The organism is Streptomyces sp. BK79 (assembly GCF_044142145.1).
GTDB lineage: Bacteria > Actinomycetota > Actinomycetes > Streptomycetales > Streptomycetaceae > Streptomyces.
On the sequence record NZ_JBHVOC010000037.1, the window covers coordinates 1 to 56,977 of the forward strand.

Below are 56,977 nucleotides of genomic sequence, written 5' to 3' on the forward strand. Positions count from 1 at the left end.
CCCCCCCCCCCCCCCGGGGGTGCGCGCCGCCCCCGTCCCCACGGTGCGGCGCGGGCAGGCCACCGTCCAGTCATCCCGTGGGCGGCGGCCTGGGTCTCAGGGGAGGCCGAGCGCGGGCAGCACGACGGCGTCCACGAACCCGACGAGGTACTCCGCGTCGGCCTGCTCGCCCTCGACGACGGGCCGCATCCGCAGCATGCCGAAGAGCTGGGCCGGCACGTACTCCAGCGCCGGGTGGCCGGCCGGGACCTCGCCCCGCGCGACACCGCGCTCCAGGATCGCGCGGAGCGCGGCGATCTCCGGCTCGACGAGCGCCTCGCGCAGCGCGCCCTTGAGTTCCGGGTCCTCCATGACGGCGTGGCCGAGGGCCTGGAGCAGCCCCGTGTCCCTGCCCGCTCCCTCGCCGGCGGCGCGGGCCGCCTGGCGCAGGTCCTCGGCGAGCGACCCGGTGTCGATGTCGGCGAAGCGCACCCGGCGGTTCGAGCGCAGCGCCGCGGCCACGAAGTGGGGCTTGGTCCGCCACTGGCGGTAGAGCGTGGACTTGCTGCACCGGGTGCTGGCGGCGATGCCCTCCATGGTGACGGCGTCGTAGCCGCAGGAGCGGATCTGGTCGAGCACGGCGTCGAAGAACTCCTGCTCACGCTCGGGCGTCAGCTTGGAGCGGCGCGAGGCGCCGGCCGGTTCCGGTCGGTCCGCGGCCTGCGGCGTCATCGGCTCTGCTCCTCTTCGCTTCCGGTTGCGGTACGGCGTCACTCAAGCGTTCCGCGCTTCAGTGTGTCGTATGTCCATCGATACGCCAGTGTACCGGTACACGAACGTATCGGTACACTGGCGTATCGGAACGAGGTCGTATCGATGAAAACCGTCTCACGCCCCCGTCCCTGTGAGCCACACGCACCACCGTCAGCGAAGGGGCCGGGGGATGAATGCCCGCACCGAGCCTGCAGCAGCAGAAGCGGGGCCGGACGCGCACGCGCGTCCCCCGCTGGTCCGTGAGCTCCTGCTCGTGGCAGGGCTCTTCCTCGTCTACAAGTTCGGCCGGCAGCTCGCCACGGGCCACACCGCCGAGGCCTTCCGCAACGCCCACCGCGTGTGGGACTGGGAACGCGCGCTCCACCTGCCCGACGAGGGCACGGTGCAGTCGCTGCTCCTGCACGGCGACGCCCTGATACACGGGGCGAACACCTACTACGCCACCGTGCACTTCCCGGCCACGGCCGCCTTCCTGGTGTGGCTCTATCTGCGGCGGCCCGCGCACTACGTCCGCTCCCGGCGGGCGCTGGCCGCGGTGACGGGTGCCGCGCTGGTGCTGCACCTGGTCTTTCCGCTCGCCCCGCCGCGCATGCTGGGCGCCACGGGCCTGATCGACACGGCCCGGGTGTACGGCCCCTCGGTCTACGGTCCCCCGCACGCCGACCAGCTCTCGAACCAGTTCGCGGCGATGCCCTCGCTGCACTTCGGCTGGGCGCTGATGCTGGCCATCGGCCTGATCGCCGCCACGCGGTCGCGGCTGCGCTGGCTGTGGCTGCTGCACCCGCTGGCGACCCTGCTGGTCATCGTGGGCACCGCGAACCACTACTGGCTCGACGTGATCGTGGCCACGGCCCTGCTCGGCCTCGCGCTCGCGGTGGCCCGCCTGTCGCCGCGGCCGCGGCCCACCGGTCTGCCGCCACAGCGGCGGTGGGCCCCGCCCCACCGCCGGCCGGCCTTGCGGCACCGTGTGGCGGACCGGCGCGAGCTGGTGGGGGCGGACCGATGAGCGCCGCCCTGATCGCCGTCCTGCTCTCCCTGGTCTCCGCGTGCGCGTACGCCGCGGCCGCCGTCGCCCAGGAGCGCCTGGCGTCCCGCGATGCCGGCGCGGGGGCGCTGCGCCTGCTGGCCTCCGGTGCCTGGTGGTGGTCGGTGGCGCTCAACGCCGGGGCGGCGCTGCTGCACGTCGTGGCCCTCAAGTACGGGCCGCTCACCGTGGTCCAGCCGCTCGGTGCGCTGACCCTGGTGGCGGCGGTGCCGCTCGGGGCCCGGCTGGCGGGCAGGCGGGTGAGCGCGGTGGAGTGGCGGGGCACCGGTCTCACCCTGCTGGGGCTCGGCGCCCTGCTGCTCACCGCGTCCGGTCCCGCGCCCGACGACGTCCTGAGCGTGCCCGAGGCGCTGGCGGTGTCCGGCGCGACGGCGGCGCTGGTCGGGACGCTGGCGTGGCCCGGTGCCCGGCCGGGGCTGCGGCACGCCACGGCGTCCGGCATCGCCTCCGGGGTCGCCTCGGCCCTCACCCAGACCGTGACCGTCGCCGTCACGGACCGTTCGGGTCCGCTGCTCACCCCCCAGGTGATCGGGGTGACGGTGCTGGTGGCGGCCTTCGCGGCGGGCGGTCTGCTGCTGGCGCAGACCGCGTACCGGGGCGGGCTGGGCGCGCCCCTGGCGGTGGTGACGCTGGCCAACCCGGTGGCCGCCGCGGTGATCGGGCTGTCCCTGCTCGGCGAGCGGCTGCGCGGCGGCGCGGGCGGCGTGCTGCTGGCGGCGGCCGGCGCGGCGCTGGCCGCCTGGGGCGTGGTCCAGCTGAGCCGGGCGACGCCGGGACGGCCCGACGGCACCGGACCGGTGACCGCCGGGCCGGTGGCCGCCGGCTCGATGGCCGCCGGACCGGTGCCCGAAACGGACCGGGCCGTCCCGGCGCCGCGAGCGGAACCGGGGCCGGAGCAGCCGGGGACGGTGCTGGTGCCCCGGCAGCCCGGGCCGGGGCGCCTCACGCGGCTGTGACCGCGCTCAGGCAAGCCCTTCGCCCAGGTCCGTGACGCCCTCGGTCCGGGCCCCTCGCCCCGGTCCGCGACGCTCGCCTCAGTCCGTGGCGATCGCCGGATCGCTCACCCCCGGACGGCCGTTCTCCACGTGCCCGGCGAAGCGCCGCAGGAACGCCGGGTCGGCCTCGGAGGTGACCGTCACGTCGTACCAGCGCCTGCTGTGCGCGAGGTCGACGGTGTGGTGCACGGTGGCGCCGGGGCGCACGGCGAGCGTGCGGCTGCGGCCGTCGTAGGCGTTCGCGACCCGCAGGCGGACCGTGCCGGACCCGGTGTTGGTGAGGGTCAGCCGGACGTCCTCGCCCCGGTGCCGCGCGGTGACCTCGGGGCCGGCGGCCTTGTTGTCGCCCTTGAAGACCCGCAGGAAGCCGTTGGGCCCGTGCACGGTCAGGTCGTACGAGCCGCCCGAGTACACCGAGTTCCAGGTGTCCGCGATGCTCTTGCCGGCCTCGGTGGTGTACGTCCAGGGGCCGTCGGCGCGGTTGCCGGAGGTGACGAGGAAGGCGGCACCGGCCTGGGCGCCGGAGGCGAAGGAGAGCGTGAACTTCCCGGCCGCCGCGTCCACGGCGCCGTCGGCGTGCGGGGCGTACCGCAGCGGGCGGGCCGGGCGCAGGCCGCGTTCCTGGCGGGGCATGCCGGGGTCGGCGGGCGGGGTCGGGCGGTAGTCCGGGTGGCGCTCGCGGTCCGGCGGCTCGTAGGCGTCGGTGTCCGGCAGGCGGGCCGGGCGGGGGTCCGTGCGGGAGAAGTCGAAGGCGCTGGTCAGGTCGCCGCAGATGGCGCGACGCCACGGCGAGATGTTCGGCTCGCGCACCCCGAAGCGGCGCTCCATGAAGCGGACGATCGAGGTGTGGTCGAAGGTCTCGGAGCAGACGAAGCCGCCCTTGCTCCAGGGCGAGACGACCAGCATGGGCACGCGCGGCCCGAGCCCGTAGAAGCCCTCCCGGTGCTTCGCGCCGCCCTTGTAGACGTCCAGGGAGGTGTCGACGGTGGACAGGCCCTGCGCGGCGGACTTCGGCGGCAGCGGCGGCACCACGTGGTCGAAGAAGCCGTCGTTCTCGTCGTAGGTGATGAACAGGGCGGTCTTCGCCCACACCGCCGGGTTGGAGGTGAGCGCGTCCAGGACCTGGGAGATGTACCAGGCGCCGTAGTTGGACGGCCAGTTGGAGTGCTCGGAGAAGGCCTCCGGGGCGGCTATCCAGGAGATCTTCGGCAGCTTGCCGGCCTTCACGTCGGCGCGGAGCCGGTCGAAGTAGCCGTCGCCGTTCTTCACGTCGGTGCCGGTGCGGGCCTTGTCGTACCAGGGGTCGCCGGGCTGGGCGTCGCGGTACTTGTTGAAGTACAGCAGGGAGTTGTCGCCGTAGTTGCCGCGGTAGGCGTCGTCGATCCAGCCCCAGGAGCCGGCCGCGTCGAGGCCGTCGCCGATGTCCTGGTAGATCTTCCAGGAGATCCCGGCCTCCTCGAGACGCTCGGGGTACGTCGTCCAGTCGTAGCCGAGTTCGTCGTTGCCGAGGACCGGGCCGCCGCCCTTGCCGTCGTTGCCCGTGTGACCCGACCACATGTAGTAGCGGTTGGGGTCGGTGGAGCCGATGAAGGAGCAGTGATAGGCGTCGCAGACGGTGAAGGTGTCGGCGAGCGCGTAGTGGAAGGGGATGTCCTCGCGGGTCAGGTACGCCATGGTCGTGGTGCCCTTGGCGGGCAGCCAGCGGTCGTACTTGCCGTTGTGGTAGGCGTCCTGGCCGTCGGACCAGCCGTGCGGCAGCCCTTCCAGGAACTGCATGCCGAGGTCGTCCGCCTCCGGGTGGAAGGGCAGCACCTCCGTGCCGTCGCCCTTGCGCTGGTGCCACACCGACCGGCCGCCGTCCAGGCTCACCGGGTGCGGGTCGCCGAAGCCGCGGACACCGCGCAGCCTGCCGAAGTAGTGGTCGAACGAACGGTTCTCCTGCATCAGGACGACGATGTGCTCGACGTCCTCGATCGAGCCGGAGCGGTGGTTCGCCGGGATCGCGGCCGCGCGCTCGATGCTCGCGGACAGGGCGCTGAACGCGGTCGTGGCGCCCGCGAGTTGGAGGAACCTGCGCCGGTTGACTTCGGGCATGGGTGATGGGCCTCTCGCCTTGGGGGGGTTCAACCGGCCGGGCGGCGCCGGATGATGACGTCATGCGCGCGAAAGGAGTGTTCCAGGAGCAGCAAACGTCAGGGAAGGGTCCGGTGGCACTGGTGTGAAGGTCACCGGTACGTGAGGTGTGCCGGTGCCACGTCCCGGGGATGGTCGCGATCATGACACGCATGCACACGGACGCGTCCCCGGCCCGACGGCCCGTACGCCAGCTCCTCGCCGCATCGGTGGGCAACGCCGTGGAGTGGTACGACTGGTACGCGTACACCTTCCTGGCCACCTACATCGCCGGCCAGGTCTTCCCCGAGAGCGCGGACAACTCGCTGGTGCCGCTGCTGTCGACGTTCGCCGTGTTCGCGGTGGGCTTCTTCATGCGGCCCGTCGGCGGGCTGCTGATGGGCGCGATCGCCGACCGGCGCGGGCGGCGCGCCGCGCTGACGGCCACCATCCTGCTGATGGGCGGCAGCAGTCTGCTGGTGGGCCTGACCCCGACCTACGCGGCGGCCGGTGTGCTGGCCCCGGTGGTCCTGGTGGCGGCGCGGCTGCTCCAGGGCCTGTCGGTGGGCGGCGAGTTCGCGGCGTCGACGACCTTCCTGGTGGAGTCGGCGGGGCCGGGCCGGCGCGGCCTCTTCTCCAGCTTCCAGTACGTGTCGACGACGGCCGGGCAGCTCGTGGCGTCCGGCGTCGCGACCCTGCTCGTGAACACGCTGAGCGAGGGGGCGATGAACGGCTGGGGGTGGCGGGTGCCGTTCGTGCTCGGGGCCGTGCTCAGCCTGGTCGGCTTCTGGATCCGGCAGGGCGCCGAGGAGACCCGCAGCGCCGAGCAGCGGAAGGCGCCGCGTCCCGGCCTGTTCGAGGCGCTGCGCCGCCATCCGCGCGAGTCCCTGCTGATCTGCGGCATCACGGCGGGCGGCACGATCGCCTACTACACCTGGACGTCGTACCTGCCGACGTACGCGGAACTCAACACCGGGCTGGACAAGGGCGACGCGCTGCTCGCGGGCACGATCTCGCTCGCCTTCTTCGCGCTGCTCCAGCCGCTCGGCGGGCTGCTCTCCGACCGCTTCGGCCGCCGTCCGCTCCTGCTGTTCTTCGGCGTGGGGTTCGCCCTGCTGAGCGTGCCCCTGCTGCACGCGCTGCGCGACTCGTTCGCCGTCCTGCTGCTCGTCCAGTGCGCCGGCATGATCCTGCTGACCGGCTTCACCTCGATCAGCGCCGCCGTCAACGCCGAGATTTTCCCGCCCCGGGTGCGGGCGGCCGGCATCGGCTTCCCCTACTCGCTCACGGTCGCCCTGTTCGGCGGCACGGCACCGTACGTGGGCACGCTGTTCAAGGACCTGGGGCATGCCGGGCTCTTCCCCTGGTACGTCGCCGGCCTGTGCCTGCTGTCGTCGGTGGTGTACCTGCGGCTGCCGGAGACGGCGCACAAGGAGCTGGAGCGCTGACCTCCCGCGTACCGGGCGTGCCCGGTACGCGGCGGGTGGGGACGGCGGGTGGGGACGGCGGGTGGGGACGGCCGTGTGCGGCGGCCGTCCCCACTCCCCTTGTGGGCGGCGGGGCTCAGCGGCGGCGCCCGCGCGGTCGCGGCACCTCCATCTCCGCCAGCCGCGGCCCGTCCCCGTCCTGGACCCGCCGCCATGCCTCGCGGTAGAGGACGGCGACCGGCCGGAAGGGCACGACGACGCCCAGGACGGGCGTCTCGCCGTCGAGCAGGTCGTACATCGGCAGCTTCCACCGCTCCAGCGGGAGGTGCGGCAGCGGCAGCCGGGTCCACCCGCCGGGCAGGAACAGGGAGCGTCCGGCCTTGGGGCGGCTGCCCTCCACGACCAGGTCGGTGGCCGCGAGTTCGGCGCGGGCGGCACGGAGCCGGGCCGTTCCCCCGCGCTGTCCGCCCCAGCCGGTCCAGCGCGCCGCGTTGCGGTCGGTGGGGTCGGGCAGGGCGAGCAGCATCAGGTAGAGCGCGGCGGCGTCCGCGCCGACGCCGTACCGCCCGGCCACCTCCCCCACCAGGTCGGGCACGGAGCGGGCGGGGTCCTGCGGCCACCACCGTCCGTCCGGGTCGCGCTCCCCGGCCACCGGGTCGCCCGGGTCGGCGAGCAGGTCGGCGAACCGCTGGTCGTGGACCAGACGCAGGGCGCGCTCCAGGGCATCCGGCCGTCCCCCGGCGGACAGGGCCGTCAGGTGGGGATCCTGGCCCGTTGCGTCCAGCAGGGCGGGCCGGACGGCGGCGACGGGCTCGGGGTGGGCGGTGCCCAGCAGGAGCGCGCCGTACCGCACGAAGTCGTCGCCGGTCTCCTCCGGGTCTCCCGCGGCCCGGCGGAACGCCTCCCAGTCGGCCCTCCTGTCGACCCCGAGCAGCAGACCCGGGTGGGCCAGCCGGTCGCGCAGCGCCGTCAGTACGCCCGGCAGGGCGGCCCGGATCGGATCGCCGGCCGGGAGGCGGTGGGCGAGCCACGCGGCCAGCGCCGCCGCGCCCTTCAGGACGCCGCCGTCGAAGCCGGGCGCCCGCTCGGCGGACTCGGCCCGGAAGCGCCCGAGCCTCCAGGTGAGGTCCCGGGTCAGCCGGGGCTCGGCGGCCGGGTCGGCGAAGCCCCGCAGGGCGTCGGCCGGTGCCCACCCGACGGGGTCGACGCCGCGGACCGCGTCGTGGAGCACGTCCTCGGGCAGGGGGGTGCGCCGGCCCAGCCGCGCGTTCCAGACCTCGGCGGCGGCCGCGGCGTCGGGGCCGTGCGTCCACAGCCGGGACGGCTCGGCGGGCAGCAGCGCCGCCACCACGGCCCGCAGGGCGTCCATGTCGAGGGAGCGCAGCTCGTCCTTGGCCACACGGGCGTCGGCCGCCTTCACGCCGATCGTCCTCAGCGTCGCGGAGGGCACGGCCACGCGCTTGTCGTCGACCTGCGGCATCCCGGCCAGCACGAGGCGGGCGGTGGTCGGGGTGACGCCGGTGAGCCGGGCGAACTCCTCGGCCGCCTCGGGGCGCCAGGGCGCCGGGCCGCGCTCGGCCAGCTCGGCCCGGAAGGCGGCCACCCAGCCGGGCGCCCGGGCCGGCTCGGGCACGAACGGCTCGTCGGACACCAGGGTGTAGGGCGCGGGTGTCTCGAAGCGGCCGGACGGGTCGTGGTGCACGGCGCCGTAGTGCCTGCCGCTCGGCCCGTCCGGGGCGTACTCGCGGACGAACCTGTACCAGTCGCCGGGGAAGGCGAGGAACGCGCCGCCGCCCAGGTCGAGAAGGGACCCCTTCGGGTACCCCTGGACCCCGCCGGGACCCTGGAACACCGCCGGGTCCACCACCAGCCGGACCCGGCGCCAGTGGCCGGGCACCAGCTCCGTCAGGTCCCGCGCGTCCAGCTCCGCCAGGTACGCGTCGAGCGCCTGCCGGTGCTCCGCCACGGTGGCCTCCGACGCGGCCCGCAACGCCAGGACGGCGGGCAGTTCGGGCAGCGCGACCGCGTTCACGCTCTCCAGCGACGCCTGCTTGGCCAGGGACACGTGGACGGTGCCCGCGGGGGCGGGCCCGGCCGGATCGCGCGTGGAGCGGGCGAGCAGCTCCGGCAGTCCGAAGATGCCGTGGTCGAAGTCGTAGTACCCGCGCTTGTCGCGTTCGGTCAGGCCCACGCCGTTCAGCGCCGAGGCGAGCAGGCGGTCGCCGATCACGGGCCGGGGTTCCTCGGGGGCGTCGCCCTGGACCGCCGCGTCCAGCCGGGTGAGCGCCTCGTCCAGGACGCGCTGCTGCTCGGCGGCGAAGCGCGCCACGCCGGCGATGCCCGCGCGCAGGGCCTCGTGGCCGACCCGCGGCAGCAGGGTGCCGATCAGGCCGGTCAGCGGGTCGGGGGCGGCCGCCTCGTCCCCGGCCGCCCTCTCCTCCCCGGGCACCTCCTCGGCGGCCGCCGCCAGCAGCGCCGCCGCGGTGTCCTCGCCGACCCGGCGGAGCGCCGCGGAGCCCTCGGGGTCGCGGGGCTGGAGCAGATGCCAGTAGCGCAGGGGCGGCAGCAGGGGGGTGCCCGCGCTGAAGGGCCCGGCCGTCTGGCCGTGGGAGACCTCGGCGACCACCCTGCCCTCGGCGTCGAGGAGCCGGATGTCGCTCGACCACCGCAGCACGGTCACGGGCCGGTCGGCGCCGGGGAACACCAGCGCGTGTTCCGGCCTCGCACCTACTCCGGCCGGCACGACGACCGAGCGCCCGGCCAGGTCCTCGCCCCGCCGCGAACCGTCGGGCAGCGTGGTCACCCGCCAGCCGAGCAGCCCGTCCACCGGGGCGCACAGCGGACCCGGTACGGCGCGGGGGGCGGGCCGCAGCCAGCCGCTGTCCAGGACGCTCCCCTCCCCGGCGGTGCGCGGCCCCTCCTCGAACCAGTCCGGGACGCCGGGCTCCCCCACCGTGTCGCCCACGGGGTCGTACGCGTACCAGGCGCTGTTGCCGTCGTCCGCCCAGTCCTTGACCCACACCCAATACGAGCGGCCGTCGCTGATCACCGGCCGGCTCGACGGGACGTGGGTGTCCCCTCGGCGCAGCACGCCGTGGCCGGTGGCGCGCCCGCCGCCGGGCAACGGGAGGGAGGCGGGAGGCATGCCGTTCATGCCGCCGGTCCCGTCCGCGGCGCACAGGTAGGAGTGGCGGGCGTCGCCGGTGACCAGTACCGGTGCCGAGGCGTCGGCACCGGCACCGGCGTCGTACCAGTAGCCCTGCGCGTCGGACGTGTCGAAGGAGTACCAGGTGACGAGGAGTCCGCCGTCGACGTAGCGGATGTCGGCGTGCCAGCGCTCCCCGGGCAGGCGCAGCTCGTGGCGGAGCACCGTGCCCTCCGCGCCGATCACCCGCGCGCGCGTGCCGCTGAGGACGGTCAGGTACGGCCAGGCGTCACCCACCCGCGTCTTGCGCGCCGCCTCCCGGGACCCGGGTGTGCCGACCGCCTCCTCCCAGGCGGGCCAGCCGAGTTCGTCGAGGATGCCGGTGCGCAGGGTGCGGGCGAGCGCCGGGGCCATGCCGGTGGCCAGTGCTTCCCGTACCGCGTCCTCGGCGGTCGCCAGGACCTCGCCCGGCAGCCACTTCAGCGTCTCGAACGGGCCGGAGTAGCGGCCGAATCCGCCCAGCTCCGTGGTCCGGTAGCGGCGGCTGACGTCGGCCACCCACGCGGCGAGCAGCGGGCGCCCGCCGGGAGAGCCGGCCAGGGTGGTGACGGTGCGCCGGTCGACGTCCTTGCGCTCGTAGGTGGGGCAGCCGCGCCGGAAGGCGGCGTGGAAGCGGTCCTCGGCCGCCAGGGCGACGAGGTCGCGCCGCCGGTCGCCGGCCGCCCAGCCCTGGAGGTTGAGGCCGCGGCGCTCGTCGGGGTCCGCGACCGGGACCCCGAGGTCCAGGAGCTGGTCGAGCAGGTCGACGTGTCCCACCGGGGGCGGCAACGCGCCGCCGGACGCGGTGAGTTCGGCGCGCAGCACGTCGGCCATCCGGTCGACGAGGGGGTGCAGCTGTGCCGGTGCGAGGTGGTGCCCGCCGGTGCCGCACAGGGCGAGGAACCGGCGCGTCCAGCCGGCCGTTCCGTCGGGGGAACGCTCCTCGGCGGGCAGGCCGGCGTCGCACAGTCCGGCGGTCGCCCCGGTCCGCTCCAGCAGGTCGAGCCACTGGGACAGCTCCTCCTGCTCCCAGTCCGCGGGCAGCACGCCCAGCAGCGTGCCGCGGACGGCGGGCTCCCGCCGGGACAGTTCCAGCAGGGCGGCCCGGTGGGCCTTCCACCAGGCGGGGGGTGCCTTGGCGGTGCCCGGCAGGGGCAGGATCTCGCGCAGGTAGGCCATCTCCTCGGCGAGCGCGTTCCCGCCCGCGGCCGCCTTCGCCAGCCGGCGCAGGTCGGACGCGCCGGGACCGGACGGGGCCACGCCGTGCGCGGCGAGCCGGACGAACAGCCCCCGCAGGTGCCGGAAGGCCGTCGCGGCCGGGACCCTGGAGGAGAGCCCCTTGGCGTAACCGGCGAGGACCTTCGTCGGCATCGCGTCGGCCAGGGCGAACTCCAGGAAGACGGCGTCCATGCGCGCCTCGTCGAACGGCAGGGAGTGTGCCGTCTCGGCCTTGCGCGCGTTGACGAACATCTGGGACGCGTACGCCTGCTGCCCGGCGGCCAGGAACACCCGGCCCGCCTGCTCGTAGAAGGTCGGCAGGAAGTGCGGTACGGAACCCGCGAGCCGCTCGCCGATGGACTCGTAGGTGGCGCGTGCCTTCTTGGCCCGGGACCGCACCAGCCGCGCGACCTTGTCCATCTCCTCGACCAGCGACATGGCGAGGTGGCCGTCCGAGGGGTGCCGGACCAGTATCCATTCGGGGAAGCCCAGGGCCTGGTGCTGTCCGACGCCGACCTCCACCGGGTCGCCCTCGGGTTCGAGGCCGAGGAAGCCGCTCTCCTGGTCGCCGGTGAGGTCCTCGGCGGTCAGGCGCACGACGGTCCGGCCGTCCAGGGCCGGATGCCGGTAGGCCCGGGCGAACACGGGCACGGCCCGGTCGCCTCCCCGGGTGGTGCCCGGCGGGAGCACCGCACCGGCGCGCAGCAGCTCCTCCACCTCCGCCGTCGCCCCGTCGGGTGCGGTCCCGTCGCTCATGCTCGCGTGCCTTTCCTCGGTGTGCACCGGTGTGGCGTTCACTCGGCGCCGTCCGTCGCCCGGGCGCCGTCCGTCGACCCGGTGCCGTCCCTTGGCGCGCTGCCGTCCCTTGGCGCGGTGCGGCCGGCGTGCAGGGCCGCGGCCATGCGCATGCCCTCGGACCAGGCCACGGGGCCGATGTCGGCCGCCGCCAGCCGCCGGTGACCGTCCTCGTCGTTCCAGACCAGGGTGCCGGTCCAGGCCTTCTCCTCGGTGTAGGGATCGCTCATGCCGACCGTGGCGGTGACGATGCGCCCGGCGTCCCGGATCCGGTCGACGACACTGCTGCCGGAGACGGTGTAGCCGAGGGCCGTGGCGCGGGCCGAGAGGTGGAACCACGACCGGTACTCGGCGCCGGCGAACTCGCGGACCTCGGCGGCGCCTTCGAGCGCGGCGGGCCTGAGCCAGGTGGCCCGGTCGAGTTGCTCGACGCCCTGGACCACGCCCGACTCGGCGGCGTAGGCGCGCAGTTCGTCCAGACCGGTCAGGAGCACCGGATGGGGCAGGGTCACCGTCGGGGCCGTCAGACGGACGCTCTGCCCGGCCGCGTTCACCACCCGCAGCGCGCCCGAGTCGTCCGCGTCCCGCAGGAAGCCGACCTGTCCGGGGCCGTCACCGGCGACGACGACGTCCCGCAGCGCGTTCCGCCACGCCTCGTCGGGCCAGACCCGCGCCAGCAGAGCGGTCGGCACCGGCAGCGAGGAGACCATCCAGGTGGTGACCCGCGCGGCGCACTGGGCCGCGTGCCGGTCCAGCCACTGGGCGAACCGCTGGAGTTCCACCACCTCGGGCCGGTCCCGTATCTCCGCCGGCAGGGTCCTCTCCCGCTTCGCCTCCTGTCCGCCGCGGACCGTCGTCGGTGCCGCCCGGGCCACCACCCGGCCGTCCACCAGGGCGACTTCGTACGTGTCGCCCGCTGCCAGCCAACCCATGGATGTCTCCGCCTCTCCCCGCACCAGGAAACCGGCACAGCCCGTCCGGCGGCCCGACGGGCTCGCCTCGCTGTGACGTCGGGCGCAACCCTAGGGGCACCCACCGACAGCCCCCGGCGCCCGTCCTTCCGCCGGGCGGAAGAGGCGTTGCCCGCCCGCGACGCGCTCCCCGACGATGCCACCACCCACGACGGACGGGAGCCGCAACGATGCCGCACATGACCGCCTTCGCCAGGAACCAGTGGTACGTCGCCGCCTACAGTCAGGAGGTGGGGCGCGAGTTGCTGGGGCGGACGATTCTCGGTGAACCGCTCGTGCTCTACCGCACCGAGGAGGACGGGACCCCGGTCGTCCTGCACGACCGCTGCGTGCACCGCCGCTACCCGCTGTCCGAGGCGCCGACGCGGCTCGACGGCGACCGGATCGTGTGCGGGTACCACGGGTTCACCTACGACACGACCGGCACCTGCGTGTACGTGCCGGGCCAGAAACGGGTCCCGCGCACCGCCCGCGTCGCCTCCTACCCGGTGCGCGAGCAGGACTCGCTGGTGTGGGTGTGGATCGGCGACCCGGCGCTGGCCGACCCCGAGACCATCCCGCGCGCCCGGCACCTGGACTCCCCCGGCTGGGTCACGGTCCGGGGCATGGAGCCGATCGACGCCGACTACGGGCTGCTGGTCGACAACCTCCTCGACCTCTCCCACGAGACGTACCTGCACGGCGGGTACATCGGCACCCCCGAGGTCGCCGAGACGCCGATCACCACGGAGGTGGACGAGGGCGCCGGGATCGTGCGGGTGAGCCGGCACATGGACGACGCCGAGTGCCCGCCGTTCTACGCCAGGTCGACCGGGATCGGCGGACGCATCTCGCGGTGGCAGGACATCGAGTACCACGCGCCCTGTCTGTACCTGCTGCACAGCCGGGTCGCCCCGGTCGGCGTGGTGCCGGAGGCGGACGGCGGCGACCCGGGCGGCTTCCACACCGAGATCACCTACGCCATCACGCCGTCCGGCGACGGGAAGGTGTACGACTTCTGGGCCGTCTCCCGGGACTGGGCGACGGACGACGCCGAGGTCACCGAGTTCCTGCGGAAGAACAACCACACGGTCGTCATGCAGGACGTGGACGCGCTCAACCTGCTCCAGCGCACGCTCGGCACGGAACGCACCGGTTACCAGGAGCTGAGCATCAACCTCGACACCGGTGGCCTGGCCGCCCGGCGGATCCTCGCCCGGCTGGTCGAGGAGGGCGACGGGGCCGTGGCGGGGGCGGACCGGTGAGCGGGCGCACCGGCGAGGTCTACCGGATCGACTGGCTGCCGGGCACCGACGTCCTGCACGGCACCTGCCACTGCGGCGCCGAGCACACCGCCCAGGACCCCGTCGCGATGTGGGACTGGATGCTCGGCCACCCGCGAGGACACGACCCCCGGGACGACGCCTCATGACCCTGTACGAAGCCGAACTCGTCGTCGACCGCCGGCGGACGGCGGCCGACGGCATCCTCGACCTGACCCTGCGCCATCCGCTGGGCGAGCCGCTGCCCGGCTGGGAGCCCGGCGCCCACATCGACGTGGTCCTCGGTCCCGGCCTGGAACGGCAGTACTCGCTGTGCGGCGACCCGGCCGACCGGGGGACGTGGCGGATCGCCGTTCTGCGCGAGCCGCGCGGGCGGGGTGGATCCGCGTACGTCCACGGGGAGTTGAGGTCCGGGGACAAGGTCCGGGTGCGGGGGCCGCGCAACCACTTCGGGCTGGAGCGGGCCGCCCGCTACCGGTTCGTCGCCGGGGGCATCGGCATCACCCCGATCCTGCCGATGCTGGCCGCCGCCGAGCGGGCGGGCGCCGACTGGACGCTGCTCTACGGCGGCCGGACCCGCGGCTCCATGGCGTTCACCGCGGAACTGGAGCGGTACGGCGACCGGGTCGCCCTCGCCCCCGAGGACGAGACCGGGCTGCTCGATCTGGGTCCGGTCCTGGACGACCTGCCCGAGGACACCCTCGTCTACTGCTGCGGTCCCGGTCCGCTGCTGGACGCGGTCGAGGAGCGCTGCCCGCCCGGTGTCCTGCGCATGGAGCGGTTCAGCCCGAAGGCGTCCGCGCCGGCCGGCCCGGACACCGGGTTCGACGTGGTACTCGCGCGCAGCGGGCGCACGGTCGCCGTCCCGCCGGACGTCTCCGTCCTGGACGCGGTCCGCGCGGCCGGTGCCGAGGTGCTCTACTCCTGTACGGAGGGCACCTGCGGCACCTGCGAGACCGACGTGGTGGAGGGCGAGCCGGACCACCGGGACTCGGTCCTCACCGACGAGGAACGGGCGGCCGGCGAGACCATGCTCATCTGTGTGTCCCGCTGTCGTGGCCGGCGGCTCGTGCTGGACCTGTGACCTGCTGAGCACTGATCCTGGGGTCCGCGCCCATCCGGGCGACCGCCGCCGGCAGGCGCGGCAGCAGGTCCCGGCGTACGGACTCCACGGAGTCGCGGCCGTCACTCGGGGGCCGGGACCACCCTCAGGTGGGCGGCGGTACGGCGGGGGCGCTCGGGGCGGTGCGGGGCGCGGCGCGGCTCGCGCAGGACCAGCGTCAGCCGGGTGCAGCCCAGTTCCTCCAGCGCCCTGGGGGTCTCGACGACGACCCGGCACTCGGTGGCGCCCCAGCGGGGGTCCGGGTGGTGCAGCGGCCGTACGGCGCCGTCGTGTTCCACGGCCCGGGCGCCGACGGCGCGCACCCAGTGGGGCAGGCCCTGCCGGTAGGCGGCCTCCATGATCGGGTCCTGGGCGATGTCGCGGCGGACGGCCTGGAGGGCGTGATCGTGGCCGAACCGCTCCAGGGTGGCGGCGAAGTGCGCCAGCATCGGCAGGCACCAGCTCGACTCGTGCTCGCCGAGGACCGCGGACGCGTCCGGGTGGAACAGGACGAACCGGAGGAAGTTGTCGCCGGGCATGGCCGTCGGATGCGGGCCGGCACCCCGGAAGAGTGTCCGGAAGGCGCCGTTGGAGAGCACCACGTCCCAGCGGTGGTCGACGACCAGGGAGGGGAAGGAGACGGCCTCCAGCAGCTCGGCGTAGTCCTGGAGATAGGCCTGGGCCTCGGGGGTCGCGGGCACGGGCCGCGGCGCCGGCCGCTGCCCTCCTGCCTGAAATGCCATCGGGAGGTCACCCCTCTTGCCTATGCGGCCTTCTCGCGGCGCCCCGATCCTGGTGCCCCCGCAGCGGGCGTGTCAACTATCGTGGCATTTCGTGCCTGTTGACGGCTGAAATAGGCCACAGTTGTGGCGAGACCTGGATGTGAGTTCGAGCGGCAGGTTACTCTCCGGGCAGTTCACGGCAACCGCTTGTGAGAAGCCTGTGAGGCCAGTGAGAGACGTAGAAGAGCTGTCGGTGACCGGTGGCTTCGAGGGTCCGGGGGCCACGCCGGCGGCCGCGCTGTCCGCCGTCGTCGCCCGCGTCGCCGCACTCGCCGACCGGCTCGGCGTGCCGCACGCCGAGGTTTTCGACCTCGGCCGCCTGTCCGCCGCCTCCGGCGTCCCCGAGTGCGTGGTCGGTGCCCTGCTGGGCGGGCGGCCCGCGGGTGAACCCGACGTGCAGGCCCGGTTCGTGCAGCGTCTCGACCTGCTGCGCCGCACCCGGCTGAAGCCGGGCGGCCGCAAGTACACCCAGCAGGAGATCGCCGACGGCGCCGGCATGTCCCGGCAGCAGGCGGGCGCCCTCATCAACGGCGACCGGCGGCCCACCATGGAGCACTGCGACGCGATCCAGCGCTTCTTCCGGGTGCACGCCGGCTTCCTCACCGCCGAGGACCCCGAGGCGCTCGCGGTCGCGCTCCGGCACACCGAGCAGGAACTGCTCCAGCAGCTCGCGGACCGGGAGCGGAAGGCGGCGGCCGCCGCCGACGACCCGCTGGAGCGGCTGCTCCAGGACCACGGAGTGCGCGGCATCGCCTGGCGCGCCGCCCAACTGCCCACCGACCAGCACCGCGACAAGGTCGCCGAGTGGCTGGACATGCTCCTGGAGAACGTCAAGCGGCCCGAGTCGTGAGGCCGGGTCCGGCGAGCCGGCGGTGTGCGGGGCGCGGCTCGACCGGATTGTCAGTGGTGGGCGGCAAGCTGTGCGTGTGCCTCCGCGGTGCGGGGGCGCGTGACCGCTGACGTCGTTGTGGGGAGAGCCGACCGATGACCACCACCGCCGTACTGACCGACCACGAGCGCGCCGCCGTCCAGGCCTACCTGCGCCTCCTGCACACCGTGCGGGCCGGTCTCGACACCGCGGCCGGTCCGGCCGACGCCCCCGGCCCGGCCGTGGTCCCGCCCTCCGTCCTGGCCGAGGCGGACCAGGCGCTGCGCGCCGCGGGACTGGCGGGGAACGAGGAGGAGTTCTTCCGGCTGCTGGCGAGCTGGTGCCCGCGGCCCTGAGCCCTCCTCCCCCCGCGTCCGCCGGGCCCGCGCCCTCCCGGTCAGGCGGGCGGGACCGCGACCGCCGTGGCGACCAGATGGTGCCGGGCGATCCAGCGGCCGTCGAAGTGGGTCAGGCGCCGTCCCGCCACGGTCGGTCCGGGCACCAGGAGGGTGGCGCGCAGGGTGCCCCGGCGCGGGTCGCCGGGGCTCACCGAGATCTCGATGTCGGCCTCCAGGAAGTCCAGCCACTTCCCGGTGAGGGGGAACCACGCCTTGTAGACGGACTCCTTGGCGCTGAACAGCAGCCGGTCCCAGTGGACGCCCGGGCGTTCCTCGGCCAGCAGGCGCAGCCGCCGCGCCTCGGCGGGCAGGGCCACGGCGGCGAGCACGCCGTCCGGCAGCGGGCCGTCGGGTTCGGCGTCGATCCCGAGGGAGGCCAGGTCGGTGGCGCGGGCCAGGGCGGCGGCGGCGTAGCCGTCGCAGTGGGTCATGCTGCCGACCAGCCCGGCGGGCCAGCGCGGCGCACCGCGCTCGCCGCTCAGCACCGGCTGTGCGGGCACGTCGAGTTTCTCCATGGCCCGGCGGGCGCAGGACCGGACGACGGTGAACTCCCGGCGGCGCTTGGGGACCGCCAGGGCCACCAGTTCCTCCTCCTCCGGGTAGAGGGGGAGGTGTCCGGCGTCGTCGCGGCCGTGGGCCTCCACGGTCACGACCGAGTCGGGCAGCAGCTCGTCGATCATCGGGAGGCCTCCTCACGCGCCGGCGCCGGCAGGATGCGGCGCAGCGCTCCCGGCGGGCCGGGCCGCTTGCGCCATTCGCGGGGGTAGCCCACCGACACCTCCTCGAAGCGGACACCCTCGTGCCAGGTGGTCCGCGGGATGTGCAGATGCCCGTAGACCATGGTGTCGACCCGGAACCTGCGGTGCCAGTCGGCGGTCAGGCTGGTGCCGCACCACATGGCGAACTCGGGGTACCACAGGACGTCGGTGGGGTGCCGGTCCAGCGGATAGTGGTTGACGAGGACCGTCGGCAGGTCGCCGGGCAGCGCGGCGAGCCTGCGCTCGGTCCCGGCGACCCGCGCCCGGCACCACGCCTCGCGGCTGGGGTAGGGGTCGGGCTGGAGCAGGAACTCGTCGGTGCACACGACGCCGGTGCCGTTGGCGTACTCCAGACCCTCGTCCTTGGTCGCGCATCCGTCGGGCAGGAACGAGTAGTCGTACAGGAGGAACAGCGGTGCGACGACCGCGGGGCCTCCGATCCCCTCCCACACGGGGTACGGGTCCTCGGGTGTCGTCACGCCCAGCTCCCGGCACACCTCGACGAGGTGCTCGTAGCGGGCGACGCCGCGCAGGGCGACGGGGTCCTTGGGGTGGGTCCACAGCTCGTGGTTGCCGGGGGCCCAGACCACCCGGCGGAACCGGTCCGCGAGGGTGCCGAGGGCCCAGCGGATGTCGGCGACGGTCTCCGCCACGTCGCCGGCCACCAGGAGCCAGTCGTCGTCGGAGTCGGGGCGCATCTCCTCGACCAGCGCGCGGTTCTCCGCGTAGCCGATGTGCAAGTCGCTGATGGCCCACAGCTGCCCCGGGCCACCGACCGTCGACGTCATCCCCCACCCCTTCCGGACGCGCGTTCAGAACGTCACGAGATCACATTCGAGACCCGGTCACAAGGGCGGCTCGCGCCCACCGGCCAGGGTCCCGCCGCCTCCCCGGACCGCCGTCGGCGCATCCGCGTGACGGGCTTTGCGCTCCGAGGCGGGGGACCCCCTATGATCGGCCCAACACCACCGCCACGATGCCCTCCGCGCAGGGCGGCTTGGTGTCCCTCCAAACCCCTGGCCGGGCACGGCCCCGCTTCGCCCTGCCCGCGAACCGCGAAAGGCGGCCTGCATGGTTTCTCCCGTACGCGTCTGGCTCAACCGCACGTACGCGGAGAACGTCTTCTTCATGGATCAGCTGCGGAGGAATCCCGCCGACCGGGCCGTCGAGATCCACGCCACGCACGGCGACCCGGACTCGCCCGTGCTGGCCGCCGCGGACACCGCCGACCTGGAGCCGGAAGGCCTGTCCCCGGCCGGTTACGTCGAGTACGCCCTGGACCAGTGCGCGCGGCGCGGCATCGACGTGTTCGTGCCCCGGCTGCACCAGGCCGCGATCGTGGCCCACCGCGCCGAGTTCGAGGCGGCCGGTACGGCGCTGCTCGCGCCGCCGCCGCAGGCGGTGGCCGTCTTCCAGGACAAGGTGATCGCCTACGAGGCGGTCCGGGCGATCGGCGTACCGGTGCCGCCGTGGTGGCGGGTCCGCACGGCCGGCGAACTCCTCGCGGCCGTCGAGGAGCTGGAGGCGCACGGTCACCGGGCGTGTTTCAAGCCGGCGTCCGGCGCGGGCGGCGTGGGCTTCCGGACGGTCACCCGGGACGCCTTCTCCCTCGCGCACCTGAGCGGCTTCCCCAGTCCGTCCGTGCCGCTGCACCTCGTCGTCGAGGCGCTGCGGGCGGCCGAGGAGCCCGTCGACTGGCTGGTGATGCCCCGGCTGGAGGAGCCGGAGGTCTCGGTGGACTGCCTCACCGGGACCGACGACCGGGTACGGCTGGCCGTGGGCCGCACCAAGAACGGCCGGCGCCGGGGGTTCACGCTCCACGAGCGGTGGCTGGCGCCGGCCCGGCGGATCGCCGAGGCGTTCGGGCTGCACCACCTGTCCAACGTGCAGTTCCGGATGTTCGGCGACCGGCCGGTCCTGATGGACGTCAACACCCGGCCGGCCGGGGGCCTGCACCAGCTGGCGCTGTGCGGGATCAACGTACCGTGGGCCGCCGTCCGACTGGCCCTCGGCGACGACCCGGGCGAGCTGGCGCCGCCGTTCCTGGGCCAGGACTACACGGTGGTGTCCGGTCCCCGGCCGCTGCCGCCGGTGTCCCTGCCGCCGCAGCGCGCGGACCTCCCCGCCGTTCCGGCGCCTCCCGTGCGGCGCCCCGCCGTCGCCGCGCCGGGCCCGGTGGGCGCTCCCGCGCCGGGCCACCCGGCCGCCGGGGCCACCGCGTAGGGGTTCGCGTCGCCATCACGTCCCCCCGCCCCGGCGGCTCGGGCCTCCGCCGTCCTGTCTCAGGTACGCGAGGCCCGGGTGGACCGCCGTGTAGCCGTCGACGAGGCGGTGGGCGACCGTGACGGAGTCGACGAGGGGGTGCAGGGCGAAGGCGCGGACCGCTGCCGCGCGCGAGCCCGTGCCGGCCGCCGCCAGGACCTCGCGCTCGACGGCCTTGACCGCGCAGACCAGCCCGGTGGCGTGGCCCGGCAGCGGGTCCACGGCCACCGGGTGGGCACCGTTCGCGTCGACCAGGCACGGGACCTCGACGACGGCGTCGGCGTCGAGCACCGCCAGCGTGCCGCGGTTGCGGACGTTGAGGACGAGGGTGGTGCGCTCGTCGCGGGCGACGGCCCGCATCAGCGCGAGCGCCACCTTCTCGTAGCCGCCGGACAGGTCGTCGGGCTCGCGTTCGCCCGCGCCCGCCGTCTCCCGGTTCTCGGCCATGTAGGTGGCCTCGCGTTCGGCCCGGGTACGGTCCCAGGCCGCCAGGGCCGGAGTGTCGGGGCGGCGCATCTCGTCGTAGAAGCGGGCCTGCTGGTCGCGCAGGAACGCGCCCCGGGTGCGGTCGGCCTCCTGGTAGGCGCGGACGGTCTCCCGGTTGAAGTAGTAGTAGTGCAGGTACTCGTTGGGGATCGCGCCGAGCGAGCGCAGCCACTCGGGGCCGAAGAGCCGGCCCTCCTCGAAGGAGCCGAGCAGCTCCGGGTCGGCGAGCAGCCGCGGGAGTTCGTCACGGCCGGCGACGCGCAGGCCGCGGAGCCAGCCGAGGTGGTTGAGGCCGGCGTAGTCGATGAAGGCCCGGTCCGGATCGGCGCCCAGCACGCGGGCGACGCGGCGGCCGAGGCCGACCGGCGAGTCGCAGATGCCGATGACGCGGTCGCCGAGGTGCCGGGACATGGCCTCGGTGACCAGACCGGCCGGGTTGGTGAAGTTGATGACCCAGGCGTCCGGCGCCAGCCGGGCCACGCGGCGCGCGATGTCGACGGCGACCGGGACGGTCCGCAGCCCGTAGGCGATGCCGCCCGCGCCGACCGTCTCCTGACCGAGGACGCCCTCGGCGAGCGCCACGCGTTCGTCCTGTGCCCGCCCTTCCAGGCCGCCGACCCGGATCGCGGAGAACACGAAGTCGGCGCCGCGCAGGGCCTCGTCCAGGTCGGTCGTCGCGGTCACCTCCGGCGCGTCGGACACCCCGGCCGCCTGCTCGGCCAGTACCCGGGTCACCGCCGACAGCCGGGCCGCGTCCAGGTCGTGCAGCACGACGTGCGTCACGCGTCCCTCGGCGCGGTCCCCGAGGAGCGCCCCGTACACGAGCGGCACCCGGAATCCGCCGCCGCCCAGAATCGTCAGCCTCACGCCCGCACCCTTCCGTCGCCCCGGCCCGACATCCGCCTGCCGCCTGCCGCCTGCCGCCTGCCGCCTGCCGCCTGCCGCCTGCCGCCTGCCGCCGATCATGGCACGCTCGGCCGGAGCCTCACCGCCCATGGGGCCGGGACGGGCCGGGCACCGGCCACCGGCCCCGCCGGCCCGCAGCCTCCGTCGTCGCCGTGGACGGCCGGGCACGACCCGGCGCCGGACGCCCCGGCCTCCGGCACCCGCCCCCTGTGCCGGACCCGCCGCGCACCGTACCCTCGGCCCGACACCCTGTCCCTGTCCCCGCCCTTGCCCCCGCCCCTGCCGGTCCCCTGCCCCGTACCGCAGCCCACTCCCCCGTTCACGGCCCCGAGGAGGATGCCCGGCGATGACCGCCCTGCCCCACTCCCGGCCCCGCTCGGGCGGGGGAACCCCCACCGCCGCCGACCGGCTGCTGTCCGTGCTCGCCGCGTTCGACCACGAGCACCCCGCGCTGTGCCTGACGGACATCGGCCGACGGGCCGGGCTGAGCCTGACCACCGCGCACCGGCTGGTGCGCGCGCTGACCGAGTGGGGCGCCCTGGAGCGGGACGACTCGGGCATGTACCACGTCGGGCTGCGGCTGTGGGAGATCGCGGCGCTCGCCCCGCGCGGACTGGCCCTGCGGCAGGTCGCCCTGCCGTACCTGGAGGACCTGTACGAGGCCACCCACGAGAACGTGCAGCTGGCGGTGCGGGACGGCGGGGAGGTCGTCTACATCGAGTGGCTCGCGGCGCGTTCGTCGGTCGGCGTGCACATCCGCGTCGGCGCCCGCTGGCCGCTGCACGCCACGGGGGTCGGTCTCGCGCTGCTCGCGTACGGGGAGCCCGAGTTCCAGGAGGCGTACCGCGCCGGTCCGCTCGCCGCGTTCACCCCGTACACCCTCACCGACGCCGACCGGCTGCGCCGGGTGCTGGCCGAGGTGCGGCGTACCGGGGCGGCGGTGAGTGACCGTCAGGTCACCGAGGACGCCCTGTCGGTGGCCGCCCCGGTGCTCGGCGCGGACGGCACGGTGACGGCGGCCGTCTCGGTCGTCGTGCCGCACGCCGGGGCGCGGGTGCCCACGCTCGTGCCGGCCGTGCGCCTGGCCGCGCGCGGGATCTCCCGTGCGCTGGGCTAGCGCCCCGGGGACCCGGTGCGTTGACCTAGCGCAGTTCCGCCCGGAAGGCGGCCGGCGTCTGGTCCGTGTGCTGGTGGAAGAACTTGGAGAAGTTCGCCGCGTCCGGGAAGCCGACCGCCGCGCCGACCCGGCCGATCGGCATGTCGGTGTGGGCGAGGAGGCGCTTGGCCTCCAGGACGACGCGCCTGTCGATGAAGCCCTTGGGCGTCTGGCCGGTGGCGGCGCGCACCGCGCGGACGAGGGTGCGGCGGGAGTAACCGAGCGCGTCGGCGTAGGCGCTGACGCTGTGATTGGTGGCGAAGCCCCGCTCGACGGCGTCCCGGAACAGGGTGAAGGTGGTGTCGCCCGGCGTGTCCGCCCGCCCCCGGCGCGCCTCCTGCGCGGAGCTGACCGCGAGGTGCGCGAGGCGCAGCAGGAACGCGGAGAGCGTGTGGCGCAGTACGGCGGTGTGCAGGCTCAGGGGCAGGGTGGTGGCGTCCTCGTACTCGCGCCGCAACTGCTCCAGGGCGGCCGTCAGCCCGGCGAGCCGCGCCTCGTCGGGGCGGAGCACGGGCGGCAGGTCGTAGCGGTAGAGGCCGGTCGCCTCCACGGTGGCGCGGGGCAGGAAGCCGGGCTGCATGGTCAGCACCGTTCCGCGGTACTCGCTGTCCGGCGAGAAGCGGTGGACCTGTCCGGGCCGGATCCACAGCAGCTCGCCGGCCGTCGCCTCGTACTCGGCGAAGTCGATCATGTGACGGACCGGTCCGCCGGTGAAGAGCATGACGACGTGGAAGTCGATGCGGTGCACGCGGTGCAGCGGGGCGTGCGCGTGCCAGGTGCGGCCGGCGCCCATGGGACCGACCTGCATTCCGACGCCGAGGAGGCTGAGATCGACCGGGAAGGGGAACGTTCTGATCCCGTCGCCGTCCTTCGGGCCACCGCCGCCGTCCTTCGGGCCTCCGCCGCCGTCTTGAGGTTTTTCGTCCGCCATGTCCTTCTCGTGCCGTCCCACCCGTGCGCCCGCGCGCCGGGGCATGTCCCAGTTTCACCACAGGCTGGCACACCACGACCTTCACTCTCAAAAGTCAGACTTTTAAGTTTGAACGCGTCAGACCAGTCACCCGGCTCCGATCGAGGATTTCTTGAAGATGAGCACGCACACAGTGGACAGCGCGGACCGCTTCGAATGGACCGAACTCGACCGGCGTGCCGTCGACACCGCCCGGATTCTGGCGGCCGACGCCGTGCAGAAGGTCGGCAACGGCCACCCGGGAACGGCGATGGCCCTCGCCCCGGCGGCGTACACGATCTTTCAGAAGGTGATGCGGCACGACCCCGCCGACCCGGAGTGGACCGGCCGTGACCGCTTCGTCCTCTCTCCCGGTCACACCTCGCTGACCCTCTACACCCAGCTCTACCTGTCCGGGTACGAGCTGGAGCTGGACGACCTGAAGGCATTCCGCACGCACGGCTCGAAGACGCCGGGACACCCGGAGTACGGGCACACCGCGGGCGTGGAGACGACGACCGGCCCGCTCGGGCAGGGGGTCGCCAACGCGGTGGGCATGGCGATGGCCGCCCGGTACGAGCGCGGCCTGTTCGATCCCGAGGCCCCGGCCGGCGAGTCCCCCTTCGACCACACCGTCTGGGCGATCGTCTCCGACGGCGACCTCCAGGAGGGCGTCTCCGCCGAGGCGTCGTCCCTGGCCGGCCACCAGCGGCTCGGCAACCTGGTCTTCCTCTACGACGACAACCACATCTCGATCGAGGGCGACACGGCCACCGCGTTCTCCGAGGACGTGCTGAAGCGCTACGAGGCCTACGGCTGGCACGTGCAGCGCGTCGAGCCCGCCGAGAACGGCGATGTCGACGTGCACGCCCTGTACGCGGCCCTGACGGCGGCGCAGGCCGAGACCGGCCGTCCCTCCATCATCGCCCTGCGCACGATCATCGCCTGGCCCGCCCCGAACGCCCGGAACACCGAGGCGTCCCACGGCTCGGCGCTCGGCGAGGACGAGGTCGCCGCCACCAAGCGCGTCCTCGGCTTCGACCCGGAGAAGTCCTTCGAGGTGGCCGACGACGTCCTCGCCCACACCCGCCGGGCCCTGGACCGGGGCGCCGAGGCGCACGCCGCCTGGGACAAGCGGATCGCCTCGTGGCGCGGCGACCGGCCGGAGCGCGCGGCCCTGTTCGACCGCGTGGTCGCCGGCCGGCTGCCCGACGGCTGGGAGGACGCCTTGCCGGTGTTCGAGACCGGCAAGGCGGTCGCCACCCGCGCCGCGTCCGGCAAGGTGCTCCAGGCCCTCGGCCCGGTGCTGCCGGAGCTGTGGGGCGGCTCCGCCGACCTGGCCGGCTCGAACAACACCACCATCGACAAGACCAGCTCCTTCCTCCCCGAGGGGAACCCGCTGCCGGAGGCCGACCCGTACGGCCGCACGATCCACTTCGGCATCCGCGAGTTCTCCATGGCGGCGGAGATGAACGGCATCGCCCTGCACGGCAACACCCGCGTCTACGGCGGCACCTTCCTGGTGTTCTCCGACTACATGCGCAACGCCGTGCGCATGTCGGCGCTGATGCAGCTGCCGGTGACGTACGTGTGGACGCACGACTCCGTCGGTCTCGGCGAGGACGGCCCGACCCACCAGCCGGTCGAGCACCTCGCCTCGCTGCGCGCCATCCCCGGTCTGAACGTGGTCCGCCCGGCCGACGCCAACGAGACCGCGATCGCCTGGGCCGAGATCCTCAGGCGCCACTCCACCCACCCCGCCCCGCACGGCCTCGCCCTCACCCGCCAGGGCGTACCGACGTACGCGCCGAACCCCGACGCGGCACGCGGCGGCTACGTGCTCGCCGAGGCCTCCACCGGCGCCCCGGACGTCGTCCTGATCGCCACCGGCTCCGAGGTGCAGCTCGCCGTGGCCGCGCGGGAGGCCCTGGAGGCGGAGGGCACGCCCACGCGGGTGGTGTCGATGCCGTCCGTGGAGTGGTTCGAGGAGCAGACCCGTGAGTACCGGGAGAGCGTGCTGCCGCCGTCCGTGCGGGCCCGGGTGGCCGTGGAGGCGGGCATCGGCCTGACCTGGCACCGGTACGTGGGGGACGCGGGCCGCATCGTCTCCCTGGAGCACTTCGGCGCCTCCGCCGACGCCAAGACCCTGTTCACCGAGTTCGGCCTCACCGCCGAGCACGTGGCCGCCGCCGCCAGGGAGTCCCTGGCCGCCGCCCGCGGCTGAGCCGACACCGAAGAGAAGCAGAAAGAGAAGATGATCACTGTGACCGAAGCAACCGCGACCGCGGGAGCACTGCGGCGCCTGTCCGAGGCGGGCGTCTCCATCTGGCTGGACGACCTGTCGCGGCGGCGCATCGAGTCCGGCAACCTCGCCGAGCTGATCCGGACGAAGAACGTCGTCGGCGTCACCACCAACCCGTCGATCTTCCAGGCCGCGATCGGCTCCGGCGAAGGATACGAGGAGCAGCTCGCCGACCTCGCGACCCGGGGCGTCACCGTCGACGAGGCGGTCCGCATGATGACCACAGCCGACGTCCGCGCCGCCGCCGACGTACTGCGCGAGGTCTACGACGCCACCGGCGGCCGGGACGGCCGGGTCTCCATCGAGGTCGACCCGCGGCTCGCCCACGACACGGCGGCGACGGTCGCCGAGGCCCGCCAGCTGGCCTGGCTGGTCGACCGCCCCAACGTGATGATCAAGATCCCGGCGACGAAGGCGGGTCTCCCGGCGATCACCGAGGTCGTCGGCGCCGGCATCAGCGTCAACGTCACGCTGATCTTCTCCCTGGAGCGCTATCGCGAGGTCATGGACGCCTACCTCGCCGGCCTGGAGCAGGCGCGGGCCGCCGGGCACGACCTGGCCGGCATCCACTCCGTGGCGTCCTTCTTCGTCTCCCGCGTCGACAGCGAGATCGACAAGCGCCTGACGCTGCTGGGCACGGACGAGGCCCTCGCCCTGAAGGGGAGGGCGGCGCTCGCCAACGCGCGGCTGGCCTACGAGGCGTACGAGAGCGTGTTCGGTTCCGCCGACGGCGCGACCCGGCCGGGCGACCGCTTCACCGCCCTGGCCGGGGCCCACGCCAACGCCCAGCGCCCCCTGTGGGCGTCCACCGGTGTGAAGGACCCGGCATTCCGGGACACCCTGTACGTGGAGGAGCTGGTCGCTCCCGGCACCGTGAACACGATGCCGGAGGCCACCCTGGACGCCGCCGCAGATCACGGCGACGTACGGGGCGACACGGTCACCGGCGGTTACGCCCAGGCACGGGCGGACCTCGCGGCCGTGGAGCGGCTCGGCATCTCGTACGACGAGGTGGTGGAGCAGCTGGAGCAGGAAGGCGTGGCCAAGTTCGCGGTGGCCTGGCAGGACCTGCTCGACGCCGTGACGAAGTCCCTGAACAGCAAGGGAGTTGACGGGGAATGAGCGAGGACCTTCCCGCTACGACGGTCCACGAGACCAAGGCGACGAAGGAGGCCAAGGAGGCCGCGACGGCCCAGGCCGCGGCGGGGCCGTCGCACGCCCAGGAGGCCGAGGAGTCCGGGGCCGCCGGGGCACCGAAGGGCGGCAAGGGGTCCAGGTCCGCGCGGACCGGCAGGAAGCCCGGGGCGGCCGGCGCCGCCAAGGGCGCGAAGGCGGACGGGGCGGGCGAGCCGGCCGCCGAGCCGGTGGCGCCGCTCGACTGGAGCAACCCGCTGCGCGATCCCCAGGACCGCCGCCTCCCCCGTATCGCGGGCCCGTCCGGACTGGTCATCTTCGGTGTCACCGGTGACCTCTCGCGCCGCAAGCTGATGCCCGCCGTCTACGATCTGGCCAACCGCGGCCTGCTGCCGCCGGGCTTCTCCCTGGTCGGCTTCGCCCGCCGGGACTGGGAGAACCAGGACTTCGCCGAGGTCGTGCACGACGCCGTCAAGGAGCACGCGCGCACACCGTTCCGCGAGGAGGTGTGGCAGCAGCTCGCCGAGGGCATGCGCTTCATCCCCGGCGACTTCGACGACGACGACGCGTTCGAACAGCTGCGCAAGTCCGTCGAGGAGCTGGACGCCTCCCGCGGCACCAGCGGCAACTACGCCTTCTACCTCTCGGTGCCGCCGAAGTTCTTCCCGAAGGTCGTCCAGCAGCTCAAGAAGCACGGGCTGACCGACGCCCCGGAGGGCTCCTGGCGCCGCGCGGTGATCGAGAAGCCGTTCGGCCACGACCTGGACAGCGCCCGCGACCTGAACGCTCTCGTGCACGAGGTCTTCGACCCGGAGCAGGTCTTCCGGATCGACCACTACCTCGGCAAGGAGACCGTCCAGAACATCCTGGCGCTGCGCTTCGCCAACCAGATGTACGAGCCGATCTGGAACCGGTCCTACGTCGACCACGTGCAGATCACGATGGCCGAGGACATCGGCATCGGCGGCCGGGCCGGCTACTACGACGGCATCGGCGCCGCCCGCGACGTCATCCAGAACCACCTGCTCCAGCTGATGGCCCTCACCGCCATGGAGGAGCCGGCCTCCTTCGACGCCCCGTCTCTGCTCACCGAGAAGCTGAAGGTGCTGCGGGCGGTGCGGCTGCCGGACGACCTGGGCGCGCACACCGTGCGCGGGCAGTACGCGGGCGGCTGGCAGGGTGGCGCGCAGGTGCCCGGCTACCTGGAGGAGGAGGGCATCGACCCGGCCTCCACCACCGACACCTACGCGGCGATCAAGCTGGGCGTCGACAACCGCCGCTGGGCGGGCGTCCCGTTCTACCTGCGCACCGGCAAGCGGCTGGGCCGCCGGGTCACGGAGATCGCCGTGGTCTTCCAGCGGGCCCCGCACTCCCCCTTCGACTCCACGGCGACCGAGGAGCTGGGCGAGAACGCGATCGTCATCCGCGTCCAGCCCGACGAGGGAATGACGGTGCGGTTCGGCTCCAAGGTGCCGGGCACGTCGATGGAGATCCGGGACGTGTCGATGGACTTCGCGTACGGCGAGTCCTTCACGGAGTCCAGCCCGGAGGCGTACGAACGGCTGATCCTGGACGTCCTGCTGGGCGACGCGAACCTGTTCCCCCGTCACCAGGAAGTGGAAGAGTCCTGGCGGATCCTCGATCCGATCGAGGAGTACTGGGCCACGCACGAGCGGCCCGCCCAGTACGCCTCGGGCGGCTGGGGACCGCGGGAAGCCGACGAGATGCTCGCACGAGACGGACGGAGCTGGCGCAGGCCATGAGGATCGACCTGACCGACACCACGGCAAGCAAGATCAACAAGGCGCTGGTGCAGGGCCGCCGGGCCATCGGCACCCCGGCCGTGGGCATGGTGCTCACGCTGGTGATCGTCACGGACGAGGAGAACGCCTACGACGCGATCAAGGCCGCCGAGGAGGCCTCGCACGAGCACCCCTCGCGCACCCTGGTCGTCATCAAGCGCCACCCCCGCAACCTGCGCGACCGCACCCGCTCGCACCTCGACGCCGAGGTCCGGGTGGGCTCCGAGGCCGGCACCGGTGAGACGGTCGTGCTGCGCGTGTACGGCGAGGTCTCCGAGCACGCCGACTCGGTCGTGCTGCCGCTGCTGCTGCCGGACGCCCCGGTGGTCGTGTGGTGGCCGGTGGACGCGCCCGACGACCCCGCGGGAGACCCGCTGGGCGCGCTGGCGAAGCGCCGCATCACCGACCTGTACGCGGTGGAGCGGCCGATGGAGGTCCTGGAGCGCCGGGTCCGCTCGTACACCCCCGGCGACACCGACCTCGCCTGGACCCGGCTGACGCTGTGGCGCTCGATGCTGGCCGCCGCCCTCGACCAGGCGCGGGTGCCGGTGACCTCGGCGACCGTGGAGGCCGAGGCCGACAACCCGGCCGCCGAACTGCTGGCGCGCTGGCTGGAGGCCCGGCTGCGTGTCACCGTCGAGCGCGTGGTCACCGACGGACCGGTCGTCACGGCCGTCCGCCTGGGCACCGCGAACGGCGAGATCGTCATCGACCGCCCGGAGGGCCCGCTCGCCACGATGACCCTGCCCGGTCAGCCCCCGCGCTCCCTCGCGCTGAAGGTCCGCCCCACCTCCGAACTCATCGCCGAGGAGCTCAGGCGCCTCGACGCCGACGAGATGTACGCCGTCGCCCTGCGCGGCGCGGCCGGCAAGGAGAACCCCGTCCATGTCTGACACCCCCGAGCTGGACCGGCGCCCGGAGTGGACCGCGCTGGCGGACCACCGCAAGGACGCGCTGCCGCGACCCGACCTGCGCGAGCTGTTCGCCCAGGACCCCGGGCGGGCCGAGCGCTACGTCGTGCGCGTCGGCGACCTGCGCATCGACTACTCCAAGAACCTGGTCACCGACGACACGCTCGCCCTGCTGCGGGAACTGGCCGCCGCGACCGACGTGTTCGGGCTGCGTGACGCCATGTTCCGCGGTGAGAGGATCAACGTCACCGAGGACCGCGCGGTGCTGCACACCGCGCTGCGCGCCCCGAGGGACGCGGTGATCGAGGTCGACGGTGAGAACGTCGTGCCCAAGGTGCACGCCGTGCTCGACAGGATGGCCGCCTTCGCCGACCGGGTTCGCTCCGGCGAGTGGACCGGCCACACCGGCGAGCGCATCAGGAACGTCGTCAACATCGGCATCGGCGGCTCCGACCTCGGCCCGGCGATGGCCTACGAGGCGCTGCGCGCCTTCACCGACCGCGAGCTGACGGTCCGGTTCGTCTCCAACGTCGACGGCGCCGACCTGCACGAGGCGGTCCGGGACCTGGACCCGGCCGAGACGCTGTTCATCGTGGCGTCCAAGACGTTCACCACCATCGAGACGATCACGAACGCGACCTCCGCCCGGTCCTGGCTGCTGGACGCGTTCGACGGTGACGAGAAGGCCGTCGCGCGGCACTTCGTCGCCCTGTCGACCAACGCCGAGAAGGTCGCCGGCTTCGGCATCGACACGGCCAACATGTTCGAGTTCTGGGACTGGGTCGGCGGACGCTACTCCTTCGACTCGGCGATCGGGCTCTCCCTGATGATCGCCATCGGCCCGGACCGCTTCCGGGAGATGCTCGACGGCTTCCGCATCGTCGACGAGCACTTCCAGAACGCCGAGGCCCCGGACAACGCCCCGCTGATCCTGGGCCTGCTGGGCGTCTGGTACGGCAACTTCATGGGCGCCCAGTCGCACGCGGTACTGCCGTACAGCCACTACCTGTCGAAGTTCACCGCCTACCTCCAGCAGCTCGACATGGAGTCCAACGGCAAGTCCGTCGACCGCGACGGGCGCGCGGTGCAGTGGCAGACCGGGCCGGTGGTGTGGGGCACGCCGGGAACCAACGGGCAGCACGCCTACTACCAGTTGATCCATCAGGGCACGAAGCTGATCCCGGCCGACCTGATCGGGTTCGCCCGGCCCGTCGCCGAGCTGAGCGACGGGCTGAAGGCCCAGCACGACCTGCTGATGGCCAATCTGTTCGCCCAGGGGCAGGCGCTGGCCTTCGGCAAGACGCCGGACGAGGTGCGGGCCGAGGGCGTGCCGGAGGACCTGGTCGCGCACAAGACGTTCCCCGGCAACCGCCCGACGACCACGATCCTCGCCCGGGAACTGACCCCCTCCGTCCTCGGCCAGCTGATCGCGCTGTACGAGCACAAGGTGTTCGTCCAGGGCGCGGTCTGGAACATCGACTCCTTCGACCAGTGGGGCGTGGAGCTGGGCAAGGTCCTCGCCAAGCGCGTCGAGCCCGCCCTCACCGAGGGCGCCGACGTGCCCGGTCTCGATCCGTCCACGGCCGCGCTGGTGGCCGCCTACCGTGAACTGAAGGAAGTGCACTGACATGCAGATCGGTCTTGTGGGTCTCGGCAAGATGGGCGGCAACATGCGCGAGCGTCTGCGCAACGCCGGCCACACCGTCGTCGGATACGACACCAATCCGGAGAAGGCCGACGTCAACAGCCTGGTCGACCTCGTCGAGCGGTTGGAGCGGCCGCGCGCGGTCTGGGTGATGGTCCCGGCCGGCGCCGCCACCCAGCACGTCATCGACCAGCTGGCGACGCTGCTCAAGCCCGGCGACACCGTCATCGACGGCGGCAACTCCCGCTGGACGGACGACGAGAAGCACGCCGAGGAGCTGGGCAAGCGCGGCATCAACTTCGTCGACGCGGGCGTCTCGGGCGGCGTGTGGGGCCTGAAGAACGGCTACGCCCTGATGGTCGGCGGCGAGAAGGAGCACGTCGACGACCTCAAGCCGATCTTCGACGCGCTCAAGCCCGAGGGCCCCTACGGTTTCGTCCACGCGGGCCGGGTCGGCGCCGGGCACTTCTCCAAGATGGTCCACAACGGCATCGAGTACGCCATGATGCAGGCCTACGCCGAGGGCTGGGAGCTGCTGGAGAAGGTCGACTCCGTGGACAACGTCCGCGAGGTCTTCCGCTCCTGGCAGGAGGGCACCGTCATCCGCTCCTGGCTCCTCGACCTGGCCGTCAACGCCCTCGACGAGGACCACCACCTGGACAACCTGCGCGGCTACGCGGAGGACTCCGGCGAGGGCCGCTGGACCGTGGAGGCCGCCATCGACAACGCGGTGCCGCTGCCGGCGATCACCGCGTCGCTGTTCGCGCGGTTCGCGTCCCGGCAGGACGACTCGCCGCAGATGAAGATGATCGCCGCGCTGCGCAACCAGTTCGGCGGCCACGCGGTGGAGTCCGCCAAGAAGTAGGCCGTCCCAAAAGCGCGTTGACGTGACCGGCCGGTTCGGGTCAGAGTCCCTCCCTGATGGAGATCGACGACCTGACACCGGCCGAGGCGCGCGTCTGGCGGGCGTTCGCCTCGGGCACTCTCGTGGACTTCCGCGCCCGCGACGACGAGGACGCCGCCGACGGCGGTTCCTGGGGGCCCGAGCGGACCGTACGCGCGAGTGTGCTGCGGTCGCTGCTGCTGGACGGCCCCCGGGCGCAGGGCGAGGTGCCCGCGCTCAACCTGGCCGGCGTCCGCGTCACGGGCACCCTGGAACTCCAGTACGCGACGGTCGACCACCCCGTGCGGCTGCGGCACTGCCACTTCGAGGACGCGCCCACGCTGTACGCGGCGCGGCTGCGGGACCTGAACCTGAGCGAGTCGGTGCTCCCCGGGCTGATCTCGCACGCGGTCCGGGTGGAGGGCGTGCTGCGGCTGACCCGCGCCCGGTTCGGCGGCATGGTGCGGCTCGGCGGCGCGGAGATCACCGGCAGCCTGTACCTGGAGAGCACCCGGATCCAGGCGCCGGACACCGAAGGGCCGGTGCTCCAGCTGAACCAGGCCGTCCTGGGCGCCGACCTGTGGGCGCCCGGACTGCGGGCCCGGGGCAGGGTGCGGCTCGACGGAGCCCGGGTGGCCGGGACGGTCAACCTCGCCGAGGCCGTGCTCGACCAGCCGGGCGGCACCGCCCTGCAGGCCGAGACGCTGGCGGCCGAGGCCGACGTACTGCTGCGGCACGCCGAGGTGCGGGGCCGGCTGGAACTGCGCGGCGCGCGCATACCCGGCCGCCTCGACCTCTCGCACGCGCGCCTGGCCAATCCCGGGGGGACCGCGCTGCGGGCCAGCAGTTGCGTGATCGGCGAACTGTGGCTGCGGCAGGGCCCGGCGGCCGAGGGCGCGCTGAACCTGCGCCGCTCCCAGGTGGAGGTGCTGTTCCTGGAACCTGACGTGGTACCCGAGTGGGTACAGCTGAACGACCTCACCTACACCGCGCTCATCCCGCACGAGCCCGCCGAACGACGGCTGCCGATGCTGGAGAAGGGCGACAGCTATCTCCCCTTCACCTACGAGCAGTTGACCGCCGCCTACCGCCGGATCGGCGACGACGACGCGGCCCGGCGGGTCCAGCTCGCCAAACAGCGCCGGCACCGCCGCACCCTGCCCTGGTACGCCCGCCTGTGGGGGCACCTCCAGGACGTCACGGTCGGGTACGGCTTCCGTCCGCTGCGCGCGGGCGGCTGGCTGCTGTCGCTGCTCGCCGTCGGCTCGGTGGTCTACGGCCTGCACCACCCGCCGCCGCTGAAGCCGGCCGAGTCCCCCGACTTCGACCCGGTCTTCTACACGCTCGACCTGCTGCTGCCGGTGATCTCCTTCGGCCAGGAGAACGCCTTCGCCCCCGAGGGGGGTTACCAGACCCTGGCCCACGTCCTGATCATCACAGGCTGGATCCTCGCCACCACGGTGATCACCGGCCTCACCCGCACCGTCAGCCGCCAGTGAACCGCCCTGCCGTCAGCCGCCAGTGAACCGCCCTGCCGTCAGCCACCGGTGAACCCCCGCACCGCGTGCTGCGCCGCCAGCCGCACCGGGGCGTTCGCCGCGCCGTAGCCGCGGTAGCCGTCGTCGCGCTGGACGACCTCGAAGAAGACCCGGCCGACGGTGTGCGTGTACCAGTGCCGGAAGGTGCCGTGCGCGTCACGGTCGTAGAGGACGCCCAGCTCCCGGTACGTCTCCAGCTCGCCGTCGGCGAACTCGAAGCGCGCGGCGAGGTCGTCGTAGTAGTTGGCCGGGATGGGCAGCGGGGTGCCGCCGGCGGCACGGAAGCGGCGGGCGGCGGCGACCGCGTCGTCGGTGGCCAGGGCGATGTGCTGGGCGTGCGCGGTGTCGTCGGTGGGCGCCGGGCCGACGGTCAGGACGATGCGCACCGCGCCGTCCTCGGTGGCGACGGCCCGGCTGCGCAGCAGGCCGTAGGGGTCGGCGACGTCCACGCTCTCCTGCGGGCGCAGGCCGAGCACGCCGCGGTGGAAGAGCACCGCCTCGTCGAACTGGTGCCAGGGCTGGGTGAGGGAGAGGTGGTCGACGCGCCAGGGCCCGCCGTCGTGCGGGGCGGGCGCGACGTCGTGCGGGGCGGGCGCGACGTCGTCGAAGTCGCCGCGCCAGTCGGGCGGTCCGGGGCGCCCGGTGGCGCAGAAGAACAGCTCCGTGCCGTCGGGCGCGGCGACCGCCTCCAGGGCCGCGTCCCCGGGTGCGCGGCGGCGCGGCAGTACGGGGGCGAGCAGGGCCTCGGCGCGGCGGGCGGCCCCGGCGGGGTCGGGCGACTCCAGGCCGACGGCGGCGAGCCGGGTGCCGTCGCGGCGCTCGGCCGGGCCGGTGTTGACCAGCACGCGGGCGTCGCCGCGCTGCCACAGGTCGACCGGCTTGCCCCGGTGCCGTGCGGTCCGGGCGAAGCCCAGCGCGCCGAGCACGGCGGAGACGGGGGCGGCGTCGGGCGTGACCAGTTCCGCGAAGGCGACGTCGGTGGGGACGACCGGCGCGGGCGGCGCGGCGAGGGAGACGCTCTCCTGGAGGGCCAGCAGGGAACGCCGGCCGTCCACGGCGGTGGGGCCGGCCTCGGACTGCCGGAAGACGTCGTTGAAGACCTCCAGCGACAGCGGGCCGTCGTATCCGGCGCGCAGCACGTGCCGCAGCAGCCCGGCGACGTCGAAGCCGCCCTGGCCGGGGAAGCAGCGGTAGTGGCGGCTCCACTGCAGGACGTCCATCGCGAGCAGCGGGGCGTCGGCGAGCTGGAGGAAGAAGATCTTCTCGCCGGGGATGTCCTCGATGCCCTTGGGGTCGCTGCCGCGCGAGAGGATGTGGAAACTGTCCAGGCAGGTGCCGAGCGCGGGATGACCGGCGGACTCGACGACACGCCACGCGTGGTCGTACGTACTGATGTGCCGGCCCCAGGCGAGGGCCTCGTAGGCGACGCGGATCCCGTGGTCCTGGGCCAGGCCGGCGAGCCGGGCGAGCTGCTCGGCGGCCAGGGCGTCGTCGTCCACGGCGTACGGGGAGACGCTGGAGCAGACCAGGACGGTGTCGGCGCCGAGCCGGCCCATCAGCTCGAACTTGTGCCGGGCGCGCCGCAGCGCGCGGGCGAACTCGTCCTCGGGCAGCGCCTCGATGTCCCGCATGGGCTGGTACAGGTCGATGGTGAGGCCGAGGTCGGCGCAGCGGGCCCGGATCTCCTCGGGGGTGAGGGGGCTGGCCAGCAGGTCGTTCTCGAAGATCTCCACGCCGTCGAAGCCGGCCAGGGAGGCGGCGGTGAGCTTCTCGGTGAGGGATCCGCTGAGACAGACGGTGGCGATGGACGTCCGCACGTCGGTACCTCTTCCTACTTCGGGGCGGCCACGGCACCGGCCAGGCCGGTGATGTCGGCGAGCATCCGCGCGGCGTCGGGTTCCCGCCCGGTGAACAGCCGGAACGCGTCCACGGCCTGGAAGACGGCCATGCCGCCGCCGTCGAGGGTGGCGCAGCCCAGCGCGCGGGCGGCCCGCAGCAGCTCGGTCTCCAGCGGGCGGTAGACGACCTCGGCGATCCACAGGCCCGGGTGCAGCAGCGGGGCGGGCAGGGGCAGCCCGGGGTGGGCGGCCATGCCGGTGGGGGTGGCGTGCACGACGCCGTCGGCCGCGGCCAGCAGCCCGGGCAGTCCGTCGGGGGTGGCGAAGGCGGCGCGGCCGTCCCCGAAGTGCCGGTTCAGCTGGGCGGCGAGGGCGGCGGCCCGCTCGGGCACCGCGTCGACGACGGTGACCCGTCCGGCGCCCAGGGTCAGCGTGGCGTGGGCGACGGCCGCGCCCGCGCCGCCGGCGCCGAGCTGCACGATCCGCTCCAGCGGCACGTCGGGCAGCCCGCGGGCGAAGGACGCGGCGAAGCCGGTGACGTCGGTGTTGTGACCGGTCGCCCGGCCGGCCTCGTCGAACACGACGGTGTTGACCGCGCCCAGCGCCTCGGCCTGCGGGGCGAGGGCGTCCAGGTGCTCGATGACGAGCTGTTTGCACGGGTGGGTGATGTTCAGCCCGTCGAAGCCGAGGTCCCGCGCCGCGCGCAGCAGGTCGCCCACCGCCTCGGGCGCGACACCGAGGGTGTCGATGTCGATCAGCCGGTAGACGTAGCGCAGGCCCTGCCGGTCGGCCTCCCGTTCGTGCAGGGCCGGACTGAGCGACGGGCCGATGCCGGAACCGATCAGTCCGACGAGATACGAGTCCTTGGCCACCGGGGACGACCTCCTGAGCGGCCCGGGCTGCCGCCCGAGCGATCAATGTACGAACCAGTACGTTAGTCATAGCAGGACGGCGAGGCCCAGGGGAAGGCCGGGCCTTCTACAATCACCGGCACACCCCCGCCGCAGCCCGCCCCGCAGCCCCGCCGCCCCGCAGCCGAAGGAACCCGATGACCAGCGTCGACGAACCGGCCCGAACCGCCGCGCGCACCCGCGACGCCGCCCGCACCCGGGCGGAGATCCTCGACGTGGCGACCAAGGAGTTCGCCCGGGCCGGCTACGACGGGGCCCGCGTCGACGAGATCGCCGCCCGCACCCGTACCACCAAGCGGATGATCTACTACTACTTCGGCGGCAAGGAGCAGCTGTTCACGGCCGTGCTGGAGCGGTCGTACGGCGTGATCCGGGAGGCCGAGCAGCGGCTGGACGTCGAGCACCTGGACCCGGTGGCGGCCATCCGGCGGCTCGCGGAGGTGACCTTCGACCACCACGAGCAGCACCCCGACTTCATCCGCCTGGTATCCATCGAGAACATCCACGACGCCGAGCACATCGCGTCCTCGGAGATGCTGGCCAGGATCGGCTCCCCGGCGCTCGACGTGATCCGCCGGATCCTGGCGGAGGGGCGGCGCTCCGGTCTGTTCACCGCCGACGTCGACGCCGTCGACCTGCACGCGATGATCAGCTCCTTCTGCTTCTTCCGGGTCGCCAACCGGCACACCTTCGGCGCCCTGTTCGGCCGCGACCTGGTCGCCCCGGACCAGCGCGAGCACTACCGCGCCATGCTGGGCGACATGGTGATCGCATACCTCACGGCGGAGCGCGCGGCGGACTGACGGCGGCGGCCGGGGGACGAAGGCACCGCGACGGGACTACGACGGGACCCCTTGACACGGGGGAAACCGGCGCGCAACATCCCTTCCCAACCGCGACTAACTACCCAGTGGGTTAATTAGCCGATCGGCACTTCTCCCCTCCGCTCACTCCGCCTACCGTGGAGTCCCCCGAAGGAGCAACGCCGTGTCCGTCCCCGCCCCCGCGTCCCAGGGTGCCGCCCCGCCCGGTCAGCCGAAGAAGGCCGCGACCGCCGCCTGGATCGGCAGCGCCCTGGAGTACTACGACTTCTTCATCTACGGCAGCGCCGCCGCGCTGATCTTCCCCGAGGTCTTCTTCGACGAGTCCGACCCGGCCACCGCGACCCTGCTGTCGCTGGCCACGTTCGGCGTCGCCTACGCCGCCCGCCCGGTCGGCGCGTTCTTCCTCGGGCACATCGGCGACCGCATGGGCCGCAAGAAGATCATGGTGTTCACGCTGATCCTGATGGGCGTGTCGACGTTCCTGATCGGCTGTCTGCCCACCCGCGACCAGGTCGGCACCCTCGCCCCGGTCCTGCTGGTGCTGTGCCGGATCCTCCAGGGCATCTCGGCGGCGGGCGAGCAGGCCAGCGCCAACTCCATGACCCTGGAGCACGCGCCGCCGGACCGGCGCGGCTTCTTCACCAGCTTCACCCTCAGCGGCACCCAGGGCGGACAGCTGCTCGCCACCCTGGTCTTCCTCCCCGTCGCCGCACTCCCCGAGGAGCACCTGCTGTCCTGGGGCTGGCGCGTGCCGTTCTGGCTGAGCGTCGCGGTCGCCGTCGTCGGTTACGTCATCCGCCGCAAGCTGGACGAGACACCGGCCTTCGCGCAGCAGGCGGCCACCGAGGGCGTCGTGAAGATGCCGCTGGCCGTGCTGGCCCGGGACCACTGGGCGGACGTGCTGCGGGTGGTCGCGGGCGCGCTGATCGCCTCCGTCAGCACGATCTTCACGGTCTGGGCACTGGCGTACGCCACGAGCGACGCGGTCGGCATGTCCCGTACCGCCATGCTCTGGGTGGGGGCCCTCGCCAACGTCGTCGCGCTCGCCGCGATCCCGCTGTGGGCGACGCTGTCCGACCGGATCGGCCGACGGCCGGTGTACCTGATCGGCGCGGTGGGCAGCGCGGTGACGATGTTCCTGTACCTGTGGGCGATCTCGACCGGCTCCTACGCGCTCACCTTCCTCACCGGCATCATCGCCTTCGGGGTCGTCTACAGCGCCGCGAACGGCGTGTGGCCCGCCTTCTACGGCGAGATGTTCTCCACCCGGGTCCGGCTGTCCGGCGTCGCGATCGGTACGCAGATCGGCTTCGCGGTGGCCGGGTTCGCGGTGACCTTCGCCGCGCAGATCGCCGGTCCCGACGGCGACGACTGGTTCGCGGTCGCGCTGTTCACGGCGGCGCTGTGCGTGCCGCCGGTGATCGCCGCGCTGACGGCCCGCGAGACCCACCGGGTCCCGACCGAGGACCTGGGCGAGCACGCCCGCCGCGAGGCTCCGCTGCCCGGGTCGCGGACGGGGACGGTGACGGCCGGGGAGGCGGTCGAGGCCCGTACCGGGGGCAGCGGCGGGTCCTGACGTCTGAACTCGCCGCCGCGGGGTATGCCGGACGCACCTCGACGGACGACCAAGGAGGGCGATGGGGATGGCACCGCTGCGGCAGGAGATCGACGCGGGCGCGGCCGGGCTGGATCCGGACGCCCTGGAACGGCTCGACCTGCACTTCGCCCGGCAGGTCGAGCGGGGACGGCTGCCCGGGTTCCTGGTGGCCGTCGCCCGTGGCGGACGCGTCGCGCACCTGACCACGCACGGCCTGCGGGACGTGGCGGCCGGCCTGCCCGTCGAGGCCGGCACGCTGTGGCGGATCTACTCCATGACCAAGCCGGTCACGTCCGTGGCCGCGCTGATGCTGGTGGAGGAGGGCCGGCTGTCCCTCGACGACCCGGTGCACCGGTACCTCCCGGCCTTCGCCGAGTCCCGGGTGTACGTGGCGGGGACCGCGGACGACCTCGTCACCCGGCCGGCCTCGGGACCCGTGCTGCTCCGGCACCTGATGACCCACACCGCCGGGCTGACCTTCGGTTTCTACCACGCCCACCCCGTGGACGAGCTGTACCGGGCGGCCGGTCTGGAGTCGTCGGTGCGGCCGGGCGCGTCACTGGCCGAGACCGTCGACCTGTACGCGAGCCTGCCCCTGCAGTTCGAGCCGGGCACGCGGTGGAACTACTCGGTCGCCAGCAACGTCGTCGGGCGGCTGGTGGAGGTGGTGTCCGGGCAGCCGCTGGACGTGTTCTGCGCCGAGCGGATCTTCGGCCCGCTCGGTATGGCGGACACCGGCTTCCACGTCACCGACGACCGGGCCGGCCGGCTGGCCGAGCTGTACGGGGAGACGGAGGACGGCGGCATCGAACCCGTCCCCGGGCTGCCCCTGCGGGGCCGGCCGCGGTTCCTGTCGGGCAGCGGCGGCCTGGTCTCCTCGGCGTACGACTGGCACCGCTTCACCGAACTGCTGCGGCGCCGGGGCGAACTCGACGGCGTCCGGCTGCTCACCCCCGCCACGGTGGACCTGATGACCCGCAACCACCTGCCCGGCGACGCCGATCTGCGCGCCTTCGGCAGCCGCCCCGCCCACGACGAACCCGGCAACGACGGGGTCGGCTTCGGCCTCGGCGTCTCCGTCGTCATCGACCCGGCCCGCACCCAGGCACCCTCCGGGCTCGGCACCTACGGCTGGAGCGGGGTGGCCACCACCACCTTCTGGGTCGACCCGGGCCGGGACCTGACGGTGCAGTTCATGACCCAGGTGCGGCCCCGGCGCTCGCACACGGTCTTCCGGGACCTCAAGCGCCTCGTGCACGAGGCCGTCCGGGACTGACCTCGACGCCGCGTTCGGCGTCGGGGTCAGAGTCGGCGTCGGAGTCGGGGGCGGGGTCAGGACAGGTGCGCCACCGCGTCCAGGTGGGGCAGGTGGTGGTCCAGGCGCTCCCGCTTGGTGCGCAGGTAGGTGATGTTGCTCTCGCACGGCGGTATCAGCAGCGGCACCTGCTCGGCCACCTCGATGCCGTGCCGCACCAACGCCTCACGCTTGCGGGGGTTGTTGGACATCAGACGGACGGACCGCACCCCCAGGTCCGCGAGGATCCGGGCGGCGACCCCGTAGTCGCGGGCGTCCACCGGCAGGCCCAGCGCGAGATTGGCCTCCACCGTGTCCAGACCCTCCGCCTGCAACGCCATGGCGCGCAGTTTGGCGAGCAGCCCGATGCCGCGCCCCTCGTGTCCGCGCAGGTAGACGACGACACCGCGGCCGGCGGCGACCACCGCGCGCAGGGCGCAGGCGAGCTGGTCGCCGCACTCGCAGTGCCGGGAGCCGAAGGCGTCGCCCGTCAGGCACTCCGAGTGCAGCCGGGTGAGGACGCCGTCGGCGCCCGGATCGCCGTGGACGAGGGCCACTTGCTCGTCCCCCCGCTCGTGGTCGAAATAGCCGTACGCCCGGAATTCCCCGTACACGGTCGGGAGCGGCGTCACCACGACGCGTTCCACGTCCGTGCGCTGCGACGCCTTCTTGCCGAGTACACCGATTTTTTCTGTCATGATTCTCGCGTTCCTCAAAAGATGGCTCAACAGTTGATTCGAGAGATCGATCGACCGGGACGAAAGGCCGTGCGGGAATGGATGGTTCACTGGTGCCGGCGGACACGACCGAGGACGTGCGCGGGCGGGGTTCCGAAACGACCCGGCAGGTCGCGGTACTGCCGGTGGGCAGTTACGAACAGCACGGCCCCTACCTGCCGTTGGCGACCGACACGCTCGTCGCCTGCGCCGTCGCCCGGGAGATCGCCGGCGCGTACCCGGTGCACCCGCTCCCGCCGGTGACGATCGGCTGCTCGCACGAGCACGCGGACTGGCCCGGGACCGTGAGCATCTCCTCGGTGACCCTGCACGCGGTGATACGGGACATAGCCGACTCGCTGCGCCGCTCGGGCGTCGACGCCCTGGTGGTGGTCAACGGGCACGGCGGGAACTACGTCCTGGGCAACGCCGTCCAGGAGTCCACCGCGCGCGGCGAGCGGATGGCGCTGTTCCCGGCCGCCGAGGACTGGGAGGCGGCACGGGAGCGGGCGGGGGTGGTCACGTCGCTGCTCACCGACATGCACGCGGGGGAAATCGAGACCTCCATTCTTCTGCACACGCATCCCGAATATGTCCGGCCCGGTTACGAGGCCGCCGATTTCGTCGCGGACGACCGACGTCATCTGCTCTCCCTCGGTATGTCCGCCTATACCGATTCCGGTGTCATCGGGCGCCCTTCGCTGGGCTCGGCGGAAAAGGGGAAGGAACTGCTGGCGAGCCTCGCGGATTCCTTCGGGGCGTATTTCTCGCTCCTGACGGCCGAGCGGGGGTAGTGGCCGGGGTCCGCGGCGGGGCCGTGGCCGGGGCCGGTGCGCAGACCCGCGTACCAGCGGGCGGCGAGGACGGCCACGCCGGGCAGGCTCGCCACGACGCCCAGCACCCCGTAGACGACGGCCACGCTCAGCCCCGTACCCGCGCCCAGTCCGGCCGCGCCGAACGCCCAGGCGGTGACGCCCTCCCGGGGGCCCCAGCCGCCGACGTTCAGCGGCAGCCCCATGGCGAGCAGCGCCAGCACCGCCAACGGCACCAGTACGGCGACGGAGGCGCCGCTGCCGGCCACCCGGGCGGCGAGGACGAACATCCCCAGGTGACCGGCCAGGACGACGAGGGACGACACCGCGACCCCCGGCAGGTTCCGCCGGGACACCAGCCCCGTGCGCGCCTCGCCGAGCGCCGCCCGCAGGGCCCGCCCCCGGCGCGAGGGCGCCCGGTTCCCGCGCAGGGCGAGGACGACGGCGAGCACGCCGAGTACGGCCACTGCCCCGAGCGGCGCGACCTGCCGGGCCTGAGCCCGCACCGGGGACGGCATCGTGAGCAGCACCGCGACGGCGGCACCGGTCAGCGCGAGCTGTCCGGCGGTCCGTTCGAGGACCACGGCCCGCACACAGCGCCCCAGGTCACCGGCGCTGCGCCCGTGCCGTACCGCGCGATGCACGTCGCCGAGGACGCCGCCGGGGAGGGCGGCGTTGAGGAACAGCGCGCGGTAGTAGTCGGCGACCGCCGGTCCGAGCGGCAGCCTCACGCGCAGCGCCCGGGCGACCAGGGCCCAGCGCCAGGCGCTGAACACCGTGGTGACCAGCCCGATCCCGAGGGCGCCGAGCAGCGTGGGCCCGTCGATCCGGCGCAGCCCGTCCAGGAACACGCCGGTGCCCATCCGCCACAGCAGTACGGCGAGGACGGCGACGCCCGCGAGGGTGCCCAGGTGGGCGCGCAGGGCACGGCGACGGGAAGGGACGCGACCGACGGCCGAGGTGGGGGGACTGGAAGGGAACCGTTCGTCGGCCGGTGTGCCCCGCCGCGCCGCCCGCGCGGGGACCTCCGCCGCCCGTACCGTGGGCGCGCTCACGAGCCCCCACCCGTCGGACGGCACAGCGCCAGCAGGTCGGTGTGGTGGACCACGACCCGCAACTCCCCGGCGGCACAGGCCGACAGACGGTCCCTCAGGTATGGCCCGGCCCGCTCGCGCAGCTCCGGACGCTGCTCGACGGCCGCGCCGACCCAGCCCCGCAGCCACTGCGCGGTGAGCCGGGCCTCGTCGGGGCCGAGCCGCCACGGGCTGGGGTGCGCCCGTACGGTGGCGCCGTGCCCGGCGAAGGCCTCCGCCGCCGCCGTGACCGCGTCCGGACCGAGCAGGCCGGTGCGCCGCTGGTGCTCGTCGAACGCCTCGGCGATCTCCTCGTCCAGGGGATGGGCGGGGTCGAGGTCGACCCGTCCGGCGACGGAGAGGGTCAGCAGGGCCGGACAGCCGGCCGCGGCGCAGGCGGCGGCGAGGGTGCCGACCTCCTCGGTGGTGAGGACGTCCAGCAGCGCGGAGGCCGTCACCAGCGCGGCGCCCGCCAACGCCTCCGGGGTGAGACGACCGAGGTCGCCGCGCCGCGTCTCGACGGTGACGCGGCTGCCGTCGGCGGCCGAACGCGGGGCGGCCGCGGCGGCGAAGTGCAGGAGGTAGGGGTCGCGGTCGTGCAGCACCCAGTGCTGGGCGCCGTCGAGCAGCGGGGCGAGCCAGCGCCCCATCGAGCCGGTGCCGCAGCCCACGTCGTGCACGACCAGCCCGTCCGCGCGGCCGGGCAGGCCGGCCAGGTGGGCGCGCAGCGGATCGAGCAGGTCACGCGCCCGCGCGGCGGCATCGGCGGGCTCGCGCAGCCGCAGCCATTCGGGGGCGTAGCGCGGCACCTCACCCGAGGGCCCCCCGGAGGGACCTCCGGCGGAACGCCCCGGCGTCGCGCGCAGCCGCACGGTGGCCCGCTCCGCGGGCGGCTCGCCCGCACGAACGGCCGGTGGCTCGGCCGGACCCGCCCCCGCGAGCACGCCTGCGGCCGGGTCGGGGGCGTCGTGCGGGTCCGTCGGGAGGGCCGGGGTCGCCGCGCCGGCTGTCGCCGTCGTCTTCCTCATGCCGCCCTCCGGGGTTCGTCCGGCAGCCGGTGCAGTACGCCGGCCAGGCTCCGGGCCGTCGCCGCCCAGCCGTTCAGGGACGCGCGCCGGCCGCGCGCCGCGGCCTTCAGCCGGCGCCGTACGTCCGCCTCACCGAACCAGCCGCGCAGTTCGGCGGCGAGGGCGGCGGGGTCCTCCGGCGGGACGAGGATGCCGGGCACCCCGCCGTCGGGCGCGCGGCCGAGCGCCTCCGGGAGGCCGCCGACGTCCGTGGCCAGCACGGGGATGCCGCGCGCGAGCGCCTCGGTCACCGCCATGCCGTACGTCTCGGCGTACGAGGCGAGGACCATCAGGTCGGCGGTGGCGTAGGTGGCGTCCAGTTCCGCACCGGACCGCGGCCCCGCCAGCACCAGCCGGGACTCCAGACCGTGCCGGGCGATCAGGTCCCGCAGAGCGTCGACGTAGGCCGGGTCGTGCCCGAGTCCGCCGACGCACACGCACGTCCACGGCAGGTCGGTGACGGTCGCGAGGGCCTCCACCAGCCGGTGCTGGCCCTTGCGGGGGCTCACGGCGGCGACGCACACCAGCCGGGAGACGCCGTCGGTGCCGGGCGCCGGCGGCGCGATGTCGGCGCCGGGGGCGGCGACGTGGACCCGGCCCGGGTCGAGACCGTGGTGGGAGACCAGGCGGCGGACCGCCCAGTCGCTGGTGGCGACCACGGCCGGGACGGCCCGCAGCACCGTGCGTTCACGGGCGTCCAGGTCGGCGGCCACGGCGGGGTCGAGGCCGGTCTCGTCACCGAGCGGCAGGTGGACGAGGACGGCCATGCGCAGCCGCTCGGCCTCCGGTACGACGACCTCCGGGACGCCGCAGGCGACCAGCCCGTCGAGCAGCACCACGGCCCCGTCCGGCAACCGGCGCAGAACACGGGCGAGTTCGGCGCGGGCGGCGGTGTCCGGCCGGGGCCAGTCGCCGGCCACGGGCAGGCCCCGTACCCGCCACCCGAAACCGGGCAGGTCCAGCCGCACCCGCCGGTCGTACGCGTTGCCGCCGCTCGGCGCGGCCGGGTCGTCGACGCCGCCGGGCAGGACGAAGTGCACGGAGCGCAGGGACATGGGGACGATCCCCCCGTGGTCCGGGGCCGGGGCCGGCCTCTGTGCGGGGACGTGGGCGAGCCGGGGGCGCCCGGTCGCCGCTTCGGTGGACGTGTCGGTCACAGCGCACGCTCGTAACTCGCCCAGGCGACGTGCGACTCGTGCAGGGTGACGGTGAGCCCCGCCAGCCCCTCGGCCCCCTCGCCGAGCGCGCCCTTGTGCACCCGTTCGGCGAGCCGGTCGGCGATGACCTTGGCCAGGAACTCGGTGGAGGTGTTGACCCCGGCGAAGTCGGGTTCGTTGTCGAGGTTGCGGTAGTTCAGCTCGCTGACGACGGCGCCCAGTTCCCGGGTGGCCAGTCCGATGTCGACGACGATGTTGTCCTCGTCCAGCGACTCGCGCCGGAAGGTGGCGTCCACCAGGAACGTCGCTCCGTGCAGGCGCTGGGCGGGCCCGAAGACGTCGCCGCGGAAACTGTGGGCGATCATGATGTGATCGCGGACGGTGATGCTGAACAACGGACGACCCTCCAGGTGTGGCACGTCTGATCCCCCGCCGATCGCCGCGCGGGGCGCCGTCTATTACGGCTCCGTACCTTCCCTTGTTCAGCGGGCCGTACGTCTTTCTCGCAAGGTCAGGCGCCGCGGGACCCCGTCGGGTCAGTCCTCCCCGCCGTGCTCGCCGTCGTGCTCGCCGTCGTACCGGATCCGGTGGCACAGGGCGGGGATCGATCCCGACGCCAACTGGGCCATCACGTCCGGCAGTTCACCGAACGCGGACTCACCGGTCACGAGCGCGTCGAGTGCCGGGTCGGCGAGCAGGTCCAGGGCGAGGGCGATCCGGTCGGCGTAGGTGCGGCCGGCGGCGCGGGCCGGCGAGACGGTGCCGACCTGGCTGCCGCGCAGCGTCAGGCGACGGGAGTGGAACGCCTCGCCGAGCGGGAGGGCGACGCGGCGGTCGCCGTACCAGCTCAGTTCGACGACGGTGCCCTCGGGCCGCAGCAGCTCCAGTGACCGGACGAGGCCCGCCTCGGTCGCGCTGGCGTGCACGACGAGGTCGAGACCGCCGAGCGCGTCGGCGGGGGACGCGAAACCGACACCGAGGGCCTCGGCAATCTTCGCCCGGTCCGGGTCGGAGTCCACCAACTGGACGCGGACGCCCGGGAAGCGGGCCAGCAGCGCCGCCACCGAGCACCCGACCATGCCGCCGCCGACCACCGCGATCCGGTCACCGACCAGGGGCGCCGCGTCCCACAGGGCGTTGACGGCGGTCTCCACGGTGCCGGCGAGCACGGCCCGCGCGGCGGGAACGGCCGGGGGCACCGGGGTGACGGCCGCGGCCGGGACGACGTACCGGGTCTGGTGCGGGTAGAGGCAGAAGACGGTACGCCCGACGAGGTCCTCGGGGCCCTCCTCCACCACCCCGACGTTGAGGTACCCGTACTTCACCGGCCCCGGGAAGTCGCCCTCCTGGAACGGGGCGCGCATCGCCGCGTACTGGTTCTCGGGCACCCGCCCGCCGAAGACGAGCGTCTCCGTGCCCCGGCTCACCCCGCTGAACAGCGTGCGCACGAGCACCTCGTCCACGCCGGGAACCGGCAGCCTCACGTCGCGGATCGCGCCCCGGCCTGGCGCTTCGAGCCAGAACGCGCGTGCCGTGCCAGTCATCGGATGTCCTCCTGAACGATCGGGAAGCCGCCCACGTACCGAGGGATGCACGAGCCGCGCACAAGGTAGCGGCGTTGATCGACTCTGTCACTCGGCCGGAGGGTGTTCGGTGGCCCTGAACCACACGTACGACAACTCGTACGTCAACTCGTGCGGCAGCACATATTGCGGCAGCACATATGACGCTTACGACGCGAGGCCCGTTCAGCAGGAGACCGCGGTGGGGGCGGGGGCACAGATCCTGCTGCTCGCCCTGCTCGGTACCGCGATCGGCTTGGGCACCGCCGGCTGGCTGACCGGCCTGGTGTTCGCCCTCGCGACCTGGGCGGTGCTGTCCAGGGCCCTGCACCGCTCCAGGCTGCCGTCGTTCGGCCCGGCCAACCGGGTCACCCTCGGCCGGACCGCCCTGGTCGGCGGCGTGACGGCGCTGGTCGCGGACTCCTTCAGCGGCGCACCGCCCGTCGCCCTGCTCGTCGGCCTGACGGCCGTGGCCCTGCTCCTGGACGGGGTGGACGGCAAGGTCGCCCGCCGCACCGGCACCTGCTCCCCGCTCGGCGCGCGCTTCGACATGGAGGTCGACGCGTTCCTGATCCTGGTCCTCAGCGTGTACGTCGCGATGGACCTGGGCCCGTGGGTGCTGCTGATCGGCGCCATGCGGTACGTCTTCGTCGGCGCCGCACGCGTCTGGCCGTGGCTGACCGCCCCTCTCCCGCCGAGCACGGCCCGCAAGACGGTGGCCGCGCTGCAGGGCGTGTTGCTGCTGCTGGCGGGCGCGGACGTGCTGCCGCGTCCCGCGAACGCCGGGGTGGTGCTGCTGGCGCTTGGGCTGCTGGTGTGGTCGTTCGGGCGGGACGTGGGGTGGCTGTGGCGGACGGGGCGTGCCGCCCGGACGACGCCGGCCCGGCCGGCGGTACGGGAACCGGTGACGCGGTGACGCGGTGACGCGGTGACACCTGGAAGAGCGCCGTCGTCTCACGTCCGCCGGGGCAGCAGCGCCGCCGCCGCCAGCGGTACGGCGGCCAGGACCAGCCACGGCACGGCCACCGGCAGACCACCGTCCAGCAGCAGCCCGGTCGCCGAGCTGCCGGCCAGCACGATGAGCCCGGAGACCGAGGACAGCGCCCCCGTGTAGAGCCCGAGCCGCCCCTCCTCGGCGAGGTCCGGCACCCAGGCGCGGGCGACGGGCGCGACGAGCATCTGTCCGAGGGTGAGCAGGACCACGAACCCGCCGGCGGGCACCAGCCCGCCCGCGCCCGTCCACCCCGCGGGCCGCGTGAGGGCGACGACGGCGAACCCCGCCGCGACCAGCCCGAGCCCCGCCACCATCGACCGGCGCGGCGTCAGCCGCTCCCCCGCCCACCGCGTCACCGGCAGCTGCGCGGTCACCACCAGCAGCGAGGACAGCGCGAACAGCCAGGCCAGCGGCGCCTGCGAGCCGACGGCGCGGTCCACCTCGTCGGGCAGGGCCAGGTAGAGCTGGTTGTAGGCGAGCAGATAGGCGCCGTACGCGCTGCACAGCGCGAGGAAGCGCCGGTTGCGCAGCAGCAGCCGCGCACCGCCCTTGAACCGCACCGGCTCCCGCCCGGGAACGCGCTGCGGGAGCAGCCACGCGTGCCCGGCGAGGACGAGTACGAAGACACCGGCCCCGGCCAGACACGCCGTACGGAAGCCGACGGCCAGCAGCAGGGCGCCCAGCAGCGGCCCGACGAAGGCCCCCGCCTGCCCGGCGACGGTGAACAGCGCCAGCACCCGCGTCCGGTCCCCGCCGCTCGCCTCCTCCCACAGGACGGCCTGCCGGGCGACCTCGGACTCCACGGCCGGGGAGAACAGCGCGGCGGCGAACCCGATCAGCAGCACGGCACCGACGACGGCCCAGGTCCGCTCGGCGAAGGCGAGCCAGCCGAACCCGGCGATGCGCAGCCCGCACCCGGCGAGCACGACGGGCCGGATGCCGTACCGGTCGGCGAGCGCACCGCCGACCACGAACAGCCCCTGCTGGCTGAAGGTCCGCAGCCCGAGCACGAACCCGACCAGCCACCCGGCCATGCCGATGCCCTGCCCCAGGTGCTCGGCGAGGAAGGGCAGGACGGCGAAGAAGCCGATGTTGAACGCGAGCTGGGTGAGGATGAGCAGCCGCAGCAGCGGGGAGAGCGGGGCCGTACGCCCGGACGTCCGCCCGAGCCGGCCGGTGAGCGGCGAGGTCATCGGACGGAGACAGGTTCCTTCTCCTCGGCCGGCTGTGCGGCCGCCACCGGGGTGCGCCGGTGCCCGTGTCGTCGCCGCCGGGGCAGGCGCAGGCCGCCCGCCGCGCTGACGGCCAGCGCCCCGAGCAGGGCGAGGACGGCGGCGGGGGCGAGGACGGCCCAGGGGGCGCGCTCGGCGTAGGGCTGGTTCTCGGCGAGGAGCAGACCCCACTCGGGGGACGGCGGCTGGGCGCCCAGGCCGAGGAAGCCCAGCGAGGCGAGCGCGAGGGCGACGCCGGGCAGCCGCAGCAGGGCGTGCCGCAGGACGGGCGGCAGTACGGCGGGCAGCAGCTCGCGCCGCAGCAGGTACCACCGCCCCGCGCCGAACCCCTTGGTGGCCGTGATGTGCAGGGTGGCGCGCTCCTGCCGCAGCAGCGCCGAGGTGTGCGCGGCGAGCGGCGCCCAGGCGACGACTCCCACGGCGAGCGCGGGCGTGGCCGCCCCGCTGCCGGCGACGGCGGTGACGAGGAGGGCGGCGAGGACGGGCGGCACGGCGTTGACGGTGTCGACGAGCGGCCCGGACACATGGGGCACGAGCCCGAGGAGCACGCCCGCGAGCAGCGCGGCGGCGGTGATGGCGGTGGCGAGCAGCAGCGTGTCGAGCGCGCCGTGGCCGACGCGGGCGAGCAGGTCGCGGCCGAGGGAGTCGGTGCCGAAGGGATGGTCGAGGGAGGGCGCCAGCAACCTCTTCCCCGTGTCGAGGGCGAGCGGGTCACGGGTCAGCCCGGCTACGACGACGGCGAGCAGGACGGCACCGTAGACGAGCGGGAGCACGCCCCCGGCGGGCGGGGCGGGCCGGTGCAGGGAGCCCAGGGCGCCGTCGCGCAGGGCGGGCCCGGTGAGCAGGCGGGCGGCGAGGCGGGTGGCGCCGGTGGCGAGCGCGGCGAGCAGGACCAGGGCGAGGGTGCCGGCCTGGAGGACGGGCAGGTCCTGGGCGAGGGCGGCCTGGAGGGTGGTGCGGCCGAGGCCGGGAATGTCGAAGACCTGCTCGACGGCGACGGCACCGCCCGTGAGGCCCACGACGAACAGACCGAGGTTGGGCAGCAGCGCGGGCACGCACCGCCGCAGCGCCTGCCGTGCGATGCGCCGCCCGGTCAGTCCCCGGGCGGCGGCGGCCAGCGCCCACGGCTCGCCGAAGGCTCCGGGCAGCAGGTCGTCGAGCAGCCGTCCGAGCACGGCCCCCGCCGGCAGCCCGAGGGCGAGCGCGGGCAGCACGGTCCACTGGGGCCCGTACCACCCCAGCGCGGGCAGCCAGCCGAGCTGCACCCCGACGACGGTGGCGAGCACGGAGGCGACGAGGAACTCGGGCAGCGAGGCGAGCACGGCGGACACGGTGCCCCCGCGCCGCCGCCCGCCGAGCCGCCGCCGGGCCCCGAGCCGCAGCGTGCGGGCACAGATCAGCCCGGCCGTGACGGCGGCGACGAGCAACGCGACGGACATGAGCAGCAGCGAGGCCCCGAGCGCCTGCAGCACGCCGGGCAGGACGTCGGCCCCCGAGATCCACGACTGCCCGGCGTCCCCGCGCAGCAGCCCTCCGACCCACCGCCCGAGCACGTGCAGGGGGCCGCCGTCGAGCCCGAGCTGCTCCCGGATGCCGTCGAGAACCTCGGGCGTGGGCTCCCGCTCGGCGGACCGCGCCTTGAGCACGGTGTGGGCCGGGTCGGTCCGCGTGAGCCACGGCAGCAGCCCGATGCCGCACACCAGTCCCGCCGCGAGGACGGCCCGCCACACCACGGTGGCCACCCGCTGCCGCACGGTTCAGCGCCGGGTGCCGGTGCCGACGAGGGTCCGCTCGTACGGGTCGAGGATCACGCCCTGTACGGAGTCGGCGACGCCGGTGATGATCCGCTGGTGCACGAGCGGCACGACGGCGTCGCTGCCGAGGACGCGGGCCTCGGCGATCATGGCGGCGTCCTGCCGCTTCGCGGTGTCGGCGATCTTCTCGGCGTCGGCGACGGCGCGGTCGACGTCCTGGTCGCAGAGCTGGGCGATGTTGAAGCCGCCGTCGCAGGTGTAGTCGCCGGCGAGGACGGCGACGGGGTCACCGGTGTCGAGGAGCGTGTTGCGGGCGAGCACGAAGGCGTCGAACTTCCCCTCCAGCGCGTCGCCCTCCAGCCGCGAGTACTCCCGCACGGTGAGCTTCACCTTGAACCCGGCCTTCTCCAGCTGCTGCTTCACCACCTGGGCGACCTCGGGCAGCTCGGGCCGGTTGTCGTAGGTGGCGAGGGTGATGGTGTCCCCGCCGGGCTTCTTGGCGGCCGCCCGCCCGACGGGCTCGGTCCGCTTGCCCTCGGCCCAGGTCACGGCGGGCCCGTAGATCCCGGCACCGGGGTCGGCGTACCCCTCGTACACGTCCTTGGCGAACACGGAGGTGTCGATAGCGGCCCGCGCGGCGGCCCGCAGCCCGGCGTCCTCGAACGGCCCGGAGGAGGCGTTGAGGAGCAGGCTGGTGGTCCGGGTGGTGGCGGTGTCGCGCCGCGTGTCCTTGTCGAGCGTCGCCGCCTGCGCCACCGGGACGGCCTCGGCGATGTCGAGCTCCCCGGTGCGCAGGGCGTTGGCGCGGGCGGTGCCGTCGGCGATGAAACGGGCGTCGATGCCGGAGGCCTGGGCGCGGCCGCCCCAGTAGTCGTCGAACCGGTCGAGGGTGGCGGACGTGGCCCCGTTGACCTTGGTCAGCTCGAAGGGTCCGGTGGCGTGCCCGACGGGGTCGACCCGGTCCCTGTCGGCGTAGGCCTTGCCGGACAGCACCGCGAGGCTCGGGCTGGACAGCCGCAACGGCAGTACGGGATCGGGCTCGGCGGTGGTGATCCGGACCACCCGCTCCCCCCGCGCCTCGGCACTGAGGGTGACACCGGCGAGGGCGGCGGGCGCGGGCTCGGCGTCGGCGGCGCGGGTGAGGGAGCCGGCGACGGCGGCGGGGGTGACGTCTCCGCCGTCCTGGAAGGTGGCGTCCCGGAGCGTGAACTCCCACACCTTGTCCCCGTCCCGGCGCCAGGACTCGGCCAGCGCGGGGGCGGCGGAGCCGTTGGCGTCGAGCGCGGTGAGGCCCTCGGTGACCCCGAGCCGGCTGAGCAGGGTGGCGTCGGCGCCGTACGGGGAGAGGTTCTCGGCGGGCGGGAAGGCGAGGGCCACGCGCAGCCGCTCCCCGTCACCGCCGCCCTCCCCGCCGGCCCCGGAGTCGTCACCGCCTCCTGAGGCGAAGCAGCTCGATATCAGCGGCAGGAGCAGGAGCGGGGCGAGCAGCCGGGAGCGGCGGTGGGAGCGCATGGTCCTCGGATCGATCGGGGGTGGTCGGGGCACGCGGCCGGGCAGGGCGGCGAACCGGAGACTACATGAGAACGATTTTCACAACGAAGTCAGCCCATGGGAACATCGAAGTGCACGATCCCCTGCCCACCGCCCGCGTCCTCCCGCTCGTCGTGCACGACCTTGGCGAGCGACCGCCAGAACGGCTCCGCGCCGGTGACGGCGGGGTCGGTGTGCAGGTAGACGGCCCGGTACCCCCCGTCGGCGGCGGCGAAGGCCAGCAGCTCGTCCACGAGCCGCCGCGCGAGCCCACGCCGACGATGCTCGGGCCGCACGTACACCCGCCGCAGCTGCGCGGTCACCCCTGAGGGGTACCGCTCGGCGACGTGCGCGGGGTTCGGGGGGTGCACGGGGCCACGGGAGTCGAGCGCGGCGGTGGCGACGACCTCACCCTCCCCGTCGACGGCGACGAGGAGGGTGTGCCGCTCGGGGGTCACATACGCCCCGGCCAGGTCGATGATGTCGCCGTGCCAGCGGGGGACGTACCCGGTGCCGAAGTCGCGGTAGACGGTGTCGAGCATGACGGCTCGGGCGGGGGCGAGGTCGGCGGGGGTGGCGGGGCGGATGCGGTAGTCGTCGATGGCGAGCACTTGCACATGGTACGCAATAAGGGGAAGCCGCTGCTCGCAGGCCCTGCTGTGAGAGGCGTCCACCCGTCGGGCCCTGGCCGTCCTCGTCGAGCCAGAGGTCGCGTTTCTCAATGCGGTCGAGCAGCCAAGCGCGCAGGGCCTTCTCCTGGAGGGCATCCCAGCCCTCGGTGGCCCAGTAGCAGAGTCGCGACTGTCGGAACGGCTGCACTTGCCGCGGAGTTGGGGAAGGGCAATCCACAGAAGGTCTGCTGGCACAGCACTACCAACGCAGCATGGACCGACGTTTGTCATACTGTCCTACTAACCTCCTCGGCATGGGACTTGGGAATCTGACTCGCGCAGGGGTGCTGGCTGCAATCGCCGAGTGTCAGCAGCTAGGGCGCGAAACGTTTCGTCACCGGTACGGTTTCGGTCGGGCCACGACATACGAGCTGGTCGTGGACGGCAGCCGCTTTGACTCGAAGGCCATCGCAGGAGTAGCACACCTGTACTCAGCCGGCAGCCTGCTGTCTGCTGATGGGTTCAGCGGTGGCGCGCGTACGGTCGCCCACCGCCTGCGTTCGCTCGGCTTCACCGTGGAAGACGGGAACGCCGTCACAGACGGGCAGCAAGGAGGGCCGCAGGTGGTTCTCCAGCCACGCGGCGGCGCCCGGGATCGCGGACCGCAGAACTTCGCGAAGTCGGTACGACGAGGTGTACCGATCGCAGACATCAAAGACGCGCTCGCCGAGCAGGCGCACGTGCTCACCGCGTTGTACCCGGACGGGGTCGCTCGGTTGTGGGGATCCACTCCCACCACGCAGGTCAACAATGAGAAGGCGAAGGCTCTACGTAACCGCCGAATCGGGGATGACGTGCTCTTCTATGCGGAGAACCACCTCATCGCTCGCGCTCGCATTCTCCATCTGTTCGACAGTCTGCCAGTAGCACGCAAAGTCTGGGGTACAGACGAGGACAACGCCACGTGGGAACACATCATGGCCTTGGGGGAAGTCGAAGAGTTCGCCACGCCACTTCCCGCTGAGCCCGTACTGGCGCGCCTGAACGTTCCTGCACCGTTGCGCAGCCTCACCCTTCGGTCAGGTGAGGACTACCGCCGTACCGCGGAACTCCTTCCTGGAAGGAGCAGGATCGCTTCTTCGGAGTCACCGCTTCCGCCTCCAGCCGTGTCCGCCCCGCTGACCGCCCGGGATCTCCTGCACCGGCTCGGATCCCTCCACACGCATCGCCGCACGGGCAGCGATGCTCCCAGTCGCCACCAACCGTTGTCTCTGCTGTGGGCGATCTCCCGAATCGCTGCGGACAAGCCGCGCTTGGCGCCGTGGACGTCCTTTCGCTCGGAAGTCAGTCCACTTCTGGCCGATTTCGGCCTGCCCGATTCCAAGGTCACGCCTGAGTACCCCTTCTGGCATTTGCAGGGCAGTGGTCTCTGGGAGGTGCACGGCGTCCCAAGCGATGCCGGTTCCATGCCGCAGGTGGGGACCTTCAACACGGCGCAGCCAGTCGCGGGCTTCACTCAGGCGAGCGCTGAACTACTGCGGAACCCGCTGACCCGCTTGGAAGCCGTGATCAAGCTCTGTAGTACCTACCTCGACGACGTCGACCAACGGGCACTGCTCGGACGGGTGGGTCTCGCCGGGTACGCCACAGCCGATGGCCTGGTCGATGATGACGAGGACAGCCGTACCCCGGAAACCCACCACTCAGAGCGGGCAGCCGGCCCGGCGACCCGCCGAGAAGCGACCGTCTCACGGTTGGTTCGCGATGCTGCGATAGCCAATCACGTCAAGGAATTGCACGGCCATGCCTGCCAAGTGTGCGAAGCCCGCCTGCAGTACAAGCGCAGGCCCTACAGCGAGGCCGCACACATCCGTGGCCTCGGTTCTCCCCATGACGGTCCTGACGAACTGCAGAACTTGCTCTGCCTCTGTCCCAACCACCACGTTCTGTTCGACGGCCTCGAGATCTACGTGGACGTCGACGGCGTCGTGAAGCGAACCCAGGGAGGCGACGCCTTGGGACGTCTGCGCCGACACGTCAACCACCAGATCGATGAGGCATATCTGCAATACCACCGCACTCTGTGCGAACTCAACATGCTGACAGAGGGGTAAAGCTGGGGTGTGATGCCGCCGATCGGCTCCCTTGGACTTCAGACCCACGGGTGCCGATCGGGCCGGACATTTCTCCGGATGCATCCATCATTATCGATTGGTGAGGGCGTACCAACATCGCAGCTACGGTGTCAGGCCACGGACATGGCTTTCCGTACGCCCTCGCTCGTCAGCTCTCGCAGCTTCTGCCGCGTCTCCGGATCCGTCGAGTAGACAATGGTGCCGACCATGCCTCGCGTCAGCAGCACCTTGTAGGTGTTGCGGATCAGTCGGTCGACGTCGGCATCCGGGATCGACTTCTTGAAGACCGGGTCCTTCGACGCCGTTCGGTCCGTGATCCACCGGTCGCCGCGCCAGAGCAGGTCAGAGCCGATGATGACGCCGGACCAGTCGTACTCGAAACCCTGGGCCGTGTAGACGCAGCCGACCTGGCCGAAGCCCGCCGGGTCGGTGGCCCACAGGGCGGCCGGGGGCGCACCGGAGACGGAGCGGTCGCCGCGCAGGTTCCAGGGGCGCGCCCAGTCACCGATGACTACGTCCGGCGGGAGCGGCTCCCCGGGCTTGGGTTCCGGAGACCAGCGCCAGCAGTAGCCGGCGGACATGCGGGCGCCGTAGCCCTGGGAGCGGCGGGCCTCAAGGAACTCCTCCATTTCCTGCGGGCTGTCGGCGACCAGCAGCTGCATGCGGCCATCGGGTTCCCAGACGACCGGACCGCCGGACTCCAGGCCCAGGAGCCGGACCACCCAGCGCAGGTAAGCGTCACTGCCGCCGCAGCGGAACTGGCTGTCCAGCGGGACGACGTGGCAGGGGATGCCCCGCTTCGCCGCCGCCTCCCTGATCTCGGCCACGGTGCCCATCTCACCGGGACGGACGACCTGGTGTTCGTCGAGGAAGAAGACCGGGACGTAGGCGACGTCGATGAGTTCGTCGATCTGGGCCCGGCCGGTCCGCAGGGCGGCGCGCGTGTAGCGGTTGGCCGACGTCTCCCGGATACGATGCGCCTCGTCGCAGATCAGGGCGCCGAGGCTGTTCTTCTCGGCCGTCATGAAGCTGTTGAAGTACTTGAAGAGGTCCTGTACTTCCCGTTTGCGAGTGCCGGCGATCTTCCGCATCGTCTTGGTGAAGGACTGGGAGCCGGTGGCATGCAGTGCGGGTACGCCGCGTCGGTACAGTTCGCCGAGCAGTTGGAGGGCGATGACACTCTTGCCGGTGCCTGGTCCGCCCGTGACGATGACGACCTCCTTGCGGTCCGCGTCCTTCGCCTTCTGCACCGCGTTGAGCACCATGCGGTACGCAACCTGCTGCTCGTCGAGGAGCACGAACTGCGTACGCTCGCGCACCTCTTCGGCTGCTACGGACATGAGCTGCTTCGAGGGCACTGTGACCCCGTGACACAGCTCATCCGCCGCCCGGGCTCCCGAGTACTTGTCGCTGAGCTGAGCGCGAAGGTGGTCCATGAAAGCGCCACGGCGCTCCCCGGTGAAAAGCAGGCCGTGCCCGTCCCGCTCGATCTCCCGCAGTCCGGTGACTCCGAACTCGGTGGCGTTGTGCAGGAAAGCCACCCCGTTGACCCTGTGCCCGTACTCCGCGACAGCCCCGTTGAAGTTGACCAGGTACTCGCAATACCGCCGTACCTGCTCAATAGGATTGAGAACAGGGTGGGGGTAAGCGTCCACATGACACAGGGTGGGGTCGTCCTCGTTCGGGAGTGCCTGACTCCATTGCTTCAGCTCCACGACGACATAGGAGGGTTCACCCGTTGTCGGATGCACTCCGGCGAGTACGACGTCTGCCCGTTTGCTGTTGAGCGGCAGCGCGTATTCAAGCATGACTTCGACGTCACCGAGACCGGCGTCGTTGAGAACCGCCGTCAGTGCGGGGATGCTCCGCTCCCAGGAGCGGACCTCCGCGGTGCTGGGCCGGTAACCATGCATGTGGACGAATCGCTCGGTGAGGTGCAGGTAGAGCGAGCTGTCGAAGGCCCTCGCGGCGATCGACTTGGCAGACTCGCGGAGCAGCAAGGACTTCCCCCAGGCAGCACGAAGTGACTCGTGCGGGTGGGGGCATGTCCTTCGAGACTCCACCAGGGCGGAGCGGAAGCCCGTCGGGCCGCGTTGACGATGCCTGCGAGATTACCTTGTGGCACTGACAGAGGTCTCTGGTGGCCACGGAGGCGACCGGGGTCCGTTTCCGGTGACGTCCCTGCCACCTCCTGATCGCGCCCGCAACCGAGCGACCATGCCGAAA

Annotated in this window: 44 protein-coding genes and 1 pseudogene; 23 read left to right on the top strand and 22 right to left on the bottom strand. The window is 73.4% G+C overall.

Annotated elements, in window-relative coordinates:
* Positions 1-96: 96 nt before the first annotated feature.
* Positions 97-711, bottom strand: a complete 615-nt coding sequence (locus ACFIF2_RS33510) for a TetR/AcrR family transcriptional regulator C-terminal ligand-binding domain-containing protein (protein ID WP_395577051.1) — start codon at positions 709-711, stop codon at positions 97-99.
* Between the two features lie 211 nt (positions 712-922).
* Between ACFIF2_RS33510 and ACFIF2_RS33515 the strand changes: the two genes are divergently transcribed.
* The gene (locus ACFIF2_RS33515) at positions 923-1,759 is read left to right on the top strand and encodes a phosphatase PAP2 family protein (RefSeq protein ID WP_395577052.1); all 837 of its coding nucleotides are present in this window, start codon (positions 923-925) and stop codon (positions 1,757-1,759) included.
* Positions 1,756-2,754: a hypothetical protein gene (locus ACFIF2_RS33520; RefSeq protein ID WP_395577053.1), complete on the top strand. Its 999-nt coding sequence runs from the start codon at positions 1,756-1,758 to the stop codon at positions 2,752-2,754. The genes ACFIF2_RS33515 and ACFIF2_RS33520 overlap by 4 nt, the downstream gene beginning before the upstream one ends.
* 78 nt (positions 2,755-2,832) lie before the next feature.
* On the opposite strand, the gene ACFIF2_RS33525 is transcribed toward ACFIF2_RS33520, so the two are convergent.
* Positions 2,833-4,887, bottom strand: coding sequence for a phosphocholine-specific phospholipase C (locus tag ACFIF2_RS33525; RefSeq protein WP_395577054.1), 2,055 nt, complete (start codon positions 4,885-4,887; stop codon positions 2,833-2,835).
* 170 nt (positions 4,888-5,057) lie between these two features.
* Between ACFIF2_RS33525 and ACFIF2_RS33530 the strand changes: the two genes are divergently transcribed.
* Positions 5,058-6,353 carry an MFS transporter gene (locus ACFIF2_RS33530; RefSeq protein ID WP_395577055.1) on the top strand — a complete coding sequence of 432 codons (1,296 nt, stop codon included), beginning with the start codon at positions 5,058-5,060 and terminating at the stop codon, positions 6,351-6,353.
* A gap of 115 nt (positions 6,354-6,468) precedes the next feature.
* Here the strand turns inward: ACFIF2_RS33530 and ACFIF2_RS33535 are convergent, their stop codons facing one another.
* Positions 6,469-11,490: a DNA-binding protein gene (locus ACFIF2_RS33535; RefSeq protein WP_395577056.1), complete on the bottom strand. Its 5,022-nt coding sequence runs from the start codon at positions 11,488-11,490 to the stop codon at positions 6,469-6,471.
* Positions 11,491-11,528: 38 nt separating this feature from the next.
* Positions 11,529-12,461 carry a DUF4132 domain-containing protein gene (locus tag ACFIF2_RS33540; protein ID WP_395577057.1) on the bottom strand — a complete coding sequence of 311 codons (933 nt, stop codon included), beginning with the start codon at positions 12,459-12,461 and terminating at the stop codon, positions 11,529-11,531.
* Between the two features lie 209 nt (positions 12,462-12,670).
* Here ACFIF2_RS33540 and ACFIF2_RS33545 point away from each other — a divergent pair, with 209 nt between their 5' ends.
* Genes ACFIF2_RS33545 through ACFIF2_RS33555 form a run of 3 tightly spaced genes read left to right on the top strand, consistent with a single transcriptional unit; the run spans position 12,671 to position 14,846 of the window.
* The gene (locus ACFIF2_RS33545; protein ID WP_395577058.1) at positions 12,671-13,744 is read left to right on the top strand and encodes a Rieske 2Fe-2S domain-containing protein; all 1,074 of its coding nucleotides are present in this window, start codon (positions 12,671-12,673) and stop codon (positions 13,742-13,744) included.
* The gene (locus ACFIF2_RS33550) at positions 13,741-13,911 is read left to right on the top strand and encodes a hypothetical protein (protein WP_395577059.1); all 171 of its coding nucleotides are present in this window, start codon (positions 13,741-13,743) and stop codon (positions 13,909-13,911) included. Before ACFIF2_RS33545 ends, ACFIF2_RS33550 begins: the two co-directional genes overlap by 4 nt.
* Positions 13,908-14,846, top strand: coding sequence for a PDR/VanB family oxidoreductase (locus ACFIF2_RS33555; RefSeq protein WP_395577060.1), 939 nt, complete (start codon positions 13,908-13,910; stop codon positions 14,844-14,846). The genes ACFIF2_RS33550 and ACFIF2_RS33555 overlap by 4 nt, the downstream gene beginning before the upstream one ends.
* A gap of 101 nt (positions 14,847-14,947) precedes the next feature.
* On the opposite strand, the gene ACFIF2_RS33560 is transcribed toward ACFIF2_RS33555, so the two are convergent.
* Positions 14,948-15,607 (bottom strand): hypothetical protein, encoded by a 660-nt coding sequence (locus ACFIF2_RS33560; RefSeq protein ID WP_395577061.1) that lies wholly within the window; start codon positions 15,605-15,607, stop codon positions 14,948-14,950.
* A gap of 232 nt (positions 15,608-15,839) precedes the next feature.
* Between ACFIF2_RS33560 and ACFIF2_RS33565 the strand changes: the two genes are divergently transcribed.
* Together ACFIF2_RS33565 and ACFIF2_RS33570 are read left to right on the top strand one after the other, a co-directional pair.
* Positions 15,840-16,496 (top strand): helix-turn-helix domain-containing protein, encoded by a 657-nt coding sequence (locus ACFIF2_RS33565; RefSeq protein WP_395577093.1) that lies wholly within the window; start codon positions 15,840-15,842, stop codon positions 16,494-16,496.
* Between the two features lie 134 nt (positions 16,497-16,630).
* Positions 16,631-16,870: a hypothetical protein gene (locus ACFIF2_RS33570; protein ID WP_395577062.1), complete on the top strand. Its 240-nt coding sequence runs from the start codon at positions 16,631-16,633 to the stop codon at positions 16,868-16,870.
* Between the two features lie 41 nt (positions 16,871-16,911).
* Here ACFIF2_RS33570 and ACFIF2_RS33575 read toward each other — a convergent pair whose 3' ends face one another.
* Entirely contained in the window at positions 16,912-17,592 is a 681-nt protein-coding gene (locus ACFIF2_RS33575; protein ID WP_395577063.1) for a 4'-phosphopantetheinyl transferase, read from the bottom strand.
* The gene (locus ACFIF2_RS33580; RefSeq protein WP_395577064.1) at positions 17,589-18,458 is read right to left on the bottom strand and encodes a metallophosphoesterase family protein; all 870 of its coding nucleotides are present in this window, start codon (positions 18,456-18,458) and stop codon (positions 17,589-17,591) included. Before ACFIF2_RS33580 ends, ACFIF2_RS33575 begins: the two co-directional genes overlap by 4 nt.
* 283 nt (positions 18,459-18,741) lie before the next feature.
* Here ACFIF2_RS33580 and ACFIF2_RS33585 point away from each other — a divergent pair, with 283 nt between their 5' ends.
* The gene (locus tag ACFIF2_RS33585; protein WP_395577065.1) at positions 18,742-19,893 is read left to right on the top strand and encodes an ATP-grasp domain-containing protein; all 1,152 of its coding nucleotides are present in this window, start codon (positions 18,742-18,744) and stop codon (positions 19,891-19,893) included.
* A gap of 15 nt (positions 19,894-19,908) precedes the next feature.
* Here ACFIF2_RS33585 and ACFIF2_RS33590 read toward each other — a convergent pair whose 3' ends face one another.
* Positions 19,909-21,285 (bottom strand): 6-phospho-beta-glucosidase, encoded by a 1,377-nt coding sequence (locus ACFIF2_RS33590; protein ID WP_395577066.1) that lies wholly within the window; start codon positions 21,283-21,285, stop codon positions 19,909-19,911.
* A 385-nt stretch (positions 21,286-21,670) separates the two neighbouring features.
* Here ACFIF2_RS33590 and ACFIF2_RS33595 point away from each other — a divergent pair, with 385 nt between their 5' ends.
* Entirely contained in the window at positions 21,671-22,441 is a 771-nt protein-coding gene (locus tag ACFIF2_RS33595) for an IclR family transcriptional regulator (protein WP_395577067.1), read from the top strand.
* Between the two features lie 25 nt (positions 22,442-22,466).
* On the opposite strand, the gene ACFIF2_RS33600 is transcribed toward ACFIF2_RS33595, so the two are convergent.
* Complete coding sequence (locus tag ACFIF2_RS33600) at positions 22,467-23,411, bottom strand: AraC family transcriptional regulator (protein WP_395577068.1); 945 nt, start codon at positions 23,409-23,411, stop codon at positions 22,467-22,469.
* Positions 23,412-23,568: 157 nt separating this feature from the next.
* Here ACFIF2_RS33600 and tkt point away from each other — a divergent pair, with 157 nt between their 5' ends.
* Genes tkt through ACFIF2_RS33635 form a run of 7 tightly spaced genes read left to right on the top strand, consistent with a single transcriptional unit; the run spans position 23,569 to position 33,605 of the window.
* A complete protein-coding gene (tkt, locus tag ACFIF2_RS33605; protein ID WP_395577069.1) occupies positions 23,569-25,653 on the top strand; it encodes a transketolase in 2,085 nt (694 codons plus the stop codon).
* Between the two features lie 30 nt (positions 25,654-25,683).
* The gene (gene tal, locus ACFIF2_RS33610) at positions 25,684-26,853 is read left to right on the top strand and encodes a transaldolase (protein WP_395577070.1); all 1,170 of its coding nucleotides are present in this window, start codon (positions 25,684-25,686) and stop codon (positions 26,851-26,853) included.
* Positions 26,850-28,628 carry a glucose-6-phosphate dehydrogenase gene (zwf, locus tag ACFIF2_RS33615; protein ID WP_395577071.1) on the top strand — a complete coding sequence of 593 codons (1,779 nt, stop codon included), beginning with the start codon at positions 26,850-26,852 and terminating at the stop codon, positions 28,626-28,628. Before tal ends, zwf begins: the two co-directional genes overlap by 4 nt.
* Positions 28,625-29,560 carry a glucose-6-phosphate dehydrogenase assembly protein OpcA gene (gene opcA, locus ACFIF2_RS33620; protein WP_395577072.1) on the top strand — a complete coding sequence of 312 codons (936 nt, stop codon included), beginning with the start codon at positions 28,625-28,627 and terminating at the stop codon, positions 29,558-29,560. Before zwf ends, opcA begins: the two co-directional genes overlap by 4 nt.
* Positions 29,553-31,205, top strand: a complete 1,653-nt coding sequence (gene pgi, locus ACFIF2_RS33625; RefSeq protein WP_395577073.1) for a glucose-6-phosphate isomerase — start codon at positions 29,553-29,555, stop codon at positions 31,203-31,205. Before opcA ends, pgi begins: the two co-directional genes overlap by 8 nt.
* A 1-nt stretch (position 31,206) precedes the next feature.
* Positions 31,207-32,088: a phosphogluconate dehydrogenase (NAD(+)-dependent, decarboxylating) gene (gene gnd, locus ACFIF2_RS33630; protein WP_395577074.1), complete on the top strand. Its 882-nt coding sequence runs from the start codon at positions 31,207-31,209 to the stop codon at positions 32,086-32,088.
* A 56-nt stretch (positions 32,089-32,144) separates the two neighbouring features.
* Entirely contained in the window at positions 32,145-33,605 is a 1,461-nt protein-coding gene (locus ACFIF2_RS33635) for a membrane-associated oxidoreductase (RefSeq protein WP_395577075.1), read from the top strand.
* A gap of 38 nt (positions 33,606-33,643) precedes the next feature.
* On the opposite strand, the gene ACFIF2_RS33640 is transcribed toward ACFIF2_RS33635, so the two are convergent.
* Positions 33,644-35,461 (bottom strand): TIM barrel protein, encoded by a 1,818-nt coding sequence (locus ACFIF2_RS33640; RefSeq protein WP_395577076.1) that lies wholly within the window; start codon positions 35,459-35,461, stop codon positions 33,644-33,646.
* 14 nt (positions 35,462-35,475) lie between these two features.
* Complete coding sequence (locus ACFIF2_RS33645) at positions 35,476-36,354, bottom strand: shikimate dehydrogenase (RefSeq protein WP_395577077.1); 879 nt, start codon at positions 36,352-36,354, stop codon at positions 35,476-35,478.
* Positions 36,355-36,530: 176 nt separating this feature from the next.
* Here ACFIF2_RS33645 and ACFIF2_RS33650 point away from each other — a divergent pair, with 176 nt between their 5' ends.
* The 3 genes from ACFIF2_RS33650 (at position 36,531) to ACFIF2_RS33660 (ending at position 40,090) form a co-directional block, all read left to right on the top strand.
* Positions 36,531-37,196, top strand: coding sequence for a TetR/AcrR family transcriptional regulator (locus tag ACFIF2_RS33650; protein ID WP_395577078.1), 666 nt, complete (start codon positions 36,531-36,533; stop codon positions 37,194-37,196).
* Positions 37,197-37,380: 184 nt separating this feature from the next.
* Positions 37,381-38,793, top strand: coding sequence for an MFS transporter (locus ACFIF2_RS33655; RefSeq protein ID WP_395577079.1), 1,413 nt, complete (start codon positions 37,381-37,383; stop codon positions 38,791-38,793).
* A gap of 67 nt (positions 38,794-38,860) precedes the next feature.
* Positions 38,861-40,090: a serine hydrolase domain-containing protein gene (locus ACFIF2_RS33660; protein WP_395577080.1), complete on the top strand. Its 1,230-nt coding sequence runs from the start codon at positions 38,861-38,863 to the stop codon at positions 40,088-40,090.
* 56 nt (positions 40,091-40,146) lie between these two features.
* Here ACFIF2_RS33660 and ribA read toward each other — a convergent pair whose 3' ends face one another.
* Entirely contained in the window at positions 40,147-40,806 is a 660-nt protein-coding gene (gene ribA / locus ACFIF2_RS33665) for a GTP cyclohydrolase II (protein WP_395577081.1), read from the bottom strand.
* Between the two features lie 77 nt (positions 40,807-40,883).
* Between ribA and ACFIF2_RS33670 the strand changes: the two genes are divergently transcribed.
* A complete protein-coding gene (locus ACFIF2_RS33670; RefSeq protein ID WP_395577082.1) occupies positions 40,884-41,618 on the top strand; it encodes a creatininase family protein in 735 nt (244 codons plus the stop codon).
* 140 nt (positions 41,619-41,758) lie between these two features.
* Here the strand turns inward: ACFIF2_RS33670 and ACFIF2_RS33675 are convergent.
* From ACFIF2_RS33675 to ACFIF2_RS33695, 5 genes and pseudogenes are all read right to left on the bottom strand, one after another.
* Positions 41,759-42,499, bottom strand: a pseudogene (locus ACFIF2_RS33675) (YbhN family protein); the annotation flags it as partial.
* A gap of 188 nt (positions 42,500-42,687) precedes the next feature.
* Positions 42,688-43,737, bottom strand: a complete 1,050-nt coding sequence (locus tag ACFIF2_RS33680) for an SAM-dependent methyltransferase (RefSeq protein WP_395577083.1) — start codon at positions 43,735-43,737, stop codon at positions 42,688-42,690.
* Positions 43,734-44,933: a glycosyltransferase family 4 protein gene (locus ACFIF2_RS33685; RefSeq protein ID WP_395577084.1), complete on the bottom strand. Its 1,200-nt coding sequence runs from the start codon at positions 44,931-44,933 to the stop codon at positions 43,734-43,736. Before ACFIF2_RS33685 ends, ACFIF2_RS33680 begins: the two co-directional genes overlap by 4 nt.
* Positions 44,930-45,328 (bottom strand): 6-pyruvoyl trahydropterin synthase family protein, encoded by a 399-nt coding sequence (locus ACFIF2_RS33690; RefSeq protein WP_395577085.1) that lies wholly within the window; start codon positions 45,326-45,328, stop codon positions 44,930-44,932. Before ACFIF2_RS33690 ends, ACFIF2_RS33685 begins: the two co-directional genes overlap by 4 nt.
* A 141-nt stretch (positions 45,329-45,469) precedes the next feature.
* A complete protein-coding gene (locus tag ACFIF2_RS33695) occupies positions 45,470-46,477 on the bottom strand; it encodes a zinc-binding alcohol dehydrogenase (protein ID WP_395577086.1) in 1,008 nt (335 codons plus the stop codon).
* Between the two features lie 220 nt (positions 46,478-46,697).
* On the opposite strand from ACFIF2_RS33695, the gene ACFIF2_RS33700 reads away from it, so the two are divergent.
* Positions 46,698-47,411 carry a CDP-alcohol phosphatidyltransferase family protein gene (locus tag ACFIF2_RS33700; protein WP_395577094.1) on the top strand — a complete coding sequence of 238 codons (714 nt, stop codon included), beginning with the start codon at positions 46,698-46,700 and terminating at the stop codon, positions 47,409-47,411.
* A 38-nt stretch (positions 47,412-47,449) separates the two neighbouring features.
* Here ACFIF2_RS33700 and ACFIF2_RS33705 read toward each other — a convergent pair whose 3' ends face one another.
* From ACFIF2_RS33705 to ACFIF2_RS33720, 4 genes are all read right to left on the bottom strand, one after another.
* Positions 47,450-48,682 carry an MFS transporter gene (locus ACFIF2_RS33705; protein WP_395577087.1) on the bottom strand — a complete coding sequence of 411 codons (1,233 nt, stop codon included), beginning with the start codon at positions 48,680-48,682 and terminating at the stop codon, positions 47,450-47,452.
* Positions 48,679-50,475: an ABC transporter permease subunit gene (locus ACFIF2_RS33710; protein WP_395577088.1), complete on the bottom strand. Its 1,797-nt coding sequence runs from the start codon at positions 50,473-50,475 to the stop codon at positions 48,679-48,681. The genes ACFIF2_RS33705 and ACFIF2_RS33710 overlap by 4 nt, the downstream gene beginning before the upstream one ends.
* A 3-nt stretch (positions 50,476-50,478) precedes the next feature.
* Positions 50,479-51,987 carry an ABC transporter substrate-binding protein gene (locus tag ACFIF2_RS33715; protein WP_395577089.1) on the bottom strand — a complete coding sequence of 503 codons (1,509 nt, stop codon included), beginning with the start codon at positions 51,985-51,987 and terminating at the stop codon, positions 50,479-50,481.
* Between the two features lie 89 nt (positions 51,988-52,076).
* Positions 52,077-52,547 carry a GNAT family N-acetyltransferase gene (locus ACFIF2_RS33720; RefSeq protein WP_395577095.1) on the bottom strand — a complete coding sequence of 157 codons (471 nt, stop codon included), beginning with the start codon at positions 52,545-52,547 and terminating at the stop codon, positions 52,077-52,079.
* A 506-nt stretch (positions 52,548-53,053) separates the two neighbouring features.
* On the opposite strand from ACFIF2_RS33720, the gene ACFIF2_RS33725 reads away from it, so the two are divergent.
* The gene (locus ACFIF2_RS33725) at positions 53,054-54,730 is read left to right on the top strand and encodes an HNH endonuclease (protein WP_395577090.1); all 1,677 of its coding nucleotides are present in this window, start codon (positions 53,054-53,056) and stop codon (positions 54,728-54,730) included.
* Positions 54,731-54,861: 131 nt separating this feature from the next.
* On the opposite strand, the gene ACFIF2_RS33730 is transcribed toward ACFIF2_RS33725, so the two are convergent.
* On the bottom strand, positions 54,862-56,751 hold the full coding sequence (locus tag ACFIF2_RS33730; RefSeq protein ID WP_395577091.1) for a DNA/RNA helicase domain-containing protein: 1,890 nt from the start codon (positions 56,749-56,751) through the stop codon (positions 54,862-54,864).
* Positions 56,752-56,977: the final 226 nt, after the last annotated feature.

What these genes read in the sequence shown, in the direction of transcription:
- ACFIF2_RS33600 (WP_395577068.1), bottom strand. Translation starts at nt 23,411, where the DNA reads ATGGCGGACGAAAAACCTCAAGACGGCGGCGGAGGCCCGAAGGACGGC.
- ACFIF2_RS33695 (WP_395577086.1), bottom strand. Translation starts at nt 46,477, where the DNA reads ATGACTGGCACGGCACGCGCGTTCTGGCTCGAAGCGCCAGGCCGGGGC.
- ACFIF2_RS33520 (WP_395577053.1), top strand. Translation starts at nt 1,756, where the DNA reads ATGAGCGCCGCCCTGATCGCCGTCCTGCTCTCCCTGGTCTCCGCGTGC.
- ACFIF2_RS33580 (WP_395577064.1), bottom strand. Translation starts at nt 18,458, where the DNA reads ATGACGTCGACGGTCGGTGGCCCGGGGCAGCTGTGGGCCATCAGCGAC.
- ACFIF2_RS33650 (WP_395577078.1), top strand. Translation starts at nt 36,531, where the DNA reads ATGACCAGCGTCGACGAACCGGCCCGAACCGCCGCGCGCACCCGCGAC.
- ACFIF2_RS33705 (WP_395577087.1), bottom strand. Translation starts at nt 48,682, where the DNA reads ATGACCTCGCCGCTCACCGGCCGGCTCGGGCGGACGTCCGGGCGTACG.
- ACFIF2_RS33555 (WP_395577060.1), top strand. Translation starts at nt 13,908, where the DNA reads ATGACCCTGTACGAAGCCGAACTCGTCGTCGACCGCCGGCGGACGGCG.
- ACFIF2_RS33660 (WP_395577080.1), top strand. Translation starts at nt 38,861, where the DNA reads ATGGCACCGCTGCGGCAGGAGATCGACGCGGGCGCGGCCGGGCTGGAT.
- ACFIF2_RS33545 (WP_395577058.1), top strand. Translation starts at nt 12,671, where the DNA reads ATGCCGCACATGACCGCCTTCGCCAGGAACCAGTGGTACGTCGCCGCC.
- ACFIF2_RS33585 (WP_395577065.1), top strand. Translation starts at nt 18,742, where the DNA reads ATGGTTTCTCCCGTACGCGTCTGGCTCAACCGCACGTACGCGGAGAAC.
- ACFIF2_RS33540 (WP_395577057.1), bottom strand. Translation starts at nt 12,461, where the DNA reads ATGGGTTGGCTGGCAGCGGGCGACACGTACGAAGTCGCCCTGGTGGAC.
- ACFIF2_RS33575 (WP_395577063.1), bottom strand. Translation starts at nt 17,592, where the DNA reads ATGATCGACGAGCTGCTGCCCGACTCGGTCGTGACCGTGGAGGCCCAC.
- ACFIF2_RS33510 (WP_395577051.1), bottom strand. Translation starts at nt 711, where the DNA reads ATGACGCCGCAGGCCGCGGACCGACCGGAACCGGCCGGCGCCTCGCGC.
- pgi (WP_395577073.1), top strand. Translation starts at nt 29,553, where the DNA reads ATGTCTGACACCCCCGAGCTGGACCGGCGCCCGGAGTGGACCGCGCTG.
- ACFIF2_RS33635 (WP_395577075.1), top strand. Translation starts at nt 32,145, where the DNA reads ATGGAGATCGACGACCTGACACCGGCCGAGGCGCGCGTCTGGCGGGCG.
- ACFIF2_RS33715 (WP_395577089.1), bottom strand. Translation starts at nt 51,987, where the DNA reads ATGCGCTCCCACCGCCGCTCCCGGCTGCTCGCCCCGCTCCTGCTCCTG.
- tkt (WP_395577069.1), top strand. Translation starts at nt 23,569, where the DNA reads ATGAGCACGCACACAGTGGACAGCGCGGACCGCTTCGAATGGACCGAA.
- ACFIF2_RS33570 (WP_395577062.1), top strand. Translation starts at nt 16,631, where the DNA reads ATGACCACCACCGCCGTACTGACCGACCACGAGCGCGCCGCCGTCCAG.
- opcA (WP_395577072.1), top strand. Translation starts at nt 28,625, where the DNA reads ATGAGGATCGACCTGACCGACACCACGGCAAGCAAGATCAACAAGGCG.
- ACFIF2_RS33680 (WP_395577083.1), bottom strand. Translation starts at nt 43,737, where the DNA reads ATGAGGAAGACGACGGCGACAGCCGGCGCGGCGACCCCGGCCCTCCCG.
- ACFIF2_RS33530 (WP_395577055.1), top strand. Translation starts at nt 5,058, where the DNA reads ATGGTCGCGATCATGACACGCATGCACACGGACGCGTCCCCGGCCCGA.
- zwf (WP_395577071.1), top strand. Translation starts at nt 26,850, where the DNA reads ATGAGCGAGGACCTTCCCGCTACGACGGTCCACGAGACCAAGGCGACG.
- ACFIF2_RS33535 (WP_395577056.1), bottom strand. Translation starts at nt 11,490, where the DNA reads ATGAGCGACGGGACCGCACCCGACGGGGCGACGGCGGAGGTGGAGGAG.
- tal (WP_395577070.1), top strand. Translation starts at nt 25,684, where the DNA reads ATGATCACTGTGACCGAAGCAACCGCGACCGCGGGAGCACTGCGGCGC.
- ACFIF2_RS33560 (WP_395577061.1), bottom strand. Translation starts at nt 15,607, where the DNA reads ATGGCATTTCAGGCAGGAGGGCAGCGGCCGGCGCCGCGGCCCGTGCCC.
- ACFIF2_RS33525 (WP_395577054.1), bottom strand. Translation starts at nt 4,887, where the DNA reads ATGCCCGAAGTCAACCGGCGCAGGTTCCTCCAACTCGCGGGCGCCACG.
- ACFIF2_RS33515 (WP_395577052.1), top strand. Translation starts at nt 923, where the DNA reads ATGAATGCCCGCACCGAGCCTGCAGCAGCAGAAGCGGGGCCGGACGCG.
- gnd (WP_395577074.1), top strand. Translation starts at nt 31,207, where the DNA reads ATGCAGATCGGTCTTGTGGGTCTCGGCAAGATGGGCGGCAACATGCGC.
- ACFIF2_RS33720 (WP_395577095.1), bottom strand. Translation starts at nt 52,547, where the DNA reads ATGCTCGACACCGTCTACCGCGACTTCGGCACCGGGTACGTCCCCCGC.
- ACFIF2_RS33670 (WP_395577082.1), top strand. Translation starts at nt 40,884, where the DNA reads ATGGATGGTTCACTGGTGCCGGCGGACACGACCGAGGACGTGCGCGGG.
- ACFIF2_RS33595 (WP_395577067.1), top strand. Translation starts at nt 21,671, where the DNA reads ATGACCGCCCTGCCCCACTCCCGGCCCCGCTCGGGCGGGGGAACCCCC.
- ribA (WP_395577081.1), bottom strand. Translation starts at nt 40,806, where the DNA reads ATGACAGAAAAAATCGGTGTACTCGGCAAGAAGGCGTCGCAGCGCACG.